Annotated in this window: 50 protein-coding genes (2 of these 50 running past the window's edge); 22 read left to right on the top strand and 28 right to left on the bottom strand. The window is 45.7% G+C overall.

The window, feature by feature from the left end; all coding sequences use genetic code 11:
* Both RIG68_RS02415 and RIG68_RS02410 read left to right on the top strand, forming a co-directional pair.
* On the top strand, positions 1–1,994 hold the 3' portion of the coding sequence (locus tag RIG68_RS02415; RefSeq protein WP_350118248.1) for an ABC transporter permease. It extends 568 nt beyond the left edge of the window; the window shows 1,994 of its 2,562 coding nt (coding positions 569–2,562); its start codon lies beyond the left edge, outside the window; the stop codon is at positions 1,992–1,994.
* A gap of 12 nt (positions 1,995–2,006) precedes the next feature.
* Positions 2,007–2,525 (top strand): Cif family virulence factor, encoded by a 519-nt coding sequence (locus RIG68_RS02410; protein ID WP_350118246.1) that lies wholly within the window; start codon positions 2,007–2,009, stop codon positions 2,523–2,525.
* A gap of 90 nt (positions 2,526–2,615) precedes the next feature.
* Here RIG68_RS02410 and RIG68_RS02405 read toward each other — a convergent pair whose 3' ends face one another.
* Positions 2,616–4,310, bottom strand: a complete 1,695-nt coding sequence (locus RIG68_RS02405) for an AMP-binding protein (RefSeq protein ID WP_350118244.1) — start codon at positions 4,308–4,310, stop codon at positions 2,616–2,618.
* A gap of 649 nt (positions 4,311–4,959) precedes the next feature.
* Between RIG68_RS02405 and RIG68_RS02400 the strand changes: the two genes are divergently transcribed.
* A complete protein-coding gene (locus RIG68_RS02400; RefSeq protein ID WP_350118242.1) occupies positions 4,960–5,907 on the top strand; it encodes a 3-oxoacyl-ACP synthase III family protein in 948 nt (315 codons plus the stop codon).
* A gap of 398 nt (positions 5,908–6,305) precedes the next feature.
* Here the strand turns inward: RIG68_RS02400 and RIG68_RS02395 are convergent, their stop codons facing one another.
* On the bottom strand, positions 6,306–6,854 hold the full coding sequence (locus RIG68_RS02395; RefSeq protein WP_151996384.1) for an NUMOD4 domain-containing protein: 549 nt from the start codon (positions 6,852–6,854) through the stop codon (positions 6,306–6,308).
* A 586-nt stretch (positions 6,855–7,440) separates the two neighbouring features.
* On the opposite strand from RIG68_RS02395, the gene RIG68_RS02390 reads away from it, so the two are divergent.
* Entirely contained in the window at positions 7,441–9,303 is a 1,863-nt protein-coding gene (locus RIG68_RS02390) for a glycosyltransferase (protein ID WP_350118240.1), read from the top strand.
* 60 nt (positions 9,304–9,363) lie between these two features.
* On the opposite strand, the gene tsf is transcribed toward RIG68_RS02390, so the two are convergent.
* The 5 genes from tsf to RIG68_RS02365 form a co-directional block, all read right to left on the bottom strand.
* Entirely contained in the window at positions 9,364–10,194 is an 831-nt protein-coding gene (gene tsf, locus RIG68_RS02385) for a translation elongation factor Ts (RefSeq protein WP_317489556.1), read from the bottom strand.
* A 113-nt stretch (positions 10,195–10,307) separates the two neighbouring features.
* Positions 10,308–11,084 (bottom strand): 30S ribosomal protein S2, encoded by a 777-nt coding sequence (gene rpsB / locus RIG68_RS02380; RefSeq protein WP_151996381.1) that lies wholly within the window; start codon positions 11,082–11,084, stop codon positions 10,308–10,310.
* A 30-nt stretch (positions 11,085–11,114) separates the two neighbouring features.
* Positions 11,115–11,501, bottom strand: coding sequence for a 30S ribosomal protein S9 (gene rpsI / locus RIG68_RS02375; RefSeq protein ID WP_151996380.1), 387 nt, complete (start codon positions 11,499–11,501; stop codon positions 11,115–11,117).
* 10 nt (positions 11,502–11,511) lie between these two features.
* On the bottom strand, positions 11,512–11,961 hold the full coding sequence (rplM, locus tag RIG68_RS02370; protein ID WP_350073619.1) for a 50S ribosomal protein L13: 450 nt from the start codon (positions 11,959–11,961) through the stop codon (positions 11,512–11,514).
* Between the two features lie 154 nt (positions 11,962–12,115).
* Positions 12,116–12,826, bottom strand: coding sequence for an RluA family pseudouridine synthase (locus RIG68_RS02365; protein WP_350118238.1), 711 nt, complete (start codon positions 12,824–12,826; stop codon positions 12,116–12,118).
* A gap of 116 nt (positions 12,827–12,942) precedes the next feature.
* Here RIG68_RS02365 and RIG68_RS02360 point away from each other — a divergent pair, with 116 nt between their 5' ends.
* The 3 genes from RIG68_RS02360 (at position 12,943) to RIG68_RS02350 (ending at position 18,524) form a co-directional block, all read left to right on the top strand.
* Positions 12,943–14,403, top strand: coding sequence for a M14 family metallopeptidase (locus tag RIG68_RS02360; RefSeq protein ID WP_350118236.1), 1,461 nt, complete (start codon positions 12,943–12,945; stop codon positions 14,401–14,403).
* A gap of 243 nt (positions 14,404–14,646) precedes the next feature.
* Positions 14,647–17,412 (top strand): phosphoenolpyruvate carboxylase, encoded by a 2,766-nt coding sequence (locus tag RIG68_RS02355; protein WP_350118234.1) that lies wholly within the window; start codon positions 14,647–14,649, stop codon positions 17,410–17,412.
* A 59-nt stretch (positions 17,413–17,471) separates the two neighbouring features.
* Entirely contained in the window at positions 17,472–18,524 is a 1,053-nt protein-coding gene (locus tag RIG68_RS02350) for a glycoside hydrolase family 113 (protein ID WP_350118232.1), read from the top strand.
* Here the strand turns inward: RIG68_RS02350 and RIG68_RS02345 are convergent.
* From RIG68_RS02345 to RIG68_RS02320, 6 genes are all read right to left on the bottom strand, one after another.
* On the bottom strand, positions 18,521–19,588 hold the full coding sequence (locus RIG68_RS02345) for a VOC family protein (RefSeq protein WP_350118230.1): 1,068 nt from the start codon (positions 19,586–19,588) through the stop codon (positions 18,521–18,523). The two genes, RIG68_RS02350 and RIG68_RS02345, sit on opposite strands and share 4 nt — an antisense overlap.
* 5 nt (positions 19,589–19,593) lie before the next feature.
* Complete coding sequence (locus tag RIG68_RS02340; protein WP_350118228.1) at positions 19,594–20,289, bottom strand: TIGR04283 family arsenosugar biosynthesis glycosyltransferase; 696 nt, start codon at positions 20,287–20,289, stop codon at positions 19,594–19,596.
* Between the two features lie 175 nt (positions 20,290–20,464).
* Complete coding sequence (locus RIG68_RS02335) at positions 20,465–21,547, bottom strand: sensor histidine kinase (protein ID WP_350118226.1); 1,083 nt, start codon at positions 21,545–21,547, stop codon at positions 20,465–20,467.
* Positions 21,548–21,553: 6 nt separating this feature from the next.
* Entirely contained in the window at positions 21,554–22,243 is a 690-nt protein-coding gene (locus RIG68_RS02330) for a response regulator transcription factor (protein ID WP_151996371.1), read from the bottom strand.
* 148 nt (positions 22,244–22,391) lie between these two features.
* Positions 22,392–23,228 carry a DUF3108 domain-containing protein gene (locus RIG68_RS02325; RefSeq protein ID WP_350118224.1) on the bottom strand — a complete coding sequence of 279 codons (837 nt, stop codon included), beginning with the start codon at positions 23,226–23,228 and terminating at the stop codon, positions 22,392–22,394.
* The gene (locus tag RIG68_RS02320) at positions 23,225–24,253 is read right to left on the bottom strand and encodes an aminopeptidase (protein ID WP_350118223.1); all 1,029 of its coding nucleotides are present in this window, start codon (positions 24,251–24,253) and stop codon (positions 23,225–23,227) included. Before RIG68_RS02320 ends, RIG68_RS02325 begins: the two co-directional genes overlap by 4 nt.
* A 127-nt stretch (positions 24,254–24,380) precedes the next feature.
* On the opposite strand from RIG68_RS02320, the gene RIG68_RS02315 reads away from it, so the two are divergent.
* Positions 24,381–24,797 carry a hypothetical protein gene (locus tag RIG68_RS02315; protein WP_350118222.1) on the top strand — a complete coding sequence of 139 codons (417 nt, stop codon included), beginning with the start codon at positions 24,381–24,383 and terminating at the stop codon, positions 24,795–24,797.
* A 106-nt stretch (positions 24,798–24,903) separates the two neighbouring features.
* A complete protein-coding gene (recA, locus tag RIG68_RS02310) occupies positions 24,904–25,935 on the top strand; it encodes a recombinase RecA (protein ID WP_350118220.1) in 1,032 nt (343 codons plus the stop codon).
* A 77-nt stretch (positions 25,936–26,012) separates the two neighbouring features.
* Here recA and rny read toward each other — a convergent pair whose 3' ends face one another.
* From rny to rpsT, 6 genes are all read right to left on the bottom strand, one after another.
* Entirely contained in the window at positions 26,013–27,578 is a 1,566-nt protein-coding gene (gene rny, locus RIG68_RS02305) for a ribonuclease Y (RefSeq protein ID WP_151996367.1), read from the bottom strand.
* Positions 27,579–27,664: 86 nt separating this feature from the next.
* Complete coding sequence (locus tag RIG68_RS02300; RefSeq protein ID WP_151996366.1) at positions 27,665–27,952, bottom strand: cell division protein ZapA; 288 nt, start codon at positions 27,950–27,952, stop codon at positions 27,665–27,667.
* A gap of 318 nt (positions 27,953–28,270) precedes the next feature.
* Entirely contained in the window at positions 28,271–30,688 is a 2,418-nt protein-coding gene (gene pheT / locus RIG68_RS02295; protein WP_350118218.1) for a phenylalanine--tRNA ligase subunit beta, read from the bottom strand.
* Positions 30,689–30,774: 86 nt separating this feature from the next.
* Complete coding sequence (locus tag RIG68_RS02290) at positions 30,775–31,377, bottom strand: DUF1684 domain-containing protein (protein ID WP_350118216.1); 603 nt, start codon at positions 31,375–31,377, stop codon at positions 30,775–30,777.
* Between the two features lie 5 nt (positions 31,378–31,382).
* A complete protein-coding gene (gene radC / locus RIG68_RS02285) occupies positions 31,383–32,090 on the bottom strand; it encodes a RadC family protein (protein WP_350118215.1) in 708 nt (235 codons plus the stop codon).
* A gap of 112 nt (positions 32,091–32,202) precedes the next feature.
* A complete protein-coding gene (gene rpsT, locus RIG68_RS02280; RefSeq protein ID WP_350073591.1) occupies positions 32,203–32,457 on the bottom strand; it encodes a 30S ribosomal protein S20 in 255 nt (84 codons plus the stop codon).
* Positions 32,458–32,573: 116 nt separating this feature from the next.
* Between rpsT and RIG68_RS02275 the strand changes: the two genes are divergently transcribed.
* The 5 genes from RIG68_RS02275 (at position 32,574) to RIG68_RS02255 (ending at position 36,693) form a co-directional block, all read left to right on the top strand.
* Positions 32,574–33,608, top strand: a complete 1,035-nt coding sequence (locus RIG68_RS02275; RefSeq protein WP_350118213.1) for a zinc dependent phospholipase C family protein — start codon at positions 32,574–32,576, stop codon at positions 33,606–33,608.
* A gap of 120 nt (positions 33,609–33,728) precedes the next feature.
* Positions 33,729–34,445: a hypothetical protein gene (locus RIG68_RS02270; protein WP_151996360.1), complete on the top strand. Its 717-nt coding sequence runs from the start codon at positions 33,729–33,731 to the stop codon at positions 34,443–34,445.
* A 5-nt stretch (positions 34,446–34,450) separates the two neighbouring features.
* Complete coding sequence (locus RIG68_RS02265) at positions 34,451–34,876, top strand: DM13 domain-containing protein (RefSeq protein ID WP_151996359.1); 426 nt, start codon at positions 34,451–34,453, stop codon at positions 34,874–34,876.
* Between the two features lie 2 nt (positions 34,877–34,878).
* The gene (locus RIG68_RS02260) at positions 34,879–35,442 is read left to right on the top strand and encodes a YceI family protein (protein WP_350118210.1); all 564 of its coding nucleotides are present in this window, start codon (positions 34,879–34,881) and stop codon (positions 35,440–35,442) included.
* Positions 35,443–35,448: 6 nt separating this feature from the next.
* On the top strand, positions 35,449–36,693 hold the full coding sequence (locus RIG68_RS02255) for a POTRA domain-containing protein (protein WP_151996357.1): 1,245 nt from the start codon (positions 35,449–35,451) through the stop codon (positions 36,691–36,693).
* Here the strand turns inward: RIG68_RS02255 and RIG68_RS02250 are convergent, their stop codons facing one another.
* The 4 genes from RIG68_RS02250 to ettA form a co-directional block, all read right to left on the bottom strand.
* Positions 36,694–37,434 carry a TerC family protein gene (locus RIG68_RS02250; protein ID WP_350118208.1) on the bottom strand — a complete coding sequence of 247 codons (741 nt, stop codon included), beginning with the start codon at positions 37,432–37,434 and terminating at the stop codon, positions 36,694–36,696.
* A 101-nt stretch (positions 37,435–37,535) separates the two neighbouring features.
* Positions 37,536–38,864 carry a Gfo/Idh/MocA family protein gene (locus RIG68_RS02245; protein ID WP_350073577.1) on the bottom strand — a complete coding sequence of 443 codons (1,329 nt, stop codon included), beginning with the start codon at positions 38,862–38,864 and terminating at the stop codon, positions 37,536–37,538.
* 12 nt (positions 38,865–38,876) lie between these two features.
* A complete protein-coding gene (locus RIG68_RS02240) occupies positions 38,877–39,635 on the bottom strand; it encodes a 3-keto-disaccharide hydrolase (protein ID WP_350118206.1) in 759 nt (252 codons plus the stop codon).
* A 150-nt stretch (positions 39,636–39,785) separates the two neighbouring features.
* Positions 39,786–41,471, bottom strand: a complete 1,686-nt coding sequence (gene ettA / locus RIG68_RS02235) for an energy-dependent translational throttle protein EttA (protein WP_350118204.1) — start codon at positions 41,469–41,471, stop codon at positions 39,786–39,788.
* Between the two features lie 121 nt (positions 41,472–41,592).
* On the opposite strand from ettA, the gene RIG68_RS02230 reads away from it, so the two are divergent.
* Together RIG68_RS02230 and RIG68_RS02225 are read left to right on the top strand one after the other, a co-directional pair.
* Positions 41,593–42,978 (top strand): DUF349 domain-containing protein, encoded by a 1,386-nt coding sequence (locus tag RIG68_RS02230; protein WP_151996352.1) that lies wholly within the window; start codon positions 41,593–41,595, stop codon positions 42,976–42,978.
* Between the two features lie 216 nt (positions 42,979–43,194).
* Positions 43,195–43,416, top strand: a complete 222-nt coding sequence (locus RIG68_RS02225) for a DUF2795 domain-containing protein (RefSeq protein ID WP_039751840.1) — start codon at positions 43,195–43,197, stop codon at positions 43,414–43,416.
* Positions 43,417–43,462: 46 nt separating this feature from the next.
* Here the strand turns inward: RIG68_RS02225 and RIG68_RS02220 are convergent, their stop codons facing one another.
* Both RIG68_RS02220 and queA read right to left on the bottom strand, forming a co-directional pair.
* Positions 43,463–44,152, bottom strand: coding sequence for a 2-C-methyl-D-erythritol 4-phosphate cytidylyltransferase (locus RIG68_RS02220; RefSeq protein WP_350118202.1), 690 nt, complete (start codon positions 44,150–44,152; stop codon positions 43,463–43,465).
* A gap of 82 nt (positions 44,153–44,234) precedes the next feature.
* The gene (gene queA, locus RIG68_RS02215; RefSeq protein WP_350118200.1) at positions 44,235–45,281 is read right to left on the bottom strand and encodes a tRNA preQ1(34) S-adenosylmethionine ribosyltransferase-isomerase QueA; all 1,047 of its coding nucleotides are present in this window, start codon (positions 45,279–45,281) and stop codon (positions 44,235–44,237) included.
* 123 nt (positions 45,282–45,404) lie between these two features.
* On the opposite strand from queA, the gene RIG68_RS02210 reads away from it, so the two are divergent.
* Entirely contained in the window at positions 45,405–46,655 is a 1,251-nt protein-coding gene (locus tag RIG68_RS02210; protein WP_350118198.1) for an ABC transporter permease, read from the top strand.
* A gap of 152 nt (positions 46,656–46,807) precedes the next feature.
* Positions 46,808–48,049: an MFS transporter gene (locus RIG68_RS02205; RefSeq protein ID WP_350118196.1), complete on the top strand. Its 1,242-nt coding sequence runs from the start codon at positions 46,808–46,810 to the stop codon at positions 48,047–48,049.
* An 85-nt stretch (positions 48,050–48,134) separates the two neighbouring features.
* Here the strand turns inward: RIG68_RS02205 and RIG68_RS02200 are convergent, their stop codons facing one another.
* On the bottom strand, positions 48,135–49,844 hold the full coding sequence (locus RIG68_RS02200) for an alanine/glycine:cation symporter family protein (protein ID WP_502880603.1): 1,710 nt from the start codon (positions 49,842–49,844) through the stop codon (positions 48,135–48,137).
* Between the two features lie 231 nt (positions 49,845–50,075).
* Here RIG68_RS02200 and RIG68_RS02195 point away from each other — a divergent pair, with 231 nt between their 5' ends.
* The 4 genes from RIG68_RS02195 to RIG68_RS02180 all read left to right on the top strand — a co-directional run bounded on the left by RIG68_RS02195 (position 50,076) and on the right by RIG68_RS02180 (position 54,613).
* Positions 50,076–52,295: a carbohydrate binding family 9 domain-containing protein gene (locus RIG68_RS02195; protein WP_350118192.1), complete on the top strand. Its 2,220-nt coding sequence runs from the start codon at positions 50,076–50,078 to the stop codon at positions 52,293–52,295.
* Between the two features lie 157 nt (positions 52,296–52,452).
* A complete protein-coding gene (locus tag RIG68_RS02190; RefSeq protein WP_350118190.1) occupies positions 52,453–53,508 on the top strand; it encodes a hypothetical protein in 1,056 nt (351 codons plus the stop codon).
* 89 nt (positions 53,509–53,597) lie between these two features.
* The gene (locus tag RIG68_RS02185; RefSeq protein WP_350118188.1) at positions 53,598–54,047 is read left to right on the top strand and encodes a DUF6428 family protein; all 450 of its coding nucleotides are present in this window, start codon (positions 53,598–53,600) and stop codon (positions 54,045–54,047) included.
* Positions 54,048–54,121: 74 nt separating this feature from the next.
* Positions 54,122–54,613 (top strand): GNAT family N-acetyltransferase, encoded by a 492-nt coding sequence (locus RIG68_RS02180; protein ID WP_350118186.1) that lies wholly within the window; start codon positions 54,122–54,124, stop codon positions 54,611–54,613.
* A gap of 49 nt (positions 54,614–54,662) precedes the next feature.
* On the opposite strand, the gene RIG68_RS02175 is transcribed toward RIG68_RS02180, so the two are convergent.
* The gene (locus tag RIG68_RS02175) at positions 54,663–55,931 is read right to left on the bottom strand and encodes a replication-associated recombination protein A (RefSeq protein WP_350118185.1); all 1,269 of its coding nucleotides are present in this window, start codon (positions 55,929–55,931) and stop codon (positions 54,663–54,665) included.
* 160 nt (positions 55,932–56,091) lie between these two features.
* Positions 56,092–57,671 carry the 3' portion of a vWA domain-containing protein gene (locus tag RIG68_RS02170; RefSeq protein ID WP_350118183.1) on the bottom strand. Its footprint extends 307 nt past the window's final position, so 1,580 of the gene's 1,887 nt are visible here — the last part of the coding sequence; the start codon falls outside the window, past its right edge; its stop codon occupies positions 56,092–56,094.

Raw genomic sequence — 57,671 nt, 5'->3', positions numbered from 1 at the left:
CCACCGTTGCTCCGGTGGTGTATATCCCTTACGAATACGTGGAGCAAACCGGCCTCCTGCAAAAGGGCAGCCGCATCAACTACATGGAGTACTTCAGGTTCGACGACGAAGCCTATGTAAAAACCGTTGAGGAAACCTATGAAAAAAGGTTTGACCAATTAGGTTGGAGGTACGACACCGTGGAAGAGCAAAAAGAAGACACGGGCCGGGCATTCAAAGACCTGACGGGCTTTCTGAACCTGGTAGCCTTTGTTGCACTTCTGCTAGGCTGCATTGGCGTGGCAAGTGCCGTCCACATCTATATCAAAGAAAAAATTACGTCTGTGGCAGTTATTCGATGCCTCGGCGGCACGTCTATCCAGGCCTTCTTTATTTTCCTTATCCAAATTGCATCAATCGGTTTGCTGGGCGGCATCATTGGAAGCGTGCTGGGATCAGTCCTGCAAATGTACCTGCCAGGTGTGCTCAAAGACTTCCTTCCAGTCACTGTCGATTTTGCCCTTTCGTGGTCAGCCATTCTGCAGGGCATTGCGCTGGGTTTGTCAATCTCCGTGCTATTTGCGCTTCCTCCGCTTCTTCGCATCCGTAAGGTAGCTCCTTTGCAGGCAATAAGAGCGGGAATTGATGGGGCCGTTCCTGATTCTACTCGTGGCATCTACCCCGTTTATGCAGCCATCCTGGCTTTCATTCTTGGCTTTGCCTGGTGGCAGATAGGTTCTATTCTAGATGCTTTGTCTTTCACCGGAGGTCTGATTGCAGCTTTTCTTTTGCTTGCTGGTGTAGCCAGGCTAATCACATGCTCAGTAAAAAAGTTTTTTCCTATCACCTGGAGTTATGTGTGGCGGCAAGGCCTGGCCAACCTTTTCCGGCCTCAGAACCAAACAATGATATTGATTATCACAGTTGGCCTTGGCACAGCCCTCATTTCTACGCTTTACCTTGTTCAGCAGTCTCTCATCAGTCAGGTAAGCATCACCGGTGCGGGCGACCGGCCCAATATGGTACTTTTTGATATCCAGTCCGATCAAAAAGATGCCATCAAAGCGATGACCCTTGACTACGATCTCCCGGTAATACAGGACGTGCCAGTGGTGACCATGCGGCTCGAAGAATTAAAAGGCCACACCAAAAAAGAAGCGGAGGCTGACACCACCCTTGGCCTCCCCGACTGGGCTTACAATCGAGAGTATAGAATTACTTATAGAGATTCGCTCATCGACTCAGAAGAGATCATTGCCGGTAAATGGCTTGGCAAAATGGAGAGCCCTAACGACACCATTTTCATTTCCATGAGCGACGGCTATGCCGAAAACCTTGGCGTGAAGGTTGGTGATGAAATGCTGTTCAATGTGCAGGGCGCTCTCATCAAGACCTACGTGGGCAGCCTCAGGCGCATCGATTGGAACAGGGTGCAAACCAATTTTCTGGTTATTTTTCCTGAAGGAGTACTCGAAAAAGCGCCTCAATTTCATGTACTGATAACCAGGGTTGAAAACAACGAGCTTTCGGCCAGGTTTCAGCAGGCAGTGGTAAGGAATTACCCGAACGTTTCCATCATCGATCTTCAGCTGATCCTGTCAACACTCGACGATATTTTGGGAAAGGTGTCCTTCGTTATTCAGTTCATGGCACTCTTGAGCATTTCAACCGGCATTTTGGTCCTCATTGCCTCTGTTGTCATTAGCAAGTTTCAGCGAATACAGGAAGGCGTTCTTCTCCGAACGCTGGGTGCTAGCCGCAGGCAGGTGCTGACAATAGCAGGCCTCGAATACTTGTTTCTGGGAGTTTTCGCCTCGTGCTCTGGCATCTTACTGTCACTAGCCGGATCCTGGGCCCTCTCCTACTTCCTCTTCGAGTCCACTTTCAGCCCTGTGTGGTTGCCTCTTCTTGCAATAATTGGAGGCATTACAGCACTGACAGTAGCCATAGGCGTGACTAACAGCAGGGAAGTAGTGAATAATCCTCCTCTTGAAGTTTTAAGACGTGAAATCTAATTTAACCCAACTATGAATCGTTTTTTGGCCATCGCAGCAATAATCGTGTGTGCAGCCAGTTCGGCAACAGCACAAAAGAAAACCAAGTTTTCGGCCGATCAGAAGGAGGTGCTTTCAGTGGTTTTCAACATGTTTGAAGGCATGAGGAAGGCTGACACCACCGGCTACCACAAAATGTTTACACCCAATGCACAGCTTCATACCGTAATGGACAGAGAGGCTGGAAAAGAAAGTCTCAGGTCAGATGATATGACCAAATTTTTTGAGGCCATGGCTAAACCCAGGGAAGTCATGTACGATGAACCACTTTGGGATATCAGGGTAGAAATAGATGGCAGGCTGGCCCAGGTTTGGACTAAGTACGCCTTCTTCGCTGGCGACAAATTTTCACATTGTGGTGTCGATGCTTTTCTTCTATTCAAAGACAAAGATGGCAACTGGAAGATTTTCGAGTTAGTGGACACAAGGCACTTTGGCGAGGAGAATTGCAACCTTCCGAAGAAGCTTCTGAGAGCACTTTCAGACCTGTAACATTTATCAAAATCGTTTTTTTTTGCAAAAAAGAACCCTGCTGAAAGATTCAACAGGGTCCCTGAAATTGATAAGCACAAAACAGAAAAGTTATGTCCAGATGACAGTATTCTCTGTTGCGTACCAAGTTTGCAAATTTTCTTCGTATTTCCCCTCTAAAACATTTCTTTTTATGCTCATTTTGGGCGTCAATATGCCATTTTCCATTGTCCAGGGCTCCTTCATCACAATCACCTTCCTCACCCTTTCGTAATCTACCAAATCCTTGTTCACCATGTTCATGGTATCCGCAAGCGATTTTTCTATTTCAGCTCTATTCTTTTTAAGCGCCTTGTCTGAAATCACCACCAATGCCACTGGCTGCGGGAGCCCCCTGCCCAAAACACATATTTGTTCTATGAATCCATTGAGCGAGTAACCCCATTCAATAGGCCCCGGCACTATGTATTCGCCTTTGGCTGTTTTAAAAGTGTCTTTCACCCGACCCGTAATTTTCAGGAAACCATCACTGTCAATCTCTCCCATGTCACCTGTATGCAGCCAACCATTTTTAAGCACCGAAGCTGTCATTGCAGGTTCTTTATAGTATCCCTGCATCAACCATGGAGCCTTCATAAGAATCTCACCAGTTTCAGCCTCTATTTTGAGTTCAGAACCACGATAAGGCAGGCCAACAGTACCCATTTTAACATCGTCAGGGTGCATCAGCGTGCAGGCACCAACGTTTTCCGTCATACCGTACAGCTCAAGCAACTGAATGTCCAGCGCATTGTACCACTTGTGGAGTGACGGTGGACAGGGAGCGGCGGCAGTAAGGCAATACTCTGCCTCATTGAGACCAAGGCCCGTCCGAATTTTCTTTTTCACAATTCCTGAAATAATTGGCAGCTTCAATAGAAAATCCAGCCTCGACTGTGGCATTTTTTCCCAAACGCCCATTTGAAATTTGGTCCAGATACGAGGCACGGCAAAAAACATGGTGGGCTGTGCATTTGAAAGGTTCTGCATGAACGTATCCAACGATTCAGCAAATGAAATAACTCCGCCACAATGGAGGGCACCCAACTCAATAATCATTCGCTCTGCCACATGGCACAATGGAAGGTAGGAGAAATAACGATGACGCTTATCTCCAAAATTTATCACATACTTTGCGGCAGCGGCAGTGAACTTCAGTTGCTTGTGGTTATACATGACACCTTTCGGCGAACCGGTCGTTCCCGATGTGTAAATAATGGTGCACAAATCCAGCTCATCCGGAATATTGCTTTCTGTCAAAGGATCATTCTTTGCGATAATGTCCTGCCACTTGTCGTAGTCGTCTACATGGCTTTCAGGTAAAGTCAGGCAAGGCAGTGTTTCAGGAATACCCTTCTTCATACTGTCCCACTCATCTACTTTTCCAACAAAAAGCAGCTTCACTTCGCTGTGTTCCAGCACCTGGTTCAGCTGCTCGCCTACCAGATTTGGGTATAGGGGAACTGAGATATAACCGCCCATCATGATCGCCAGGTCGGCAATAATCCAGTGGGAGCAGTTTTTGGAAATCAACCCAACATGGTCTCCCTTTACAAGGCCCTGGCTCTTTAAATAAGAAGTCATTCTGCGGGCCTCATCCCCCACTTGTTTCCAGGTGTATTCGATCCATTGATCCCCATTGGGTTGTCGTAAAAAAACACGATCAGGTGTCTCTTTTTCCCAATGAAAAAACCATTCTACGAGTGATCTTGGATCATACTTAGACCTGATATTTTCAGGAATTTCAATTGCTTCAGTCGAGATCATACGGATGTTGTTTCCTGAATTTATGAAAATTGATCCAAAACCTGGAGAATTTTCCATGAAAGTAAGTCCCAAGTAATTTCCCGGCTGCGGATTCACAGGCTATAGCCGGTTTGCTGGTCAGCTAAAACTACAAGTTTAACAACAAAGCTGTACACTCCTGAAAGAAAAGTGTTACAAAAACGGACACAGACAGTTCGCTATAAATATTCAAATAACTGATTACCAAGTATTTGCTATTTTTGGCATAGCAATTGGCTAACATGTTACAGGTCAACAACTCAAAATAATCAGGACATCAAATTTTAAATGAAATGTTACGGCAAATGTTACTCAGTAAAAATGTGTGGGCTAGTCTGGCAATCGTGCTGGGCCTGACAATACTGTGGGAGGCTAGCCAGGATCAACCATCAGCTAATGCCAAGCACAACTTAACCCATCAGGTTGCCAAAAGATAATGACGAAATGGCGGTCGTTAAAGCGACCTAAAAAAGAAAAACTCAAAAATAAATTCTGACTAAGGACTAATCAATCTCTAAACAACCGGGCAGACTACTGTCCGGTTTGTTTTTTGTAGCCAAACATAAAAAATAACAAGGTTAATAGACCCGAAAGTGTTTATTTTGAGGCAAAATCCTAGCACACAGGATACATGTACATTAGAGATATCTCACATTATATTCCCAGCCAGCGAGTTACGAATCAATACTTCGCCGATCTAAACGGCCTTACAAACGAGTGGATCGTTGAAAGGACTGGCATTTCTGAAAGGCGAAAGGCCGGTGTGGAAGAAAACACGGCAACAATGGCTCTTGAGGCCGTCAAAGCGCTCGAAAAACAAATAGATTTTCCTCTTCAGCAAGTCGATCTGATCGTAGGCGCTTCTTACACTCCTTACGACACCATCGTTACACTTGCCCACAAGACACAGCATTACCTCAATGCAACGAATGCAGCAGTGGTCTACATTTCATCTGCCTGCTCTTCGTTCCTCAACGCCATGGAGATTGTGGAGGGTTATATGGCAATGGGAAAGTCAAAAAATGCGCTTGTTGTCCTTTCCGAGCATAACACGGCCTACCACAACGAACATGACCACAAAGCCGGCCATCTTTGGGGTGATGGTGCCAGTGCCTTGCTGGTGACCAAAGACAAGCCAACTACTCCAAGTTTGGCTGTGAAAGAAATTTTCACCAGAGGTGCCGCCCATGTGGGAAGGGGCCTGGAGGGAGTTACTTTGAGACCCCTCCACGGTGGTATTGAAATGCCCTATGGAAAAGATGTGTTTCTAAACGCCTGTTCTTATATGGCATCGGCCACCAGAGACATCATTGAAAGGAATAACTACACACTTGATGATCTTTCTTATCTGATTCCCCACCAGGCCAACCACAGGATAACAAAGAATGTGGCGGAAAACCTAAAGCTATCACCTGAGAAAGCTATTTCAAACGTACAGTACCTTGGCAACACCGGGTGCGCAGGTGCTGCAATTGGCATATCCGAGCACTGGCATGAGTTCAAAAACGAAGACAAAATAGTCGTGACTGTTTTTGGTGGTGGCTATAGCTACGGCGCCATGCTCCTCGTGAAAGAATAGTGGTACGTAAAACCATTTTTAATAGTTGTACTGTACATCACCGGCCTATACTTGTATCATTTTCGGACAGTCCGCCAGGATAATATTTCCCACCTATGACATAAACAATTGTTTCTCAAATACTTACAAAAGTTGGCACGTCGTTTGGCTATTTACAGGTGTCTGCAATCAGGCAGACACAAAGGTCAAGAACTCAAAATAGAAAATAACAATACGCAAAGTGGATGCTGAACGACAACAACGGAAAAATCTACTCTGCCACGAATCTCAAGGTTAAAATATACTCCTGTGTCTCGGGGTTTTAAGCAGTTACTTAACACCCGCATACTGGCAAAAGGATATAGTTTTTAGTTTACGGTTGGTTGATGGAAAAGGGAGGGCACAAGCCCTTCTTTTTTTTATTCTACTGCCTCAAGCATTTCCTCCTCCACTTCCACCTCGCTGTCAACATAAACCTCGTCTTTTCTCGGACGTCCTTTAAATGTGGTATCCGGCTTAAATCCATTCTTGTAGCGTCGCTTCCTGATCTTCCAAACCTTGTAGTTGTCTTTGTTTCCGTTTTCAAACTGGAAAGCCATATGTTCGGAAGAACTTACCCACTCCAGGTTGGTCGAGTCGTTATTACGGGGATTATTGTCAAGATGAATAATCATATTGTATTCATCCGGAAGAACATTGATACAATAGGCCTTTGCAACTTCCTTGTGCGGGTAAACAGTTCTCCTCTTCCCGTCATCATTGAGAAGATCCAGAAAAAAACACTTGCACGATTTGTTCCACCTTTGCTTCATCACCTTGCCTTTCACCTTCATCATAGTTTGGCTTCCCCGGTGAAAAGTCTCACGGTCTTTGCTTCTGATACGACCCCTATTGGATACTTCGTAGTTCGAAAATTCATCAATGGGCTTCCACACCTCTTCTATACGTTCAATTCTTTGAATGCTCATAGCGTGTGTTAGTAAAATCTTAAACTAATGTTGTCTATTTTATAAATACTTCAATAACGACGGTCAATTACCCCCGTTTGAAGAGAATATTTCAAATATAGCATTTTGTTGGTAGGAGAAAATCAAAATGGGGAGAGGGCAAAAAAATATTTTTGCTGTCAACAAAAATTAATACGTACATGGATGTTATATAAAATAACAGGCCATGATAAAAAATACTATATGGAGGACAAAGAAAATATATTCATAAAAGATTACATAAAAATTTCCACATATCGGCTCTATATAAAAATATAAAATTTATAGCGCAAACGATTGCAAAATTTGTTGATCGGGCAGACATGGTGGCAACACCGGTCAAAACAATCAGCCAGTCGGCGCTGAACGCAAAACTCACTCCCAAGTGAAAAACCCTTTCATATGAGCACTATTTAAAATAGTGCCTAATGAAGAAATATGGAAACAATTTTTCCTATTGATGATTTTACCACTCAATACTGGCTCAGTAATTTCTTCCTTAAAAAAATAGTTATAATTTACCTAGCGCATTGGAGACCCTACATATATACCTACTAAGCACCCTACTATGAGCACGACCAAAGGCCAGGAAGCAAAAGCTGTAAAAGCATTAAAGAGAATTGGCAAAAAGGAAATGAAAGACACCCTTCTTGTGGAGATAGCCTGGGAGGTCCTTAATCAGGTGGGTGGAATCTATACAGTAATACGCTCCAAGGTACCGGCCACCATGCCCAAATGGGGAGACAACTACTGCCTGCTGGGGCCGTACTTTAAGCACCAGGTATCAGCTGAATTTGACCCAATTGACGATTTCTCTGACCCTTTTGGTAAGGCCGTTCTTAAAATGCGGGAAAAGGGATTTGAAGTACACTATGGCCATTGGCTTGTGACAGGGCGCCCAAAAGCTGTTCTATTTAACCTTGGCAGCATTTGGAACAAGCTTGGTGAAATCAAATACTTACTGTGGGAACACCATGGCATCACCACGCCTGCCGAGGATCACCTGATTGACCAGGTAGTTGCCTTTGGAGAGTGCGTTAAAATCTTCCTTGATGAGCTATCGCTTGGTGTTGCCAAAAAGAAAAAAATCATAGCGCACTTCCACGAGTGGATGGCTGCGTCGTGCATTCCGGATATCAGAAGGCAGAAAATGCCGATATCCACGGTGTTTACAACTCATGCCACCTTACTGGGCCGCTACCTTGCCATGAACAGTGCCGACTTCTACCAGCACCTCCCATTCATGGACTGGTCCAAAGAGGCAACCAATTTCAACGTAGAGGCCATCGCCAACCTGGAAAGAGCAGCGGCTCACGGAGCTCAGGTGTTCACCACAGTTTCTGACGTTACAGCGCAGGAGTGCAAGTACCTGCTTGGCAGAACGCCCGATGTAATCCTGCCCAACGGCATTAACAATCAACGGTTTGAGGCACTGCATGAATTCCAGAACCTTCACCGGGAGTACAAAGAAAAAATACACCAGTTTGCTATGGCTCACTTCTTCAAGAGCTACACTTTTGACCTAGACAATACACTGTATTTCTTTACCTCGGGCAGGTATGAATACAAAAACAAGGGGTTCGACCTGGCACTTGAGGCGCTGGCTCGCCTCAACTGGAGGCTGAAAAATGAAGGCAGCGAAATGACGGTTGTCATGTTTTTCATTACAAAGCAGCCATTCCACAGCATCAACTCCGACATTCTGCATAGCCGGGCTGTGCTCGAAGAGTTGCGCCAAACAACAGATGCTATCAAGAAACAGGTGGGCGAAAGATTGTTCTACTCGGCCGCCTCCAGCAGCGACCACCGTTTACCCATGCTCAACGACTTTGTTGATGACTATTGGAGATTGCGCTACAGAAGACTTTTGCAAAGCTGGAAGACGGATCAATTACCACCGGTGGTCACTCACAACCTGGTAGACGATGGCGGCGACGATATCCTTAACTTCCTTAGAACGTCCAGCCTTCTCAACCATGAGGATGACAGAGTGAAAATTGTGTATCACCCCGACTTTGTAAACTCCACCAACCCGCTGTTTGGCATGGAGTATGGCCAGTTTGTAAGAGGTTGCCACATGGGCGTTTTTCCAAGCTACTACGAGCCCTGGGGCTACACTCCGCTTGAATGTATTGCCAGCGGGGTACCTGCCATCACAAGCGACCTGGCTGGGTTTGGCGACTATGTATTGCACAATATGAAAGACCATGCCAGCAACGGGATTTATGTGGTAAACCGGCAGAAAAGAAACTTCAATCAGTCGGCCGACCAGCTTGCTTACCAAATGTACAAGTTCATCAATATGAACCGGAGGGAAAGAATCACCTTGCGAAACAAGGTAGAGAGCACGTCGGTGTATTTCGACTGGACTACCCTAACGAAGTATTATGATCAAGCCTATCAGCTGGCGCTTGATAGGTTGAAGGCTTGACAATAAAAAAGCGTCCTCAAATGAGGGCGCTTTTCCTATCTATTAATGATAATATAAAATTTAACCGATTGAAATTCTCTTAAACGAAGTGACAGTCAATCCCTTTTGAACGCTATCAAGGTATTGAGCGATCGTTTTGGAGTTGTCTTTTACAAAAGCCTGGCTAAGCAATGTGCTTTCTTTGAAGAACTTGTTGAGCTTGCCAAGAGCAATTTTCTCTACCATTTCCTCTGGCTTACCCTCCTGACGAGCGATGTCTTTTCCAATCTCGATTTCCTTCTCAATAACGGCTTTGTCAACGCTGTTTTGATCCACTGCAATTGGGTTCATGGCTGCAATCTGCATACCCACGTCACGACCAGCGTCAATCACGTCGGCGCTGTTTCCGCCTTTTAGGGCTACCAAAACGCCAAGTTTGCTGCCTGCGTGGATATAAGAAACTACAGTTTCGGCCTCCATCACTTCGTAAGCAGAAATTTCAAGCTTCTCACCAATCTTACCAACAAGCTCGATGATCTTCTCGTCGACTGTAAGATCGCCAGCCTTAAGTGCCTTCAAATCTTCTACCGAAGCTGGAGACTTAGCAAATGCAAGGTCGATTATCGTATTGCCAAGCTTAACGAACTCTTCGTTTTTAGCAACAAAATCTGTTTCGCAAGTGAGGGAGATGAGAACTGCTTTTGTATTGCTGTCGTTAGTGCGCACAAAAACGGATCCTTCTGTAGTTTCACGATCAGAGCGGGAAGCAGAAACCTTCTGTCCCTTTTTCCGCAAAATCTCTATTGCTTTTTCGAAGTCACCGTCCGATTCTGTAAGTGCTTTCTTACAATCCATCATGCCGGCGCCAGTCATTTGCCGTAACTTGTTTACGTCTTGTGCAGTGATTGCCATTGTTATTTGTCCTTTAATGTTTTTTGAAATGCTTTAAACAAAAATTGAACACCGAAGGATCTCCGATGTTCAATTTTTAAAATCTATCCGTTGCCGGATACACTATTTATAAATTAATCTTTTGATTCTTCTACTGCCTCTACTTCATCTACCCGACGCTTCTCATCTTCGTCTTCTTTAGACTTCGCATCGTCCTTTTCTCTCTTGCGCTCGTTGAGACCTTCCTCAATTACTTCGGAGATATAAGATAAAATTAGTTTCACAGACTTGTAAGCATCATCGTTGCCTGGGATAGGGAAATCAACCTCGTTAGGGTTTGAGTTTGTATCCACAATAGCAAACACAGGGATGTTCAGCTTTTGAGCTTCTTTCACTGCTATGTGCTCACGCTTGATATCCACGATGAAAAGAGCTGCAGGAAGACGAGTAAGGTCAGCGATACCGCCAAGTACTCTTTCCAGTTTCTCCTTTTCACGAGTCACCATCAAACGCTCTCTTTTGGCAAGTCCGGTGAAGCTTTCTTCCTTCATCAACTTGTCAATACCCTGCATTTTCTTCAATGACTTGCGGATAGTAGCAAAGTTTGTAAGCATACCGCCCAACCAGCGCTCAGTAGCATAAGGCATCTTCAGCCTTCTTGCTTCATCAGCCACCAGGTCTTTGGCCTGCTTCTTCGTAGCCACGAACATCACCTTACGGCCTGAACGTACTACTTGCTTGAGTGCTTTAGACGCTTCTTCGAGGCACACAAGCGTTTTGTTAAGATCGATAATATGGATTCCATTCTTCTCCATGAAAATATATGGAGCCATTTGGGGATCCCACTTTCTCGTTAAGTGTCCGAAATGAACACCAGCGTCTAGTAAGTCCTTGTATTCTAGATTAGCCATTAATTATATATAAAGTATATGAAATACTGATTAACGCTTACTGAACTGGAATCTTCTACGAGCCTTAGCACGGCCGTATTTCTTACGTTCAACCATACGAGGGTCTCTGGTAAGGAAGCCTTCCTTCTTCAATGCCGGACGGAACTCCTCGCTGATTTCGCAAAGCGCCCTGGAAATTGCCAAACGAATCGCTTCAGCCTGACCTTTGATCCCACCGCCGTCAACATTGATTTTGATATCATACTTGCCCGACTCGCTGGTAAGTTCAAGAGGCTGCTGAACAATCAGACGAAGAATTTCTGAAGGGAAGTATTCTTCAAGGCTTCTTTCGTTTACATTGAAAGTACCTTTTCCGCTCTGAAGATATAGTCTCGCTACGGAGGTCTTTCTTCTGCCTATGGTATTGATTACGTCCATTAACTAAATACTAATATGTTACCTTGATTTCTTTTGGTTGTTGTGCAGCATGAGGGTGCTCAGTGCCTGCATAAACATAAAGGTTACGGAATTGCTCTCTGCCCAAGCTATTCTTTGGAAGCATTCCTCTTACTGCCATCTCCACAAGTCTTCTTGGGTCTTTTTCCAACACCATTCTAGGTGAAGCAAAACGCTGACCACCAGGATAACCTGTGTGACGGATGTATGTTTTGTTGTTCATTTTCTTACCAGTAAGGCGAACCTTCTCGGCATTCAAAATGATCACGTTATCTCCACAGTCCGCATTCGGAGTGTAGCTAGCTTTTGTCTTCCCACGAAGAATATTAGCCACCCGGCTTGAAAAACGACCAAGAATCTGATCAGTAGCATCAATCACTACCCAGTTCTTCTCAATTTTCGCCTTGCTTAGAGACTGTGTTTTGTAGCTTATCGTATCCATTTATCGAAACAGCTTTAATTTCTTTATTGTGTACAGAATATACCTTGCCCTCAAAAAGGGACACAAAGATAGAAGTATAAAAATTGAATTACAATAATGCCCTGAAAATATTTAAGTTAGCTCCGGCCGCTTGCCAAAATCAACTTCTGCCGGATTAGCTGTTCTTCTCCAACTGCTTGATCAACACCTCAAAATCCTTTGGGTAAGGAGCCACAGCCCCTACTTTCCTACCATCAAGGTCTTTGAAGGCCAACTCATGGGCATGCAACGCATAGCGCTTGATCAACGGTTGCTCTTCTTCAAACTTGCCAATGTTAAACTTCCTCTTGAGACTGGACAAGTAAAGCCACTTACCACCGTATAGCTCGTCGCCGGCAATAGGCGCCCCCGCATAAGCGCAATGCACTCTCACCTGATGCATACGGCCCGTCAGCGGCTTGCAGCTCAACAAGGTGTGGTTGGAAAACGCTTTTACAGAATTCAGTATCGTCTCCGATGCCTTTCCTTTCCGGCTAGGCTTTACCTCACCCTTTCCAGTTGTAAGCAAGGGAACAGCCACTTTGTGATCTTCAAACTTGTGGATGCCATCCGTCAGCGCATGGTATATTTTATACACCTTCCTTTTTTCAAACTGAATAGCCAGGCTTCTGTAGGCCTCGGGGTTTTTGGCGATGGCAATCACTCCCGATGTGTTTTTGTCGAGCCGATGCGCTACCTGAGCATCGGCTACATAGCCCCTGGCCAAATCGAGTATGTTTCGCTCGCTCTGTCTGTCCATGAGGGTAGAAAGAAAAGGAGGCTTGTTTATCAGCAGGTAGTTCTCATTTTCAAACAAAATCCAGTCCTCAAATTTTTCTTTCTTCATGAAGCAAAACTAATTCCGACCACAAAGCTATCACACAAAAAGCAAAAAGCCTCCAATGGTTGAATTAAGGTTGCCAATAGATGATATTTATCCTTCCTTGTTGAAAAGAACCCAATATGAAAAGATCAACCTTCCTGTTTCTTACCGCATTGCTCTGCCAGCAGGCTTTCGGCCAACAGAATGAATTTCTGGCAAAAGTGGAAACAGCCTATGACGACTTCGCTGAGAAAAGCATCTCAGTAAGGCGGTTCAAACACGGCGACGTGGAGCCACTTCTTTTGAACCTCAAGACAAAACAAGGCTTCGCTGTTACCAAAGCAGGCGAGAGCATAGAGGGGCGGAGCATTTATTTGGTGAAAGCCGGTACAGGCCCGGTAAAGGTGCTGCTTTGGTCGCAAATGCACGGCGACGAAACAACTGCCACCAGAGTGCTGCTCGATATGTTCAACTTCCTTTCTGACAAAAGCACATTTGCCAAAGAAAAGGAAGCCCTTTTAAAAGGCGTCACTTTGTACTTCATTCCCATGCTGAATCCCGACGGAGCGGAGCAATTTCAAAGAAGAAATGCCCTGGGTATTGACATCAACAGAGATGCTGTAAGGCTACAGTCGCCGGAAGCACAGTTATTGAAGCATGTCAGAGACAGCCTGAATCCTGATTTCGGTTTCAACCTGCATGACCAAAATTCGGCTACCAGTGCTGGCAGCACCGGAAAGCCAGCGTCTCTGTCTTTTTTGGCACCCGCCTATAACGAAGCAAAAGACATTAATGAATCAAGAAAGGCCGCCCTGCAAGTCGTGGTCAAACTTAACAACCTGGTGCAAAACTACATGCCCGGCCACACCGCCAGGTACGACGACACCTTTGAGCCGAGGGCGTTTGGTGACAACATTCAGAAGTGGGGAACCAGCACAATACTAATCGAATGCGGTGCCTACGCTGACGACCCTGAAAAGCAAGTAATCAGAAAGGTGCATTTTCTTGCTCTGTTGGGCACTCTGCAAAGCATAGCCGACGGCAGTTACAAAAAGCTTGACAGTAACGACTATTTCAAAATACCTGAAAATGGAAGATATTATGTTGATCTACTCGTTAAAAATGGACAAGTAGAGTTGAAAGACAGCTGGTACACAATGGATCTGGCGATTCGACTGAGGGAGAACACCAGGGAAGACCTCAGAACCTATGAGGTAGCGGGCTATGTCGAAGATGTTGGAGATATGTCGGTCTATTTTGGCTACGACGAAATTGATGCGACCGGAATGACGATCGTGCCAGGGAAAGTTTACCCGGACATTTTCGAAACAATAGAGGCCATTCCAGCAGACAACATCGACAACTGGCTACAGGAAGGGTACACTTATGTGAAGGTGAGAAAGTCTGCCGGGAGATATGTTGACTTGCCGATCAATATTATCGGCGCTTACCAAACACCTGATGAAAGCATCTCATTCGGTGATCCCGCCACATTTATCATCACCAAAGATGGAAGGGTTATGTTCACTGTAGTGAATGGGATGGTTTATAACCCTGCTGCCAACGACAAAGGAATAAAAAACGGAATAGTAGTAAGGTAGCACATGCAGTGTCGAGCTTCTACGTAATTAATGGATGGCGGCGCAGTCTCAACTACTACATTAAACTATTTCAATTTTTTCACAAAAAATTTGAGAATTTCATAAAATTACACAACCCGTACTAATCTCCTCTCTACTCACATAGCCTTTCCATTAAGAATCACTATTTTTGGAAGCCCTAATTTACACTCAGTCGGCTTGAGCCCCGGTAAAGGCCATGCCGATCTAAAAAATTATAGTTGTATGAGAGACGTGCTGGAACAGGTAAGGATTGAACTTGGCAAGCCTTACGAAGATTTGACCTTTTTACTGGAAGCCCTTAAGGATTCGCTGTCCGAAAACGGAGAAGAAGCCATTGCTTCCAAGATTCCCTGGATAAACAAAATAAATTTTAGCAATACTGATCAACTTACCGAAAAGGAGATTCAGCTCTACTCACTGGTGTTTCAAATAGTAAACATGGTTGAGGTGAATGCCGCTGTGCAGAGTCGCAGGCATTTAGAAGACCAGTCGCTACCAAGCATCAGTGGTTTGTGGGCCAAAAATTTACAATCGCTCAAGGAGGCTGGAGTCAGCCCAAAAGACATTGCCAGCAAACTCGCCGAGATTTCAATTGAGCCGGTGCTCACGGCACACCCAACGGAAGCCAAACGTGCATCCGTTCTCGAGCACCACAGGGAGCTTTACCTCCTCATTGTGCAGCGAGAAAACCAGATGTACACAAAAAAGGAGAAGGACAATATCAGACATAATATCAAGCTGGTATTGTATCGACTTTGGAAAACAGGAGAGATTTATGTTGAGAAACCAGACGTAGCCTCGGAATTAAGGAATATACTTCACTATCTCGTAAATGTGTTTCCTGACGTGATACCGGTGCTTGACCGTCGAATGATACAAGCGTGGGACGACGCAGGTTTTGAGAGGTCTCTTCTCCTCAACAACGCCGCCTTTCCGAAGATCAGCTTTGGTGACTGGGTGGGCGGAGACAGAGATGGTCACCCCCTGGTGACTGCCCAGGTGACCGCCGAAACGCTGCAGACCTTAAGACTCAATGCCATCGTGGTAGTTCGCCGCCGGTTGCTTATGCTCGTAAAGCACCTTAGTCTGGCCTGCGATATTGATAAAGTGTACCCCCCACTAAGAGAGAGGGCTTACCACCTGATGCATGAGTTGGGTGAGAAAGGAATTGAAGCTTTGCAACGCAATAAAGGTGAAGCATTTCGCCAGTTCGTCAATATTCTGATGGCCCGACTGCCCATTGACACCAAAAGGGGGCATGCCACTGAGCTACAAGACTTCAAAGGCGCCTATGCGGGTTCAAAAGAGCTCATAGACGATCTCACCATTTTAAAAGACGCCTTGATAGACTATGGTGCCAAATCTATTGCCTTTGATGAGGTGATAGGAGCCATTAGGATCGTAGAAACGTTTGGCCTACACCTGGCCCGCCTCGACATTCGGCAAAACAGCGCATTTCACGACAAGGCTATTTCTCAGCTGATGGACGCCGCCGGGCTGAAAGGAGCAGAGTACCTCCAGTGGAACGAAGAAGAGAGACTGGCGTTTCTCAACAAAGAGCTAGCCTCCAACCGGCCGTTTGCCAACAAGAATATTCCTTTGGGTGAAAACGCCCAGGCGGTGGTGGACTGCCTCAAGGTGGTGGAGCAACATATTTCAAAGTACGGTTCAGAAGGCATTGGTTCACTCATTGTCAGCATGACCAGGAGTGTTTCCGATTTGCTAGCCGTTTATCTGCTGGCGAGAGAAGCAGGACTAACAACCCAATCGGAAGAAGGGCTCGTTTGTATTTTGCCTGTGGTTCCATTGCTTGAAACGATCGAAGACCTTGAAAACGGTGGCCAAATTTTACAAGGCTTTTTGGAACATCCTTTCACCAAAAGAAGCATTAAATACATAAAAACTAAGAATCAGGCCAGCTCGCTCTTCCAGCAAGTAATGGTAGGATATAGCGACAGCAACAAAGATGGTGGCATCATGGCCAGCCAGTGGAACCTGTACAAAGCACAGTCTCGACTGAGCCAAATTGGACGTGATCTGGGCGTGAAAATTGTGTTCTTCCACGGCAAAGGCGGATCAATCAGCCGGGGCGCTGGCCCGACACACTACTTCGTTAACGCCCTTCCGCATTCTTCGCTTCAAGGAGCGATCCGGTTGACCGAACAGGGTGAAACCATAGCGCAAAAGTATGCCAACAAGGTAAACGCCGAATACAACCTGGAGCTGCTGGTTGCAAGCACTGCGGCCAGAACTATTTTGGACGGAGTGACCGAAAGAAAGTATCACCCAATGGCTGAAATTCTTGAAAAGCTTGCCAACGAAAGCAAAGGCTACTACGAGAACTTAATGCACGAAGAAGGATTTATACAGTTTTTCAGAGAAGCTACACCTATCGATGCTATTGAATCCAGTAAAATTGGCTCACGACCTGCGAGAAGGTCCGGTGCCAAATCGCTTGAGGATCTGAGAGCCATTCCGTGGGTATTTAGCTGGAGCCAGTCGAGGTACAATATGACTAGCTGGTTTGGTGTTGGTTCTACCCTGCAGAATTTGAGAGATAATCAGCCCGAAATCTATGCGGAGTTCAAGAAGGCTATCAAGTTTGATCCTCTCATCCGTTATGTTTTCACCAACATCGACACCAGCCTTGCTTCCACCGATGAATCGATCATGAGGGAGTATGCTTCGCTGGTAACTGATGACAAAGTGAGAGACAAATTCCTCAACATCTTTATTTCAGAGTTAAAGAAAACAAGTGAAGCACTTGAAGGCCTTTTGGGAAGACCAATGAAGGAAAGGCGTAGAAACCACTACTACTCCAGTCTTTTGAGAGCTTCGCTAATGGACAACCTTCACAAAACACAGGTGAGCTTGCTTAAAAAGTGGCGCAAAGAGAAAGAGGAAGGATCAGACAAGACGGAGGTAACCCTCACTCACTTGCTCATTACCATCAATGCCATAGCAAGCGCCATGCGAAATACCGGTTGATGAATGATTTGAATTGCGCCTGAAAAGTGTCATATTTCTCAATATTTCGCCTTCAGGCTATGAATCATCTTAAACTCTCTGTACTTGTCTCAGCATTTATCGCCACGACGCTGTCTGGTTGCTATATGCAAAACGCCCCAGTCCATTTGGGGCAAAAGATAAGCGGTGTGTCTTTGGTGGCCGGCAGAGAGGTAAGTCCGGGGGAAGAGCTTGAGCACTTGGACAGCGTGGGTGCCAAATGGGTAGCCATTATTCCCTTTGCCTTTGCTCCCGGTCATTCTTCAGAGCTGCACTTCAATCATTCCCGTCAGTGGGGAGGGGAAACGACTAATGGCGTTGCTCAACAGATTGTGGCTGCACATAACAAAGGCCTGAAGGTAATGGTAAAGCCGCATGTGTGGGTGAGAGGCGACGGCTGGGCAGGTGATTTTGTACTGGAAACAGAGGAAGAATGGGCGGCATGGGAAGAAAACTACCTGAGCTACATCATGACCTACCTGAAAGTGGCCGATTCTCTTAATGCCGAAATTTTCTGCATCGGCACGGAATTCAATCAGGCAGTCATTCACAGACCTGACTTTTGGATAAAGCTTGCCTCTGCGTGCCGAGCCAACTTCAAAGGTAAACTAACGTATGCTGCCAACTGGGACAATTATATGGAGGTGAGCTGCTGGGAACAGGTGGACTACATCGGCATTGATGCATACTTCCCCATTAGCGACGAAAAAACGCCTTCAGTAAAACAGCTAAAGAAAAATTGGGCGGAGCCGAAAAAGTCACTGGAAAAGCTTTCACAAAAATTTAACCGCCCCATTCTGTTCACTGAATACGGCTACCGCAGCGCTGACTATGCAGCAGCTAAGCATTGGGAATTGAACGAGAAAGAACAGCCACTAAACCTGCAGGCCCAAAGCAATACGTATGAAGCGCTCTTCCAGTCTTTCTGGGACGAGCCATGGTTTTCTGGCGGGTTTCTTTGGAAATGGTATCCTGATCATCCTAAGGCTGGCGGAATGGAGAACAACGACTACACGCCACAAAACAAGCCGACAGAAGTTGTGATCAAAAAGTGGTACACCAGAGAAGCTAATATCCCTCAGGCAGGAAATTAGTCCATTGCTTTCGCTTTGGGACTCGCCATGGCCAACACCTTGAACATCCACCTGGCTAACGGCTTGTTTCCCTTTCGCTTCGTGAGATCCAAAAACCAACCATATTTCTTCATGATAGGGATTTTGTGAGTTTCCACCAACTCTATCAGGGCTCCGTCAGGGTCTTCCACATAGGCGAACCGGCCTCCGGCTTCTCCCATGGCAAAAGTTCCTTTGCTGTCAATGGTAAATTTGTGGCCAGCTTTGTTCAGCACGTTCTGAAGAGGCTCCATATCCAGCACGTCGAAGCAAAGGTGAATGAATCCACAGTCGCCCCAATATCTGGTATCGTCAAAAATTCTTTTTCCTGCTTTGTCTTTCCGTTCAACAAGCTCAAGCTCTATCCCTCCAAGTAGCTGACTAAATGCCCCCACTTGTCCGGGAGTTTTACTTAACACCAGCCGCCTAATGGCTGGCGATCCAGCATCGACGAACTTATCTCCATTGGCCTCTTCATCGAACACTACGCCTGACGTGCCAAGCAAAGTCTGGTAAAATGGTAGCGATTTGTCCACTGACGAAACCCCAATAACGGCTCCGAAAATACCCCCGGTTAGGTTACCATTCTCCCCGAACCAGCCTTCTGAAATCTCAACAACCTGGAATATATTGCCCATCGGATCCTTTACCCAGGCATACCCTCTCCCCTTAGCGTCCGTCAGAATCTCTGACACCTCCGCTTTGGCACTTTGAGCAAGTGCTACAAACGATTTAATGTTTCGGGTTTTGATCTTTAGGGCAAAAAGGCCCAGGTCGCCATACACCGGGTTAAAAGAGCAGTTACCGGGTGTTCGGCTTGTAAACTGCCAAATTTCCGCACCGCCACCGCCTGCCATGTTCAAGGCCAGCACGGCCCTTCTGGAATGCACCTCTCCGCCGGTGTAGGGCGTCATAAGTGCCGCTTCAGCCCTATCGTCGAAGATGGCAACAGACAGCCCAAACATTTTACTATACCAGGGCCAGTATTTATCGATATCCGGCACACCAATGCCTGCTTGCTGAACTCCAGTGATGTAACTTTCCATAGAACCTATTGATCAGTCTTGAGTAGTTTTTTATAAAGGCTTGTCAGCCTATGCTGAGAAGAGCCCCAAAAATACATGCTAAAAACTAAAAAGTTAGCAAATTGAACCCGAAGGTAGCTATTGGCGTCATATTTTCTTGCTGACACTACTATCTCCCTGGGTATGATCCGGAAGCTGCTTCTTTTCTTTATCCGTTCTATGATGTCATAGTCCTCCATGATCAGATAGTCCTCCTGAAAGCCGCCCAAATTCCAAAAAAGCTCTTTTGTGATAAAAAGCGTTTGATCACCGCCCCGACACCAAAGAAATGGGAACCTCGTGAAAAAAGCATTGATTCTAAGCGATGCCTTGTTCGAGTTAAAGCGATAGCGGTAACAGCCGCTTTCGTAATCCAGAGAGAGTGATTCAGAAATATCGGTAACGTAATCCGGCTCAACAACAACATCGGCGTGCACAAAGTAGAGCACATCGCCGCTGGCTTTTTCAGCGCCCAGATTCATTTGCACCGATCTCCGCCTAATGGCAGTTTTAACCACAACCGCCCCGGCAGCCGCCGCTAATCGGGCAGTGGCGTCACTGCTCCCTCCATCCACAACAATTATTTCCCTACTTCTGTCATCACCGTGCCGTTTCAGGCTTTCAATCAGACGAACGATATTCTGCTCTTCATTATAGGTTGGAATGATTACACTGATTGTCATTGATGGGTTGGGTTGTTCGGGTCTGCTTGTCCATTTGAAACTTGCCTAGTCGGTATTTGTTCACGCCACTTGAGTGCTATTTCCGTCCAGCAGGTGTCATCAGACTTACGGCAGTATAGCTGCTTCAAAAGCATCACCCAAAATTTAACCTATTATTTTTTCGTAGCGGCAGTTACTACTCGTCCTCGTCTGGTGAGTCGTCACGGAGTACTTCAATTTCCTCCACGTCGCTCTTACGGAGTTTAAAAAAGAAAGTGGAGCCTTTGCCTACTGTGCTGGTAACGCTGACTTTGCTGCCATGGGCTTCGATAATATGCTTGACGATGGCAAGCCCCAGACCAGTCCCCCCCTTCTCTTTCGACCGGCTCTTCTCCACCCTATAGAAGCGTTCAAAAACCCTCTTCAAGTCTTCAGGGGGTATTCCACGCCCGGTATCTTTGACGAATACCGTTACATCATGCTTTCCCTCTTCAAAATCGATCTCCACCATACCTTCATCCTTGGTATACTTGATACCATTCGAAATGAGGTTGGTCAGCACCTGATAGATTCTCTGAAAATCAGCGTGAACATAAATTGGGGCTTTCCCCAACTTCGTATAACTAAGCTTGATGTTTTTCTTCTCTGCTTTGTCTTCAAACTGTTCGAATATTTCCTCGGTAAGCTCCCGAACGTCAAAGTCCTCAAAGTGCATTTTTATTTCACCGGTCTCCATTTGGGAGATGGTTAACAGGTCGTGCACCAGAATATCCAGGCCATCCAGGCTCTTGGCGGCCTTCTTCAGGAACTTGATTCGAACAGACTTGTCTTCTACCGCCCCATCCAAAAGTGTGTGCACAAATCCCTGAGCGGCAAAAATGGGTGTCTTCAGCTCGTGGGAAACATCAGCAAGAAACTCCCTTCTGAAAGCCTCCATCTTTTTCAACTCGTCAATTTCCCTCTGCTTGATTTTTGCGTAGGAATAAATCTCTTCGTTGATTCTATTAAGCGGACTAAGGGGATTCGAAGAGGGATCATCTACTTCCGTGAAATCTTTTTTCCTTATGTTTTCAAATGCTTCGTTAATGCCATTGATTTCCTTAAAAAAAAGAAATTCGAGCACGAGGCTAATCAAGAGATAGGAGGATGAAAACGAAAGCCCAAATGCCACAAAAAGGGCTGTGACGGTTACCTGAGGCACCAGGTACAAAAAAGCGGTAGTAATAACGGATATAGAAACAGATAGCAGCAGCGCAAGAGCCCGGGAGTTAAGCAACATAAAAGCCTAGTTAGCCTCAAACTTATATCCAACGCCTTTCACGGTAGATATATATCCTTCTCCTATTTTCTCTCTGACTTTTCTGATATGCACATCTACTGTGCGTGCCAACACATAAACGTCGGTGCCCCAAATGTTCTGCAACAGATCATCCCGGCTAAATACTTTTCCGGGGTTTTGGGCGAGAAAGTACAGCAGCTCAAATTCCTTTTTTGGGAGGTTGATCTTATCCTCTCCAATTGTAGCAGTGTAGCTTGTCCGATCAATACTCAAATCACCCGCCGATACCTGATTGTTGTCCTTCTTCTTTTTAGAATCTCTTCTGAACAAGGCGTTTATCCTGCTCATTAAAGCCCTCGGCTTTATCGGCTTTGTAATATAATCGTCGGCTCCGATATCAAAAGCTGCTACCTCCGAGTACTCTTCAGACCGTGCCGTTAGGAAAATAACGAATGAGTTATTGAGCTCTGGTATTTCTCTTAGCTGCCTGCATGTCTCCACACCATCCTGATGAGGCATCATTATGTCCAGCAGAATGAGGTCAGGATGGTAGGTTTTGGCAATTTCAACAGCCTTTCTACCATCGAGTGACGTCTTTACGTCATAACCTTCTTTGGCCAGGTTGTACTTTAGCAGCTCTAATATGTCAGCTTCATCGTCTACTACCAGTACCTTTTGCGATTGCTTATTTCCCATTGTTCAAAGGGGATTACGATAATTTAAAACCAGGTCTTAGTGCTGTTTTTCTATCACTCAACTGAAAAATACCAGCTACGAATACTAAAGACGGGTTAAAAGTAGACAATAAAGAACTGAATGTAAAAGCGGTAACAATTTGTTAATACTACTCTTCAACGACCGCCAGCTTAGACTTAATATTCTTTGCGTCGGTGATATCAATATCAACCGAACCCACTAAAAACATCTTAGCTCTCACTTTTAATGGAATCTTGTTGGCGTCGTCAGACATCCATAGCAAGATTGCATCTTCCCCCTCGAAAATGCTGTTTTCGGGCATGACCGGGGCAAATACCAAGGTTTTGATCTTGCCAAGTTTAGTCTTCAGCACTTCACGCCTTACAAACCTGATTTTCATATCGAAAAGCTCTTTGTCGAAAAAAGCTTGTACCTGGAGGGTGTCATTAGGTTGAGTTTTTGAAAAATCAAGCGTGCGGATGTAGTAGTAACCGCTTACCAGATCCTGAATATTGGACGGTATGTCATACATTTTTGTGTCCTTGGGCTTAAAGGTATGCTTGTCCAGCGTGGTCACCTTGGCCTTTTCATTCTGGTGATCAAAATCAACCACTTCGTATTTTCTGTACCTTCCTTCCTGAATATTCCTGTAAAACTGATGGGGCACAAGAGAGGCGGTGTCATAGTAAGTGCCCCAGTTGTCCTTTACACTGTACAAGAAATCGGCCAGGCCTGTAGTCTTTCCGTAGACGTCGATGCGGTAGCAAGGCCTCCCGTTTCGCCTTTCAATATCCGGCAGAATGCTCATGGTAGCTTCACCGGCGGTCAGCATGCCAATGTGCAGCCTGTACTCCAAAAGCTCACCCTTTTTGAAACTTCGGTTACTAAGGGTTCTAAATGCACGATCACCAGCGTACTGACCGAACGCTGAAAAAATTCCTGCGAGTGCTATTAACCCACCTATTTTTGTCAGTATATTTTTCATAACGAAGGATATACTCCTTTTAAATAAGTCACATATGCCCTAAGGTCACCCCCAAACCTCTCTTGCAATTCGTTTTCGAAACTGGTCATCTTCCCACGGTACCTCAGGTATGACATAAAGAAGGTATTGTTGGGCAACCTGTTCTCAGCTTTCCACTGAAACGGCTTTCTTTCTTCGAAGCGCAGGGTGTCCAGGTTTTTCATAATGTCATAAATCATGTCTTTTTTTTGTTCACTTTTCATGGCAACAGACATTGATTCGTCCATAGTTTTATATAAGCTATCCAATTTTCGTGCCCCATTCAAATAGTGGCGGTAGATCTTTTCGTAATCGACCTCTGAATTTACATACGATGTAAGTTCAGCTGAGTTTTGCCCAAACCGGTTCTTTAAAAACTGAATGGCACCCACTCTTCCCACAAAGCTGGCCAGATTCTCATTAAACTCCACACTGTCTTTAACGTAAAGCGTGCCATGTGTAAGCTCATGAATGATCAATTCAGCCAAATCACCCTCAGACCTCTCCAGCATTTTACTCAAAATTGGATCCTTAAACCAGCCGAGTGTGGACCAACCGCTTACCATGCCGATATGCGTGTCGTAGCCATCTGAGTCCAGCCTCTCCCTTTCAAGCTTCGCCTTTTCCAGGTCAAAATACCCCTTGTAGGGAAACGACCCCAGAAACGGAAACTTCCAGCGATAAGGCACCAGGGCGAATGGCTCTGCAGCAGTTACGTTCCAGAGTAAATTTTCGCCCTTCTGATTATACATCGTCGTGTAGTTGTCAGAAGGGGAAATACCCAGAGAGTCGACGGCAAAAGACCTTATCTGCTGAATGAGCCTTAGCTTGGCCTTTAAAGAATCCGGGAAGTCGGGCGACTCGAGAAATTCCCCAATCGGTTGAGCTTCCCACAAGATCTCAAACTGCCCTTTGCCCTGCATCCACCCATAGCTGATCAAATCTCTATAATAGATCAATGCCGCTACCAAAAGCAGAACGATCGTTAAAACAATCTTTTTCTTCACGATTCCAATTTAGCTCTTCAACACCTAACGACGAAAAATATTGTATAGGAAGCAAATCGCCCAACCATTTAGAGTGTCAAGCGTATAATACCTTGTAAAACATAGTACTAATCATTACCTTGTCTATATGAAGTCTCCTGAACAATTTCAAAGGCACAATAAGATCATCGGAAAAATTCTGATTGTCGTATCACTTCTGCACCTTGTGTTCTCAGCTTTTATGTACAACGCTGTCTATTTTTTCGATAGCTGGGAAATATTTAGTGATATCCATATAGGTGGGCTTACGCTCAGACATCCTGCTGCCCTTATGTATGCCTTCCCGTTTTTCTATGTTGGGCTGGCCCTTATTGAGTTTGTGTTGGCTGCCGGCATTCTGGCTAACCAGAAATGGGCACAAAAAGCGTCGATGGCTCCTGCCGTTTTCTACTTCTTCAATTTTCCGCTGGGCACAGCATTTGGTATTTATATCTTCCTCACTTTCTGGGAAACACCCACAGACGCTGAGATGGAAGTCGGGCAAAAGGCGGAAGAGAATAGCTGAAGGCTATTGTTGTGTGACAGGGTAAATCTGCCCCTGATAGCGTTGGTATTTGAGGCGAATCATAGTAAATTCACAGCCCCAATACTCAATATTTTAATCACATATCATGAGCGATAAAACTGAAAAACTGAAGGCGCTGGCGCTGACCATCGACAAACTTGAAAAAACTTACGGCAAAGGCACCATCATGAAGCTGAGCGATGAGCGAGTGGTTGATGTCCCCGCCATTTCTACGGGCTCTTTGGGGCTTGACATCGCTCTTGGTGTTGGTGGCATTCCAAGAGGTAGAGTAATCGAAATCTACGGGCCGGAATCATCAGGTAAAACCACTCTTTCGATGCACTGCATAGCAGAGGCTCAAAAAAAGGGAGGTCTTGCTGCTTTCATTGATGCGGAACATGCCTTTGACAAATCCTATGCAGAAAAGCTTGGTATAGACACCGAGAACCTGCTCATCTCTCAGCCAGATAATGGAGAGCAGGCACTGGAAATTACAGAGCACCTGATCCGTTCAGGCGCTATTGACATCATTGTGATTGACTCCGTAGCTGCCCTTGTACCCAAAGGAGAACTTGAGGGAGAAATGGGTGACAGCAAAATGGGCTTGCAAGCCAGGTTGATGTCTCAGGCATTGAGAAAGCTGACAGGTACTATTAATAAGACTGGCTGTTCCTGTATATTCATCAACCAGTTGAGAGAGAAGATTGGTGTGATGTTCGGAAACCCTGAAACAACCACCGGTGGTAATGCACTGAAATTTTACGCTTCTGTAAGGCTTGACATTCGTCGTGTGGGCCAAATCAAAGAGGGGCCCGACAATGTAACGGGTAACCGCACCAGGGTGAAGGTAGTAAAGAACAAAGTGGCACCTCCATTCAAAATTGTTGAGTTTGACATCATGTACGGCAAAGGCATCTCCAAAGTGGGTGAGATCATCGACATTGGCGTTGATCTGGACATTGTGAAAAAATCAGGCTCGTGGTTCTCGTACCAGGAAACCAAGCTGGGCCAGGGAAGGGACTCAGTGAAGGAATTGTTGCTTGACAACCCTGAACTGATGGAAGAAATAGAAAAGAAAATCAAAGAAAAAATTGCTGGTGTTGCTGCTCCGGCTCCTGCAGTGGCAGAAAAAGAATAAACAAACAAAAAGCCTTTAGTTTTCCGACCCTCGACGGCTTAAAACTAAAGGCTTAATTTTTTTAACAGAATACCGGTCTACTTGGCGTAGGCAATCGATCTCATCTCACGAATAACTGTCACCTTTATCTGTCCCGGGTACTGCATATCTCTCTCTATCTTCTGGCTAATCTCAAACGACATGTCCCCAGCTCTTTGGTCAGACACCGAATCAGCGTCCACAATCACCCTGAGCTCACGGCCGGCCTGAATGGCATAGCACTTGTTCACACCGTCAAACTCCAGCGCCAAAGCTTCCAGCTCCTTCAGTCGACGGATATACGACTCCATCACCTCTCGACGGGCACCCGGCCTTGATCCTGAAATAGCATCACATGCCTGAATGATAGGTGAAATCATCGCTGTCATTTCCACTTCATCGTGGTGAGCGCCAATGGCGTTGCAAACATCAGGATGCTCTTTGTATTTTTTGGCCAGCTCCATACCCAGGATCGCATGCGGCTGCTCTGGCTCTTCCGGCCACACCTTGCCAATATCATGTAGCAGACCTGCTCTCTTAGCCATCTTGGCATTGAGCCCAAGCTCAGCAGCCAGTGTGGCGCAAAGCTTCGCTACCTCTCTGGAATGCTGAAGAAGGTTTTGTCCGTAAGAAGAACGGAACCTCATCCGGCCAACCATTTTAATCAATTCAGGGTGCACCCCGTGAATACCCAACTCAATCACAGTTTTCTCACCAATTTCTACAATTTCGTCGTCGATGTTCTTGGCAGTTTTGGCTACAATCTCTTCAATACGGGCCGGGTGAATCCTGCCGTCCTGCACCAGGCGGTGCAAAGACAATCTGGCTACTTCACGGCGCACCGGATCAAAGCCCGAGATGATGATGGCTTCTGGTGTATCGTCAACAATGATCTCCACTCCTGTGGCTGCTTCCAATGCCCGGATGTTTCTACCCTCACGGCCAATGATCTTGCCTTTGATGTCGTCACTTTCAATATTGAAAATAGAAACACAGTTTTCTATGGCATGCTCCGTAGCAGTCCGCTGAATTGTCTGGAGAACGATCTTCTTTGCTTCCTTGGTAGCAGTCAGCTTCGACTCTTCAATAATCTCTTTAATATGAGAAGACGCCTTGGAACGAGCTTCGTCTTTCAGGGTCTCCACCAATTGTTCTCTGGCTTCGTCGGCAGTGAGGCTTGAAATTTTTTCGAGGATCTCCACTTGCTGCTGTCTGATTTTATCCAGCTCTTCCTTCCTCTTTTTCATTATCTCCATTTGTGCGTTCAGATTCTCCTTGGCAGAGTCCAGCTCAGCCTCGGTTCTCTTGTTCTGCTCAAACTGCTTTGACAGCGCCTGCTCTCTTTGCTTGATCTTGTTTTCGTTGGAGATGATGATGGCCTTTTTCTTATTAGACTCCTCCTCAAATTCCTCCCTTAGCTTCAGGAATCTTTCTTTGGCTTCAAGAATTTTATTCTTCTTGATGTTCTCAGCTTCAATCTCAGCTTCCTTTACAAGTAGCTTACTCTTTTCTGCAATGTCCGATTCCTTAGACGCATAGGATTTCTTAAGAGCCATTCTCCCCACGAGAAAGCCAGCCACAATCCCCACAAAGGCAAATAGGATGATATATACGGTTGTGTCCATAACATTTAATATAAGGTGTATACTATTACTAGTTAGCACCAGCAGAAATTGCTACAGAAGCACAGTGTAAAAAATGATATGCAGGTTTATAAGGCCTGGGTGATCAGATGATTTAGGTGAGTAATCTTTTCTAGTGTTACCTGATCATTGTCTACAACAGTCTCGTCGACTTTCAGTTTTTCAATAAGCAAGTCGAAGGACACCATTGCCAGCAAGTCTTGTGGATCGTCGATGCCAAATTGTTCCTTGTACGACTTCATCCTTTCATTCAATTGCTTGCCTGCCTGACGTACCATGCCCTCTTCATGAGCCGATACCTTCATTGGGTATTCTCTGTTGCCTATTTTTATCCGTATCGAAAGCTGTTCCCCCATCACTTATCCTTACAGGTTATTGACTCAAATGAGCAATGCACCTATCTATCTCCTTAATATATTCATTTAATACTTGTTTGAGTTCTGTCGAGTCGTCTCCGCTCAATGCCAAACTATCAGCAATCTTACTAATTTTAAATTTATTTTGGAAGTCGCTTATCTGATGTTCCTTCGAACTCAAAACACTACGGAGCTCGTCATTCTCTGTTTTCGTATGATCTAACTCCTTTTTCAGGTTTTTATATTCATTTAAAAGAAGAGAAATCTTTCTTTCCAATGAGTTTAATTCCGAGTTGAGTTGGTTTGAGTTCATAGTAATCACTTCCTTATTATTGCGCCAAGCTGACTTTCAAAAGCAGCTATCAATGCATTCATTGTTTTGTCAATTTGCTTGTCCTTCAGCGTTTCCTTCTCATCCTGAAGAGTGAAACTGATGGCGTAAGACTTTTTGCCGGCCTCCAGTTTATCTCCCTCATACACGCTAAAAACATTCAACCCTTTAATAAGCCGACGCTCCGCTTGCCTCGCTACTCTCTCCACCTGCGAAAAACTCACTGACTTATCCAGCACTATTGACAAGTCACGACGCACTTCCGGAAACTTGGGCACCTCAGTATAATCAATTGTGCCTTTGTACCACTTCAGCAATTGCTTCCAGTCGATGTCAGCATAAAAAACCGGCTGTCTCACCTCTGCCAGCTTTAGCGCCTTCTTGTTTACCTGCCCAATGCTTGCAAACACTTTCCCGTTCAGCGAAAAATCAAGGCCCGACTCAAATGTCTTGTCTGAGGTGGGTTGAGTCTCGTATCCTGAGATGTTCAATTTATTTAAAATTTGCTGCAAAGCAGCGGACAAATCGTAGAATTCTATCGCCTTGGTTGGCTGTCTCCAGGTTTCCTCATGAGAGGCACCTGTTGCAAACAATGCAAGCCTATTTTGCTCCCGGTATTTTCTACTGTCCTTCTTATGATAGGTCTTTCCAAACTCAAAAAACTTCAAATTTGCTTGGCGGTGGTTGTTGTTGTAAGCCACAACCTCCAGCCCGCTGAAAAGCATCGACTGGCGCATTACCCCCAACTCCTCACTCAGCCTGTTGAGAATAACGACATTCTGCTCTTCCTCGTACAGTCCTGACTTGATGCCGTACTCAGCATTGGTCAGAGAGTTTGTAATAATCTCATAGTAAGATCTTGCGGCCAGGAACTCCGAAATTTTAAGCTGAAGTTTGTTGTCATCCACCGCCGGAAACTCAGACAAAGTTGCGGCACCAATAGTCGCCGATAATTCAATATTATCGATGCCATATACTCTTAACACCTCTTCGACGACGTCAATTTCTCGCTGCACGTCGACACGGTAAGGCGGCACAACAGCTGTGAAGTCATCGCTGGTTAAGTCTTCTACACCAATCTGCAGATTTTTTAGAATGGCCAGAATGGCCTCCCTTCCAATATCCTTGCCTATAAGCATATTGACTCTGGCAAAGCGAACTTTGAACCTGAAGTCAGCAATTGGCTGAGGGTAAATATCTACTATATCGGAGCTAATGCTTCCTCCCGCCACTTCTTTTATAAGTAATGCAGCGTGTTTCAAAGCATTTACGGCCCCATTTGGGTCGATACCCCGTTCAAACCTGAAAGAAGCATCAGTTTTCAGACCATGCAAGATGGCAGTTCTTCTCACATAGTCAGGAGAGAAGTAGGCAGACTCAAGAAAAATACTAGTCGTGGTATCGGAAACTCCAGAATGCGTGCCGCCGAAAACGCCTGCTATACACATTCCTTCCTCTGCATCGCAAATCATCAGGTCATTGGCCGAAAGCTTCCTCTCTTTCTCATCCAATGTGGTAAACTTAGTCCCCTCAGGAAGAGTCTTGACAACTACTTTCCCTCCTTTAATTTTCGCCGCATCGAAAGCATGCAAAGGCTGTCCTACACCGTGACAGATATAATTGGTGACGTCAACGATGTTATTGATTGGAGTAAGCCCTATAGCCTCCAGGCGAGCTTTGAGCCATGACGGCGAAGGCCCAACTTTCGGGCCCGTCAATGTAACGCCTGCATATCTTGGACACGCTTCTGTGTTTTCAACAGAAACGTCTATTTTAAGAGACTTATCATCTGCCTTGAAAGCATCAATAGGAGGGAACTTCAAAGGCCTTCCGTAAAAAGCTGCCAGATCTCTGGCTGTGCCGTAGTGCGAGGTGGCATCAGCCCGGTTGGGTGTCAGGCCAATTTCAAATACATAGTCTGTGGTTGGCTTAAAGTAATCTGCCGCTGGCGTGCCATTAGGTAACTGCGTATCGAGTACAATCACTCCTCCGTGATCGTTGCTCAGGCCTATTTCGTCCTCTGCGCAGATCATCCCGTTCGATTCTTCGCCTCTAATCTTTGCTCTCTTGATTTGAAAAGGTTCACCTGTCTTGGGGTGTATGGTTGTGCCGTTGGTGGCCACCACTACCCGCTGCCCTTTTGCTACATTGGGAGCACCGCAGACAATGCCTAACAGTTCGGGCCCACCCACATCAACTTTGGTTAGCTTCAGCTTGTCAGCATTGGGGTGGGGTTCGCATGCCACCACTTCACCCAGCACCAGGCCCTCCATGCTTCCGGGAATCTCCTCATGAAATTCCAACCCTTCCACTTCCAGCCCCAGCCCGGTAAGCACCTTTGAGACCTCCTCGGGCTTCTCTGTCAGATCAATATATTCCTTCAGCCAATTATATGAAATCTTCATTCCTTGCTTCTGTTCTTCCTTATTTAACTCGTTTCAAAAAAAACGAAGGGGTAAAATTAACCAAATAGCGTCAAGTAGTAGGCGAGCTAGTAGTTTTTTTCGCCTGCCTCTATAGCGATGTCCAAAACATTCTCTTTCAAAGGAAGGGGGCATGAATAACTGCTGTTGTACTCACAGTATGGATTGTAGGCCAAATTGAAATCCAGCAGAATTTGTCTGGCATTTTTTACCGACACGTCGAGATAGCGACCCCCGCCATAAGTTGACTCTCCACTGGTAGCGTCTGCAAAAGCCAGGAAGGTCACATTTTGCATGCCTGGCCCCGCTTGCCTCAGCAAGGTCAACTTTTTCCGCTGACCTTTGATCTCAAACTCAACGAAAGCAAATTTTTGGTATTGCTGCGTTTTCCCGTCGCTAGTTCCCAGTGTTACAAGCTCCCTGGCTTCCAACTGATTAACATTCGCCATAACTTTGTAGGCAGGGTCAGCAGGGAAGTATTTTAGCTCGGTAAATTCTTTTCCTTTGAATGGAGAGTCGGACGAACTCCGCATAAATTCGTTCTTCTCCTGACGCTCCTTTTCTATAGAAGCTATGTATTCTTCGGGTGATTCGTCGCCGGAGTTGGCTAAAAAAATAGCGACACCAACAACCACTGCAAGAACACTGATAATCAACTTAGAACCTTTCATCTTATCTATAATGTTGCTTCGTCTGCAAAACTATAATATCCCTCGTCACAAAAAATCAAATGGTCAAGTACATGTATCTGAAGCAGCTCACCGGCGGCCTTCATAGACTTGGTGAGCCTGATATCTTCCTGACTTGGCCTGGAGTTTCCTGACGGGTGATTATGTGCCAGAATTATGCCCGTGCAGCCAGGCAGCTCCAGTGCCTTTTTATAGATAACCCTGGGATCGGCTACGGTGCCATTGATTCCGCCCAAACTCACTTGTTGCACAGAAATTAATTTGCCTCCACGGCCCAGAAAAATAACCCAAAACTCCTCATGGGCGAGGTCAAGCAAATAAGGCCTCATGAGAATATAGGCCTCCTTACTGGTGATAACTACAGGCTTTACTTCTATGGCTTGCTCCTTTCTTCGCCGACCCAATTCAAGTGCGCTCATGATAGTAATGGCTTTGGCTTCACCAATACCTTCAAAAATGGTGAAATCGGCCATGCTAAACTTGCCCAGCGCATTCAGGTCGTTGTTTGCCTTTTGGAGGATCATTTTAGCGAGGTCGACGGCAGAGTGTTTTTTTGTGCCGGAGTTGATGAGAATGGCAAGCAGTTCGGCATCTGACAAAACCGATTTGCCTTTCAATATGAGTTTTTCTCTCGGCCGGTCATCTTCCGACCAGCTTTTTATTGACAGCCGTTGCACGTAGTTACCTTCTGACATACTTGATTGATTTGCTTCTTAAGGTAACCAAAAACAATAAATCAACCACCAATAAAAACGAAAAGCCCCTTCAAATTGAAGAGGCTCCTTAAATATTCTGCTAAATCGGCGTTTAGTCTAGGGCATTAACTAGCTTAGCCAATTTTGATTTTTTGTTAGAAGCATTATTTTTATGGATAATGTTTCTTTTAGCAAGCTTGTCGATCATGCCTGCTACTTTTTTGTAAAGCTCAGTGGCTTCTGCTTTATCAGTCGCTCCAACAAGCTTTTTGATAAAGGTACGAGTCGTTTTGTGCTGATAACGATTTCTCAACCTTTTAGCTTCTGTAGAACGAATTCTTTTTAACGAGGATTTATGATTAGCCATACTATTTTAGTACTTGCGGTAAACAGTTCATTTTTAGAGAGCGCAAAGATAAAAGTATTGTTTGAATTTACAAAACCCTCTCGGAATATAATCTCCAGTTAAGCAACTGAAAGCCTATGCGTCCCGACAGCAAAGTGACAACATTCTCAGCTTCATTTAAAACTACTTCGCTATTAGTCGTTTTTGGGACGTTAATCGCAAATATATCATTTTCGAACCCGGGCAGCGGCCGATGGGGATTTTTTGCTCACCAAAAAATAAACCACCTGGCTGTTTACACATTACCTCCAGAATTAGGGGTTTTCTTTAAATACCATATCCAATATGTGGAGGAAAATGCTGTTAACCCTGACAGACGGAGGTATGCAATTCCTGAAGAAGCGGCCAGGCACTATATAGACATCGACATTTATGGAGACAGCGCCATTTACAACATGCCAAGGTATTGGAACGAGGCCGTTGAAAAGTACACTGAAGACACACTTCAAGCTTATGGCATCGTCCCATGGCACATTGCTACAATGAAAAACTTCCTTACAAAAGCTTTTCGGGAAAAAGATATTGATCGAATTCTTCGCTATGCTACAGACATAGGCCATTATATAGGCGACGCCAACGTGCCTCTGCACACTACGGAGAACTACAATGGCCAGCTCACCAATCAATACGGCATACATGGCTTCTGGGAATCGAGGTTGCCGGAGCTGTTCTTCGAGAATTACAATTTTTTTGTGGGAAAGGCAGAATATGTAAAAAACCCACAGATGGAGGCATGGAAAGCGGTCACAAATGCGCACTTAGCCCTCGATTCGGTGCTGCGGTTTGAGAAGCAGCTAAATGATCAGTTTGCAGAAGACAAAAAGTATACGTTTGAAGAAAGGGGAGGCAGCATGACTCAGACCTATTCACGTGAATATGCGGCAGCTTTTCACCAAATGCTGGGGGCACAAGTCGAAAACAGAATGAGGGCCTCGATAAAGATGGTAGGTGACTTTTGGTTTACCTGCTGGGTAGATGCCGGTCAACCTGATATGTATGAACTTGTCAAAATACAGCTCACCGAAAGGCAAAAGAAGGAGCTTGACGCTGAATTGGAGGCCTGGAAAGTGAGGAAAGTGAGTGTTAGAGAACATGAAGAGGGCGGCAATTGAAGAAGGTTACTGCCCCAAAATAATTCATCTCCCGCATTGACGACATGAACAGTTAACCACTTGTCGGCCAAACGACAAGTAATTCATTGCTGATCCTATTCCTTTATAAAAATTTGCACTATGAAGAGATTATATATTGTTTTAATTATCTCGTCTGCTTTGGTAAATCAGCTCTCAGCTCAGGTAGCAGACAATAATATCGATATTGGGCTAGGCATCGGGGGCTCAGAAGGAAGCTTGAGTACTTCGTATGTACACAATTGGCAGCTAGGTAAGAAAAAAAAGTGGTCTCTGGGAGTGGGAGGCAGGCTAACGAACTACCTTGGCAAAAACCAATACTATTTGACAGCACCGGCTTCAATCACATCAGGAGAGACAGGGCCACAGGTATTCTTTATCGAAAACATTATCGAAAATATCGACTCTGTTCAGTTTGCATCCGCTCAAGTGAATTCCCTAAACGCATCCTTTAACGTCGGCTATCAGGTTCATCCAAAGGTCTTTGTTGGATTTAACATCGACCTTTTTGGTGTTTCCTTTGGTGCGAAACAGGATGGTAGGTATTTCGAAGGAAACTCCGGCAATACCACTTCGGGAAAGCCCACATCGCTAAATGTGCTGCTTATTTCTGACAATGATATAGGAAGCCTGAACTCGGAACTGTTTGCCAGATACAGCCTGAATGCTACCTGGGGGATAAAGGCTGGTTTCCAGTTCCTTTTTACTGAATACTCCACGGACACGGAAGTGCAACAATCGCCTGAGCCAAATGATCGATTCAGAAACAAATCGGCTATGTTCACGGCTGGAGTTACATACTTTATTAACAAAAAGTAATTTAAATGAAAGCATTCAAATACTTAAGACCTTTAGCACTGCTTGTATTGTTCGCTTGTGGCGGGGAAGAAGAGACTCCCACTGAGCCGATTGAAGACGATTTCAATCCATCTGAAGCTGCGATTGTTTTAAAAGAGGGATCATTTGTTGATGTGGTTCACAAAGTGTCGGGTAGTGCAAAAATTTACTCAAGCAACGGCACAAGAACTTTAGTACTTGATCCCTTTAGCACTGAGAATGGGCCCGATTTGTACGTCTATTTAACCAATGATGCGAAAGCTACAAAATTTGTTAGTCTGGGAAAACTCAAGTCTACCACTGGCAAACAATCATATGAAATTGAAGAAGCTGTTGTGCTCGACGACTTTTCTTACGTCATCATTTGGTGTCAGGACTTCTCCGTAAATTTTGGTCATGCTGAATTAAAATAAAAATGTCGGTACTAAAAACTGTGTTAGCATTTCTCGCTGTAGCGCTGTCACTTTCGGTTTTTGGACAAGGTTACGTTCCGGCATCAAACGGAACTGCCATCACCTTTTCCATAAAGAACTTTGGCATCAATGTGGAGGGCGCCATGAACGAAATAGCTGGTCAAATTACATTTGACCCAACCAATTTAACGAAATCAATATTCGACGTGACACTTCAAACGAGCTCTCTCAATACGGGTATTGACCTGAGAGACTCGCACCTGAAGAAAGAAGAGTACTTCGATGTTGAAAATTACCCTTCTATTCGATTCATTTCATCAACTATCGTCAAACTAAGCGATAGTGGCTACCGTGTGACCGGTCTACTCAAGATTAAAGAGACAGAGAAGGAAGTCATTTTCCCATTTACTGTGCAAAAGTCGACAAAGAACGACGATACTGTTATCGTCTTCTCAGGTAGTTTCGCCATAAACCGCAGAGACTTTGGGGTTGGGGGGAGAAGCTTTAGCATGGCCGACGAGGTTCAAATCGACTTGAAAGTGAATACCATGCCATCGGGTAGTTAAAACTGTATGATCAGGTGTTTCGCCGCCATTATTCTTAATATTTCGATCTGCTTTATGTCAGATGCCCAGGAGGTTATCGAAAGCATTGAAATCAAAGGAATTAAAAGAACGGAGGAGCAATATCTAAGGCAGTTCATCTACTCCCGGCCAGGCGAAACCTATGACTCCTTAAAGGTTGAAAACGACAGGCAACGGCTTGCTAATCTTCCTACAATCGGTGAGGTAAGTGTTACATACATACTGGAAACCGGGGCGTATCGGCTAACCTTTACTTGCAGCGAACTTCTTAGTGTGGAACCAATTTTTGGTTTAGGTAAGTCCTATAAAAACTTTTGGTGCAGAGTAGGTGTGCAAGACTCAAACATTAGCGGCAAGGGGCATGAGCTCATTGCCTACTACCAGTACTACGATAGACACTCCGCAGTGCTGAAGTATCGTTTGAATAGAATCCATGGTACTCCCTGGAGTTTTACAAGCAGCCTGACAAAGTGGTCCACCGTTGAGCCAATTACAATCGATGGATCTGATGGCACATATGACTATGACAATTTGAATTTGGGTATCTCTTCGATTAGGCACTTTTCGTTTCAACAGAGCCTTGAAGTGGGGGTTTCAGGGCTGGATGAAAAGTATATGGAAAGGGATGATAATGGAAACAAAAAAGCCCTGATGTTTCGCAGAGCTGGTCTACAGGCAAAAGCAGCCTTCACAAGCAATTACCTCAACTACAACCTCTTCTATATAAAAGGATGGTTTAATCAACTAAATGTCCAGACTATCGACCGATTTGCGAGCACAGAAAGGTTCGACCTATTTTTTAACGACCTAAAGTTCTTTTCAAAGCCTTACAAAAGTGCCAACATAGCCGTGAGGCTAAGGATAGGGCTGTCCACCAACGTGAACCGCCCTTTCGCTCCGTTCGTGCTTGACAATTTCGTAAATATCAGGGGCGTGGGTAACAGGGTAGACCGAGGGACAGGCTCGGTGGTACTAAACGCAGAATTCCGACAGACCATCTTCGATGGCAACAAGATAGCAGGCCAGGGGGTAGTGTTTACAGATCTGGGGACATGGCGCCTGCCCGGTGGCAATTTCAAGGATTTTACTATGAGTAAAAACATGAAGAGTTTCAGCGGAGCTGGCCTTCGACTAATTTACAAGCATGGATTTGATACAGTGTTGAGAATTGATTACGGTCATGACTTTAGAGAAAGTGGTGACTTTGTGTTTGGGATAGGTCAATACTTTTGATCACTCTTCCATCCTCCTCTTGAGTTTGACAGGATTTCTGGCTTTTCGCATCCTCATATTAATGACTTCTACAACCAGGGCGAAGAACACCGCAAAGTAGATGTACCCTTTCGGCACGTGGTAATGCCAGCCTTCGATGAATAACATAAATCCGATTAAGATGAGGAAGGAAAGTGCCAGTACTTCCAGTGTGGGGTGATTATGAATAAAGTTGCTGATAGACCCAGCGAACACCATCATTACTCCCATGGAAATAACAACGGCTATGATCATCAGCAACAAGTGCTCAGTAAGTCCAACGGCTGTGAGGATCGAATCGAAAGAGAAAATCATATCCAGCAACACAATTTGAACAATAACGTTGAGCAAACTAGATGACTTGGATGTCTTCTCTGAGTCCTCTCCCTCCATTTTTTGGTGCACTTCCATCACGGACTTAAACACGAGAAACATCCCGCCAGCCATCAGCACTAAGTCTCGGCCGCTCAGGTCGGCACCGAAAAGCGAAAAAAGTGGGTTCGTAAGCCTTGTGATGTAGTTGATACCAAATAGCAGACCGATTCGCATCACCAGCGCCAGACCAAGCCCAACGGTTCTGGCTCTCTTTTGCTGAAGTTCAGGCAGCCCTTTTGAGACAATGGAAATAAAGAGGATATTATCTATCCCTAGAACAATCTCAAGAAAAGTGAGGGTAAGAAGGGCAATCCACGAAGATGGTTGAAGGAAAATATCAAAGCTCATAATAAACAACTGGTTTCAATCTGCTACAAAAGTAATAAGCAGATCAGTGAAGCTCTGATATTTTCCAACTAATTAAGTCAATGTTTCAATAATCCAAAACCTTAAACAACCGGTGCCCAGCCCTTCTGGTATTCTCTGCTCCAGTTTTTAAGTGCTTCTTTGTCATTCAAAATCTGCCCTTTAGCAGGATCAATGTTCAGGGTTCTTCCTGTTTCCTGAGAAATATTTCCAAAATGACAAAGCTGAGTGCTAATGGAAGCATCAGCAATTGGGGCGTTCAATGTTTTACCTTCACGAATGGCATCGGCAAAATTGTTAAAGTGATACACGTCCAAAATACCTTCTCCCATTGTGTTGGTCGTAGCGCTTTCAGCACCCTCTTTCACTTCTTTCACCAGCTTACCCGACATGTCAAACAGCTGGTAGGAGTTTCTATCGAGCAAAATCGTTCCTTCTGTGCCATGGATCGTTACTCCTCGGCCTCTGTTGTAAACGTCAAACCCATTACAGCTTCTTCCTTCCCATGTGATCATTTTACCACCTTCGAACTCGTAGTTGACCATCTGAGTATCATAGTATTCCCAATCATCCTGAAACGCATAGCGCCCGCCTGAAGAGGAAACTTTTGTTGGATAATCGACACCCAGTGCCCAGCGGCTTATGTCTATTTCGTGCGTGCCGTTATTGTGCAGCTCGCCGGTGCCCCAGTGCTTGAACCAATGCCAGTTATAGTGTACTACGTTGTCCTTGTATTCCTTCCGGGGTGCTGGTCCTTGCCAAAGCTCCCAGTCCAGCCACTCCGGCACCGGAGCAGGCTTGCCTACGCCTATGGATTTTCTTGCGTTGGCGTACCATGCCTTACAAGCATAGGCTTTGCCAATAATTCCATTCCTGATATCACTTATGGCTTCCTTTGAAGCAGACCCTGAGCGCTGCTGGTTGCCCATTTGCATCACAATTTTATTTTTCTTTTGGGACGCAACGAGCATGCCTGTTTCGTTCGGATTGTGACTGCAAGGCTTTTCTATGTAGACATGCTTGCCTGCATTAGCACCCATAATTCCCATCGGTGCATGCCAGTGCTCAGGCGTGGCAATCGTGATGGCATCGATGTCTTTGTTTTCCAGTAGCTTACGAAAATCCTTTTCCGTTTTGGCTTTTTTGCCCATCGCCTTTTCAATATGAGCGCCGGCTGAGTCAAACACTCTGGAGTCAACATCACATAAGTAACCAAGGCTGGCATTGTTCACTTTCGAAATGGCTGAAATATGTGCCCTGCCTCTGCTGTTGGCTCCCACCACTGCAAAGTTCACACGATCGTTGGCTCCAAGAATGGAACCATAGCTTCTGGCTGACATGGCAAATGAAAGGCCGACGGTCCCCAAAGCTGTTTTCTTGATGAATTCTCTTCTTTCGTTATTAGTAGGCATCGCTTTGAAATTTTATAATTCTCTGATTCTAATATTCTTATAACTCACTTCGTTTCCGTGATCTTGAAGCAGGATGTGACCTACTGGCCACCTGCCAAACTCCGGCCACTTGCTGTACTTGCTATAAGCGACCAGGGCTCTAAACATTTGCGAGAAGCGCTCGTATTCCACCACCTTGGTGCCGTTCAGCCAGTGTTCCACATGGCCATCCTTTGAAACTACTTTTGCGGTATTCCAGGTGCCCACACCATTGAACGGCACTGGCTGCCCTGGATCAGACAAATTCTCTGCTGTAATCAAATCGTACAATGACGATAATGTACGGTTTCCGTTCACACCCATTTTAGCATCGGGATGCAGCTCGTCGTCAAGCACCTGAAACTCGCAGCCAATAGCCGAACCCGAGCCTTTGTTCATTTCAGGGTCCACAAAATACTTGATGCCGCTGTTGGCTCCGGGAGTAATTTTGAATTCAAGTTGCAACTCGAAATTTCCATACGTTTTGTCAGTAACAATGTCGCCGGGGCCAGCTGCTTCGGCACCGTCGGTTGCCAATATCGTCAGCACGCCGTCTTTCATTTGCCAGCCCTTGGCAGGAAACTTATCAAGCTTGGCTCCTCTCCATCCTTCAGTGGTTTTCCCATCCCAGAGAAGTTTCCACCCATCGCTAACTTCCTGATCGGTCAGTTTGACGGTTTGATTTTGGGCACATGACTGCGTAAAGCCAAAAATTATTAATACAAAGAGTGTTGTTAGTGTCGTGTTTTTCATTTTATAACCGATTGAATCTATGAAGGTAGTAAAATATAAGGCTACGGAGAATACCGCTCATCCTTTCCCGTTGTTCGCAATAAAAAAAGCTGCGAAAAAACTCGCAGCTTCAAAATAACTCTTGAAAAAGCATTATCCAATTCTCACCCGCTACTTAGTCATTTTTCTGTATTTGATTCTGGTAGGGATAATATCACCCCCAAGGCGAGCTTTTCTGTTTTCCTCGTAGTCAGTGTAGTTGCCTTCAAACCAATAAACCTGACTATCTCCTTCAAATGCCAGTATGTGCGTGCAAATTCTATCCAGGAACCACCTGTCGTGAGAAATAATGACAGCGCAGCCAGCAAAATCTTCAAGCGCATCTTCAAGCGCTCGCAGCGTGTTCACGTCCAGGTCGTTGGTAGGCTCATCGAGCAACAGCAAGTTGGCTCCCATTTTTAGCGTTAATGCCAGGTGCACCCGGTTTCTTTCACCACCGGAAAGTATGCCAACCTTTTTCTCCTGATCGTTGCCTGCAAAATTGAACTTGCTTACGTAGGCCCTTGAATTAAGCTGCTTACCACCCAACTCCATCAATTCATTTCCTTCGGAAATTGTCTGCCATACCGTTTTGTTAGGATCAAGGTTATCGTGTTCCTGATCGACGTAGCCAGTCACCACTGTGGAGCCCACTTCAAATGACCCGGCGTCGGGCTGAACCTTCCCGGTTATTAATTTGAAGAGTGTCGTTTTACCGGCACCGTTAGGCCCAATAATGCCGACGATGCCAGCCGGCGGCAATGCGAACGACAGGTTCTCGAAAAGCAGCTTGTCGCCAAAGGCCTTGGAAAGCCCGTTTGCCTCGATGACTTTATTCCCAAGCCTTGGCCCATTGGGAATAAAAAGATCCAGCTTGGCTTCTTTTTCTTTGACTTCCTCTCCGGCCATTTTATCGTAGGCATTCAAACGAGCCTTTCCTTTCGCCTGCCGAGCCTTAGGCGACATCCTGATCCATTCCAACTCACGCTGTAAAGTCTTCTGACGCTTCGATTCTGTCTTTTCCTCCTTGGCCATTCTCTGCTGCTTTTGCTCCAGCCAGGAGGAATAATTGCCTTTCCACGGTATGCCTTCGCCACGATCAAGCTCCAGTATCCATCCTGCTACATTGTCGAGGAAATAACGATCGTGGGTTACAGCAATGACAGTCCCTTTGTAGTTCTGCAAATGTTGCTCCAGCCAATGCACCGATTCAGCGTCAAGGTGGTTGGTTGGTTCATCAAGCAAGAGCACATCTGGTTCCTTTAAAAGCAGTCGACACAACGCTACTCTTCTTTTTTCTCCACCAGAAAGGTTCTTGACTAATGCGTCACCCGGAGGTGTTCGCAAGGCATCCATGGCAATCTCCAGCTTGCTATCCAGCTCCCAGGCATTTACGTGATCGAGTTTCTCCTGCACCTCTCCCTGGCGCTGAATAAGCTTATCCATTGCATCGGGGTTGTCAAGCACTTCTGAATCTGCAAATTTTTCATTGATTAGCTCAAACTCCTTTAGCAAATCAACAATCTCCTGAGCCCCTTCTTCCACAATATCTTTCACCGTTTTATCCGGATCAAACTGCGGCTCTTGCTCCAGCATTCCCACAGTGTATCCCGGCGAGAAAACTACCTCCCCCTGAAACTCCTTGTCTACCCCTGCTATAATTTTAAGCAACGAAGACTTTCCTGAGCCGTTCAAACCAAGGACACCTATCTTGGCGCCGTAGAAAAATGAAAGGTAAATGTTCTTTAAAACTTGTTTTTTCGGAGGGTGAATTTTGTTCACACCCGCCATTGAAAAGATTATTTTTTCTGCACTCATCGTATAGGATATTATTGATTCAAAGATGGTAAAAATTATTACCAATGATTCATCTTTGATTTATATTAGTTATTTTGCACCAAATGCTCATTTATCCGCAACATTATAATTATTTAGGAACTTGGAAAGACGAGACATACCCTTTGGGTATATAGCAGACGAAAAAGTTTACCTGTCGGCCTACATGGAATTTTCTGACAGGCAAATTGGCGAAGTAAAAGAAAGTGAAGAGAAAACCATCCAATACTTTTTGGATCGCTTTCAACACCTCGTACAGAAGATTGATGAGCTCGAAAAAGCCATCAACGAAAGCGAAAATAAGGGCTCGTACCTTATGAAGCTCCTTCACATGAAGGAATCCCTTGGCAACTACGACGGACTGGGAGACTACCACCCGCTCTTTGAAAGGCTTACAGTGCTGGAAGAAGATTTGAATGTAGCCATTGCCAAAAACAGGGAAAGAAATAGCGAAATAAAAACAGCTTTATTGGAAGAATTGGATCAGGCACTGGCTGAGAGCGACTGGCGTGAAGCCACTGATAAAGTGCTTGACGTGAAGGATCGCTGGATCAAAACAGGAAATGCTAAAAAGGAAATAAACGCTGAACTGGATTTAAGTTTTCAAACGAAACTTACTGACTTTTTTGACAGAAAGCAGGTCTATTTTGAGGACAGAAGAAAGGCATTTGATGTTCGCATTCAAAAATGCGAAGACTATATCAACGAATTGAAATCGTTGAAACCGAAGAAAGCCGAGCCAGGCACTATTGACCGGGTTCGTGAGATTCAAAGGGAGTGGAGAAACGTGGGTGAGCTGCCAGCCAGAGAAAAGCGCCGACTTGACAAGGATTTGCGGTATCACACCAACTATTTCTTCCGCAGACCAGACGCACCCACCGGAAGCTTCCAAAGCAGAGGTGGCTTTCAGGGGCGCAGTGGGCCTCCGGCAAGGACAATGTACGGCGGTGGTGGCAGACCACAAGACGGGGCCAGACCAGCTTATAGCGCCAGGCCTAATGTAATGCCTTCTCCTGAAGAGCTTGAGAGTAATCTGGTAAGAAAGGTTGCCCTTATTCAAGAGGCAGAAACTTTAGCTGACTTGGGCACCCGTGAAAGCGTGGACGAGCTTAGAAAACTGCAGCAGATATGGAAGGGCATTGGCATGGTGCCAAAAGAAAGAGCCAAAGAAGTAACAGAGCACTTCCTGATTCTCTGTGATCGGGGCCAGGAGAGAATATTCCTCGAAAACCTGGCGGCCAACAAAGACCCTGAATATACCAAGAAGAACAACAGGGAGAAGACACGATTCAAGATGAAGCTTATTCGTGACCTTCTGGTAAGAGACGAGCAGGATTTGCAGACCTATCAGGAAAATCTTGACAGGCTCAATGCCACCAAACAGGCATTCGACAAAATGCTTCACAATAAATACCTCAACCAGAAGCGCAAAGTGATTGTGAAAAGGCAGCTGTTGCAAGAGCTGAAAGTGTCGCTGGATCAAATTTGAAGCTTTTTGAAACTTTTATTGGATAATTTTGTATTTATCCATAAAATGAAGCCATCAGTGCTGCGATTGAGCGTGCCTATTTTGCCTCTTTCCTGCAATTCAGAGCCGATTTAACTTATTGTGTATGAGAAATTTAATAAAGGCCTTTGATTACAAAAACTGATGACTAATTTTGCGCACTATTTGAAAAACAGAACAAAATTGGAGGTATAGATCATGTATTGGACACTTGAACTGGCTTCGTATCTTGAAGACGCCCCATGGCCCGCCACCAAGGACGAATTAATTGACTACTCCATTAGATCAGGAGCACCACTAGAAGTAGTAGAAAACCTGCAAGAGCTAGAAGATGATGGTCAACCGTACGAAAGCATTGAAGAAATATGGCCGGACTACCCGACCAAAGAAGATTTCTTTTTCAACGAAGACGAGTATTAATACCCGTCGTCAATAGGGATAATGGCTAAAATAATGGCCCGGTAGCTTATATCGGGCTTTTTTTGTTTTTCAGGAATGCGTCCGCAATCAGCAAATCGGCAGGATGGGTAATTTTTATGTTTTCCTCGTTGCCTTCAATAAGCACTATTGATTCCCCAGCCGACTCCACCACACTGGCATCGTCGGTAAACAGGGCACTTTCGGGCTGCATGTAAGCCTTCTTGATCAAGCCAATGTCGAATGTCTGAGGAGTTTGGACCAATCTGTATTTGGATCGATCACGTGCTGCCGACTTATTACCAGAGCCAGACACCTCACGAATCGACTCCTTCAGCGGTAAGGAGACTATCGCATTGCCTTGTTTCGATGCTACTTCAAACCCCTGAGCAATAACCTCAGCCGATACAAACGGGCGTACTCCATCGTGAATGGCCACCAGTCCTTTGTCTGGCAAGTGCTTTAACCCATTTCTCACTGACTGAAACCGGGAGGCACCACCCGCCACTATTTGATGGGCAGGCAAAAATCGGTGCTCTTCGCAGAGCTCTTTCCAAAGAGCCATGTTGCTTTGAGGCAACACCAGGATGACGGCTATAGAAGGGTCGAAGGAGAAAAACACCTCTATTGTACGCATAAGTATGGGGCGGCCGTTCACCTCAAGAAACTGTTTGGGCAGTGCACCGCCCATTCTGCTTCCGGAGCCTCCCGCTACAATGATCACGTACTTTTCAGGCATAAAAAAGCTCCTGTTTGTTAAACCTTCGAAAGATAACGCCGAAGTTTTGTAAACAGGAGCTTCTTAAAAGAAATCTGCTTCGTTACAGAATCAGCATGGCATCGCCATAGCTGAAGAAACGATATTTTTCTTTGATTGCCACACGGTAGGCCTCCATCACGAGGTCATAGCCTCCGAAAGCGCTTGCCATCATCAACAGGGTTGATTCAGGCATGTGGAAGTTAGAAATCAAAGCGTTGCAAATCTTGAATTCGTAGGGAGGAAAAATGAATTTATCCGTCCAGCCCTCATTAGGCTTTAAGCGGTTGCTGGCAGACACCGAAGACTCCAGTGATCTCATCACCGTAGTGCCTACTGCCACCACTCTTTTCTTCTCATCGATAGCTTTGTTGACCATGTCCACTGTTGGCTGGCGGACGAAGAAGTTCTCTGAATCCATTTTATGCTTGGTCAGGTCTTCAACATCTACAGGACGGAAAGTGCCCAAGCCGATGTGCAGCGTAATAGGGTTGATTTCAACACCTTTGATCTCCAGGCGTTTCATCAGTTGCCTGGTGAAGTGCAAACCTGCGGTAGGCGCCGCTACAGCTCCAACATTCTCTGCGTAGATAGTTTGGAAACGCTCTCTATCGTCTGGCTCAGCTTTTCTTTTGATGTACTTTGGAAGTGGTGTTTCTCCAAGGGTATCGATCATCTTGTAGAAGTCAACTCCTTCGCCGTCGTAAAGGAACCTGATGGTTCTTCCTCTTGAAGTAGTGTTATCAATAACTTCTGCGACAAGGTCTCCATCACCAAAGTAGAGCTTGTTGCCCACTCTGATCTTACGTGCAGGATCCACAAGCACATCCCACAAGTGCAACTCTTTGTTGAGCTCTCTTAGAAGAAATACTTCAATTTTAGCACCTGTTTTTTCCTTGTTACCGTATAACCTGGCAGGGAAAACCTTTGTGTCGTTAATGATAAAGTTGTCTCCTTCATCGAAGTAGTCAACTATGTCCTTAAAAGTTTTGTGTTCAATTTTTCCTGAATCTCTGTGCAAAACCATTAAACGAGATTCATCTCTGTTTTCAGAGGGATAAAGGGCAACCAGTCCCGCAGGGAGGTCAAATTTAAATTCTGATAATTTCATTTAATATTACGGTATTAAATTGTGAAGGAGGTGGTAGTCCGTCAAATAAAGGATGCAAAGATATAGAAAGTTTCAGTACGATGTAATTATTTGTATTGAATGTCAACTAATAAATAAAAAGCCTTGCTGATCATCCGCTTAACACTCGAAAGCTTCAGGTTTGCCTGGAACGCTCTTAGGTCCAATCTGCTAAGAACGGTTCTTTCCTTACTGGGGGTGACCATTGGCATCTTCGCCATCATTGCCGTGTTCACGATTGTGGACAGCCTTGAACGCAGCGTTAAAGACAGCCTTAACTTTCTTGGATCAGACAATATCAATGTCGAAAAATGGCCCTATGGGTTTGGCGGCGGGCCATATCCCTGGTGGAAGTACATGAATCGGCCGCAGCCTACCTATACTGATTATCAGTTTCTGCTGGAAAATGGTGACAGCTTTGAAGCCATAACTATCTCTGCACGAAGAGGTGGTGTTACGGCCAAGCAAAAAAACAATTCGACCTCCTCCGACCTTATGGGCGTCGCTTTTGACCATAAGGATGTATATGAAATACCTCTTGAAAAAGGCAGGTATTTTACCCGACTGGAAGCCGATGCGGCCCGGAACGTGGCCATTATTGGCGCCCGAATTGCGAAAGACCTTTTTCCATATGAGGATCCTGTGGGCAAAACGATAGCCATGCGGGGCTTGAAGTATTACGTGATTGGCACTATTAAAGAAGAGGGCGAGGGATTCCTGGGGACTCCCAGCAACGACGACAATATTTATGTTCCTTATAAGACATTTTTAAAGCTCTACTACAGCGGTGCCAGAGATGGAATAGGTTCATCAATTACCGCCAAGGGTAAACCTTCAGACATCGGATTGGTCGAGCTGGAATATGAGCTGCGTGGACTTATGCGCCAAAGGCGTGGTCTTAAGCCTAAGCAGGAAGATGACTTCGCACTCAACCGCCCCGAGGCGCTGGTGAACTTTATCAGCTCGACGTTTGACGTGCTGGGTGTAGCTGGCTGGGTGATAGGCAGTTTCTCCATTCTTGTAGGTGGTTTTGGTATTGCCAATATCATGTTTGTGTCGGTAAAAGAGCGAACCAATATTATTGGTATTCAAAAATCGCTCGGTGCCAAAAACTACTTTATCCTGTTTCAATTCTTGTTTGAAGCGATCTTCCTCAGCGTGATTGGAGGCGGAACCGGTATCTTCCTGGTGTATCTGATATCCTTTGTGAGCTTGGGAACACTCGACCTGCAGCTAACGGTTGGCAACATCATTCTTGGCCTGGGCGTATCGGCTGTTATTGGTATGGCATCGGGCATCATACCTGCTGCTACCGCCTCAAGGCTGGATCCTGTTATTGCCATTCGAACGCAGTAAAAGCACATACCTCACCTAACAATTTGTACATAAGCTCCTTGCTGATGTGATCAGTAGGTTATTTTATTACTTTTTTCCAAATACCTGGCAACTCTTTGGTATCAAAGCGTGTTGAATATGCTTTGCTCACCAAAGCCTAATCTAACTTTATCATGTCGAAGGAGAAAATCATCCTTTTCACACTTGCCGGAATAAATTTCACTCATATTATGGACTTCATGATCATTATGCCCCTTGGGGATTTGCTCATGAAAGTGTTTGAGATTACCCCTCAGCAGTTTAGCCTCATTGTCTCCAGCTATACATTTACAGCGGGCATATTCGGATTTATGGCGGCCTTTGTCATCGACAGATTCGACCGAAGAAAGGCGCTACTATTTCTTAATGTGGGATTTGTGGTTGGCACCATTGCATGTGCCCTCGCCCCCACTTACGTCGTTCTTCTTTTTGCAAGAAGCCTAACCGGCGCCTTTGGGGGTGTATTAGGCGCATTGATCTTGTCGGTGGTGGCCGATGTGGTGCCGGATGAGCGTAGAGGACAAGGCATGGGGATTGTGATGGCCGCTTTTTCAGTAGCATCGGTGGCAGGAGTGCCTTTTGGTTATTTCCTAGCAGAAAAGTTTAGTTGGCATGCTCCATTCTTGCTTTTGGCCGGCATGGGCACTTTAATCACCGTGGCGATATTCAAATTTATCCCTTCACTCACTGGCCATATGGTAAAAAAATCGGATCGACCCAGCCCCGCCAAAGTGCTAACGAATGCCATCTCGTTACCCAACCAAAAGCTGGCGCTGCTTTTCATGCTGACACTAATTCTGGGGCAATTTTCGATCATCCCGTTTATTGCTCCCTACATGATCAGAAATGTGGGCTTTGAGGGCGACCAAATAACTTACATCTACCTGGTTGGCGGCGGACTGACCATTTTCACCTCCCCTTTCATAGGCAGACTTGCCGATAAATTCGGAAAAAAGACTGTCTTCATTGTGTGTGCCAGTGCCGCCATTATCCCCGTCTTCCTGATTACGCATATGCCTCCGGTGCCAGTAGCAGCTGCATTGGTGGTAACCGGGCTTTTCTTTGTTCTCGGTGGAGGCCGAATGATCCCCGCTATGGCAATGATTACCTCTTCGGTAAAACCGCAGAACAGGGGGAGCTTCATGAGCATTAGCTCATCGGTACAGCAGCTGGCGGCCGGGCTGGCCTCACTGATTGCCGGTGTGATTGTTATTGACAACGGCGGAAGCCTGGCCAGGTACAACTGGGTGGGTTATTTTGCCATTGCCGTTACCGTGGTTTGTATTTTCCTTGGCTCAAGAATTAAGTCTGTCGAGCAATCGGCGGCTGACGACGCTTCTGTAGCAAAAGAAAAGAAGGCCCTTGCTGAAGCATGATAAGGAAATACCTTGGCACCAAAATCAAAAGCCTTCCGTTCCAAAGTGAAACGGAAGGCTTTTTTGTTAGTCAGGCCCCGAAGCGTTACTTGAATTTCGGATGCTTCATGCCAGGGAAGTTCTTGTCGAAGAACTCGCCGTAGTCTTTAATGATTTGGGGCATTTCTTTACGCAGCCACAAAATGCCTATCAGGTTGGGTATTGTCATCAGCGCAATGGTGATGCCTGATAACGTCCAGATGATAGTGGTATCGGTAAAAGAAGCAAAGAAAAAGGCGATGGTATAAATGACGTGATAAGGCATTACGGACTTTGGCCCCAGCAGAAAGGTCATCGCTCTGTCGCCATAATACGACCAGGAAATAGCCGTGCTAAAAGCAAAAAGCAGAAGCCCGATAGCGACAATATACTGTCCTGCATCTCCAAAGAAACTCCTGGTAAAGGCAATGGTTGTGAGTGGAGCACTATGCACCAGCGACTTTCCTTCGACAAGGATGTCACCAGCGGGGTCTACCACATTGCCGTTCTGCACTTTCACAGATCCAGTGAAAGGGCTACCTGCTTTTGAAATCTTTACATCTTCGGCGATGGAGCGTGCGTGAATGATTGACAGGTTGTTGGTCACCGAGCCATCCTGCACATTCAAGTCGCCATTGTATAGCGCAACCGAGCTTTTGTTAGTAAGGTGCCCGAAGAGCTTTTCCTGATCCTGCGGATTATTTTCGTCGTAAGTCCTGTCCAGCACAAACATATCAGTGCTTTGAAAAACATTCTGATGTTTTTCATTCCAAACGCCACTTGAGAGCAGCACAAGGCCAGTGACCGTACAGATGATTATTGTATCAATAAAAGGTTCCAGAATAGCCACCATACCTTCCGAAAGAGGCTCGTTGGCTTTAGCTGAAGCGTGAGCAATAGGTGCTGAACCCTGACCAGCTTCGTTGGAAAACAAGCCCCTGTTTACACCTCTATTGAAAGCATAAGCTAACGTGGCACCTAAAAAGCCTCCCGTGGCGGCAGAGCCAGTAAACACATCAGCGAAAATGGAAACGAAAGAAGGGATGATATTGCCAGCATTGTAGAAAATGACCGCAAAGGCACCAATGAAATAAATGATTGCCATGGCTGGTACCAGCTTAGAAGTAACGGCAGCAATTCTTTTAATCCCCCCGATAATTACCATTCCCAGGAAAATAGAGAGAACAAGGCCAGTGATCCAATGCTCGATGCCGAACGTGGCAAACACAGAGTTGGAAATACTATTGATTTGAGGCAAGCTGCCAGTACCAAATGAAGACAATACAGTCGCTATGGCAAAAAGAGTAGCCACCCAACCCAGGCTCACTTTTTTCCCAAACAGCATAAAATTGGCATTCTTCATATAATACATGGGGCCACCTGCTTGTGAACCATCTGCAACAGTTTCCCGGTATTTGTGAGAAAGTGTTACCTCCACAAATTTGGTGGTCATGCCCAGGGCAGCAGTCATCAACATCCAGAACAGGGCAGCCGGGCCTCCAAGGTGGATAGCCAGGGCCACACCAGCAATGTTTCCTGTGCCTACAGTGCCCGAAAGTGCCGTTGAAAGCGCCTGAAAATGGGAAGTATCGCCGGGCAGGTCAGATTTGTCGTATTTACCTGACACCACCCGCAGTGCGTGGCGGAAGAAGCGTATCTGAGGAAACTTAAGGTAAATGGTAAAGAAGAGGCCGGTTCCAAGCAGGAAGTAAACAAACCAATCGGCACTGCCGATAAAGCTGTCGATAAGAACCAGAAAATCGTTGATTTGCTGCATCATACGGGATAGGTTAATAGTAGAATTGTTGGGAATGAGTTTTGTACAATCGACAAAAATAAGAATAATAGCTTCTGGTGAAAGGAGCATTATATAAAAACAGTAGTCACCGGCTCATTTGGGGGAATCACACCTGTGTAACACTTCCGGCCCGAAGGCACTTTATAGCAAGAATCAGGTTTTCAAGCTCTAGGCAAGCGCTCAATTTTGATGAAAAATTGAATCTTATTTATGAAAACCTATTCGACGTTTTTTTTCATGGCCTGCATTTTACTACTGCTTCAGCCTCAAAATGCTAAAGGTCAAGACATTTTTTCGCCACCCGACGAGAAGCTCTCCGTTAAGGCAATGCTTGCCACCGACAAAATTGTCATCGATGGCATACTGAATGAAAGTGCCTGGACAACGGCAGATTCTCTCAGTGACTTCACCCAGATTGAGCCTTTTCAAGGCAAAGCAGCCGAGAACAAAACATCTGTTCGAGTCCTCTTCGATAGCGAGTTTCTCTATGTTGGCGTAAAATGCTTTGACCAGCTGGGCAAGGAGGCCATTCGGGTTCCCGACCTCAAGAGGGATTTCGATTGGAGAGCTCACGATACTTTTGCCATTTGCATTGACGGCTTCAACGACAACCGAAACAGTATGTCCTTCGTGACAAACCCCTATGGAGCTCAAAAAGACTACCTTTCCTTTGACGCTGTGCTTTTCGACAGTGATTGGAATGGTCTCTGGAAGGTACGGACGTCTATCACGGACAAAGGTTGGTTTGCAGAATTTCAGATCCCCTGGAAGAGCATCCGATATACCAAAGGATCTGGAGATGTACAATCCTGGGGGCTCAATTTTCTAAGACTGAGAAGAGCCAGCAACGAGATTTCGGCATGGTCCCCTTATCCACGTTCTTTCAGCTTCAACAGGATGGAATATTCAGGGCAACTAACCCAAATTCAGCCTCCACCACCCTCCACGAATATTCAGGTTAATCCATATGCGCTGGTTTCAACTAATAAGCTTATCGATGCGGGCAAACCCAATCATGTTGATGCAAACTTTAAAATTGGCGCTGACGTGAAGTGGGCCATGAACTCTAACACAATTGGAGATTTGACCATCAATACAGATTTTGCACAGGCAGACGCTGACGTGCAGGTAAATAATTTGAGCAGGTTTTCAGTACTGTTTCCGGAAAAAAGACCGTTTTTCCTGGAAAACGCCTCCCTCTTTGGGCCAGGACTCATAGCTGATGGGAACACTGGAGGTAAAATGCAGATTCTACCGTTTTTTAGCCGAAGAATTGGCTTGGGCCAACAGGGGCGGCCACTGCCCATCGACGGTGGTTTGAGGTTGGTGAACAGGTCGCTAAAACAAAACTTTGGCTTGATGGCCGTTCGTCAGCGATCCTACGACACGCTACCATCGGCCAATTTTGCTGTTGGCCGATATTCACGAAACTTTGGGAAGCAAAACCGCCTGGGAACAATCGCCACTATGAAATCTACTACCGGAAGCCACACCAATCTAACCGGTGGCCTTGACGGATTCCTCAGGTTTGGGAACTCAAACTCATTAAACTTCATGGCGTTGGAGTCAGTTAATGACAATGGAACAGGCCAAGGGTTTAGTGGATACTCTCAATACTTCTTTACCAGCAACAAAATCACTGCGTGGTGGACTGAATCAATCGTAACCAGGAATTTCACTTCAGAAATGGGCTTTCTGTCGAGAACCGATGTAATTAGTACAAACCCAGGCGCCGTAGCCAACCTAAGAGGGAAATACCTACCCTTTCAAAAATTCATTCGTTCATTCCAACCTGCCATCAATGCGGCGTGGTATCATCAGGCATCGTCAAAAAAGCTTATTGAAAGAGAAATAAGGCTCACTCCTTTCTGGCTTGAAATGCAGGATGGGGGCTTCTATGGTTTTACATGGAGCAGTCAGCACCAAAACCTGGTTTCTAGTTTTTTTCCATTAGGGATAGCCATAGACCCTGGCCAATATGATTACCTCAGATATTCATTCACAGCCGGTAGTGACCCCTCGAGAAAAATTTCTTTTAGTCTACAGTATGAGTTTGGCGACTACTATAACGGAAAACTTAAAACTTCTGATCTGGCTGTCTCAATCATACCTATTCCTCACATATCACTTAAGGCAAGTATCAACCGAAATCAGTTTGAATCGGTCGGCACAAATTCAGAGACAAAAGAAGTATTTCTTTATACTTTGCAAGGGAGGTTCGCCGTAAACCCGAGGATTCAGCTTGTAGGGCTTTACCAAAAGAACTCACAAAACACGCTTGATTCGTTCAATATCAGATTTGCCTGGGAATATAGCCCACTGTCTTATGTTTATCTTGTTTTAAACAGTAGGGAAACGCTTGGAGACGACTTTGTGAAGCAGACTGAGCAGCAAGGTATTTTCAAGATAAGCTACCTTAAGCAGTTCTAATCGTCCGAGGCTTGCGTTAAAGGGCCGGGCGCTCGGTCCTTTTTTCTAGAATTTTTTAAATGCTTGCTAGTCAGGGTTGACGAAATTGGTTAATGATCAAAATAATGACAACAAAATTAACCCAGCCATTCTATCGAAAGATGTATTTTGGTCACGAATGGAGGCGGAAAAACATATTGACAATTGGCTCAATGTTTTAGCAAAGGAGCAGCAGCAAGCAAGGTATCTCGGCTTGCCCATTGGAAGTATTCCATCCCTGCGCATCTATCCGCTGCTTAAGATTGAACGGCATGACCCCAACGTTTTTTTCCCAGCCCTGATAGGAAGCAAACTTAAAGAGTGGAAGCACATGATGACTCCTCGTCAGGCTGAACAAACGGATCAAATTCTTGAGGGAATTGTCGGCACCTTTCCGATCTACAAAAGCCGCCGAGGCCGCATGCACTACAATTTCTGGCCAACCGATCCCGATATTCCTTTCCCCAATGGCAGGCTTCTGCATCGATTCGACTTCTTCCGCCTGCCCGATGATATTGATGACACGGCCCTGGTTTATTCGGCACTGTCATCAGACAAGCCAACCGTACTCAGCCTACAGCAGGACATTGACGAGCATTTTCTCCGACATTATCCTAAGCAGCCCCGGATGTACGCTGCCTGGCTGGGCGACAAAATGCCATGGGTGTTGGATGCGTGTGCCATGATTAACCTGTTGAGCCTATTTCAGCATCATAAGCTCTTACCGACAGCGTTCACGGGAACTTCAGAAGCCTATTTAAAAGACATCATTCTGACCAAAAGTTATATAAAAACACCCTATGAGGTGGCACCCTACTACCCAGATAGCGCCGTCATTGCCTACCACCTCGCCAAATGGCTTAGTGGGGATCGAGAGAAATTGGAGCCCCTGATCGCAGGTTTCGTGTGTGACATTGAAGCGCTTTTAGCGACGGAAAGGAACGACTTCAAAGCTATGATCTATGCCATTAGCTTGTTAAAACTTGGCGTGAAACCCTTGCGAGAAATCGAGTTATACAGGTTGGAGCGAGTCAGCTGTCCATGGTTCTATGGCTCGATGCTTTCGGCGGTAAAGCCGAGTTGGCTCCAAAAAATGGGCCGTTTCAGGCTTTTCCACATTGCCCATTCCTGCCCGGCATGGAATCACACACTTTGGGTAGAATACACGTTGCTAAAAAAAATGATGGAAAAGTGAAACATTGTATCGTAATATTACGATTAATAGACATGCCGGTCAGTCCGGCTAATTTTTTACCACTAACCATCGTAATAATACGATTAATAATGAAAACACAAGAACTACTGTCATTGCTTAGGTCAGCAAAAGGAAACAACCTTGAGTTTGAGTATGCCCTTGGCCAATTTGTTCCGGCCACTTTTCACATCACCGAGGTGAAAAACCAAAAAATTACATCCGTCGATTGTGGAGGAAGAAAACTGGCGTTCAACCAAACGGTTGTGCAGCTTTACGTAAATGATCTGGAGGCTATAAGAAACCCCTGGACCACCGACAAAGCACTTTCCATATTAGATTTGGTCGACAAGAAAGATCCGATGGACAAAGAGGCCGAAGTGTTTTTCGAATGGGGACACGGTGATCTCAGAACGTCGGTTTACGGCGTGGAACAAATTGAAAATGATGAGAACACGCTAAGCATCAAGTTATTTGCTCAGCCTACGGTTTGCAAACCAAGCCTGGAACTTGCCTTATCAGCAGCGTCGTGCTGTAATTGATTTTTGCTTAGCTTGGCTAACATGTACTGCCAGCGCCAACTGAGAGGTGTACCTGGTACTAAATATTGCTTGAAATGAAAACTGAGATAGCTGAAATGGTGCCCGCCGACTGGCCAGAAGTGGAGCGCATCTACCTGGAGGGCATTGAGACAGGCCTGGCTACTTTCGAAACTCAAAGCCCCGGCTGGGAAAATTGGGATGCCGGACATCTGCAAAACTGTCGGCTGGTTGCCAAAGTAAATGGGCAGATCGTCGGCTGGGCGGCACTAAGTCCAGTCTCGAGGCGACAGGTTTACAAAGGCGTTGCTGAGGTGAGTATCTACATTAAAAATGACTTCAAGGGAAAAGGTCTGGGGAAAGTGCTCTTTCAGGAACTGATCGTTGCAGCGGAGGCGGAGGGCTTCTGGACTTTGCAGTCTTCGGTCTTCAGGGAGAACGTGGCTACCATCGCCGTGCACAAAAGCATGGGCTTCAGGGAAATTGGCTATAGAGAAAAGGTTGCGCAGCTACATGGGATATGGAGAGACACTGTGCTGTTAGAAAGAAGGAGTAAGACGGTGGTATAATGCAGTTGTTTAAAGGTGGTGCCACCAGCTGACGCTGTGGGCACCACCGCTAATACCCGTACTTCTCTTTCCACAGAGTCCGCAGCTGCTTTCTCATTTCTTCCTCACGGGCGTTCTTCCCGGGGTCGTATAGTTTCGTGCCTTTGATTTCTTCGGGTAAAAACTCCATCTCGGCAAAGTTGCCCTTGTGGCTATGAGCATATTGGTAGTCCTTGCCATAATTGAGGTCTTTCATCAGCTTGGTAGGCGCATTGCGAATGGCCAGAGGAACAGAAAGGTCTCCCGTTTGATTCACAAGGGAAATGGCGCTGTTGATGGCCTCGTAGCTGGCGTTGCTTTTTGGCGAACAGGCCAGGTAAGTAGCACATTGAGAAAGGATAATACGTGATTCTGGATAGCCAATCATAGTCACTGCCTGAAAAGCGGATGTGGCGAGCAGAAGTGCATTCGGGTTCGCATTGCCAATGTCTTCCGAAGCGAGAATCAGCAGGCGGCGGGCAATGAACTTGACGTCCTCACCCCCTTCAATCATGCGAGCAAGGTAATATACAGCTGCATTGGGGTCGCTGCCCCTGATGGATTTGATGAAGGCGGAAATAATATCATAGTGCTGCTCGCCGGACTTGTCGTAGATACTGATCCGCTGCTGTGCAGTGCTGGTCACCATCTCGTCGGTGATTTCCAGCGGGTCGTCCGGATACTGGTCGGTGACCAGCTCAAACAAATTCAGAAGTTTCCTGGCATCACCGCCTGATAGCCGAAACAAAGCCGCCTTCTCCTTCAGCTTGATCTTCCTGTCCTTGAGTTTTTCGTCCACTTTCATTGCATTGGCCAGCAGGTTCTCAAGGTCCTTTATCTCCAGCGCCTTCAGCGTATACACCTGACAGCGGCTTAGCAAAGCCGAGTTAATTTCAAAGCTAGGGTTTTCCGTTGTGGCACCTATGAGGGTAATTTTACCTTTCTCCACTGCTCCCAGCAAGGCATCCTGCTGCGATTTATTAAAACGGTGAATCTCGTCAATAAACAATACTGTGCGGATGCCAGGCCGGGCCTTCTGAATCACCTCCCGCACATCTTTCACGCCGGCGCTGACGGCACTAAGTGTTTCAAAAGGCACCTTCAGGGTATTGGCAATGATATTGGCCATGGTGGTTTTACCAACACCAGGAGGCCCCCAAAAGATCATCGAGGGAATTTGCCCGGAAAGGATCACTTTTCTCAAAATACCTCTCTCCCCCACCAGGTGCTCCTGCCCGATCAGCTGATCGAGGGTGGTGGGGCGCATGCGTTCGGCGAGGGGAAAAGTGTTTTGGAACATGTTGGTGTTTTGGCGTTTTACCGGAGAAACAAAGTAAGCAAATTTGATCTAAACAGTCGTGTAGCACAGGCATGATTCAGGTAAAAAACAAAGCCTCTGCGTCCAAGCGGAATAGTTTCTCGCCATGGCGCAGAGGCGCAAAGAAAATCTGAAACTTAGTTTAGTTCAACAACATCGCCGACTTCACCAGATTGATGAATTCTATGCGGTAGCCATTTTTGTCCAGGCCTTTGGCTTCGGTAGCCAACGATACCACCCGATCGTAAGTAATATCACCTTTGAACTCAGAATTTCTCAGCATCATGCCGAAACCGGCCACCGCAGCCGACCATCTGTAATTCTCCGACGTTTTGGCTGCTGGCTTGTCCATGATGGTGTTGACCAAAAGCTTGCTGGTATCGCCATCAGGTTGCTTGTAGCGAAGCTTCACTGTCATCAGCTCGTTAGTTTTGGCTGCATCAGGTACGACAGTGTTTTGCTGATACTTCAAAGGATCGACGGGCAGGAAGCTGCTATTGACTCCTACTGGAATGATTTCGTAGAGAGCGGTTACCGTATGGCCCGAGCCAAGCTCGCCAGCGTCTTTCTTGTCATCATTAAAATCCTCTTTGTTCAGCAACCTGTTTTCATAGCCAATTAACCTATAAGCTTGCACTTTCGCTGGATTGAACTCCACCTGTATTTTCACATCTTTAGCAATGGTGAACAGCGTACCGCCAAATTCGTTTACCAATACTTTCTTCGCTTCTAGAATATTATCGATATAGGCATAGTTGCCATTTCCCTTGTCGGCAAGGATTTCCATTTTGGAATCTTTGTAGTTGCCCATGCCGAAGCCAAGAACGGTTAGGAAAACGCCGTCGTTTCTTTTTTGCTCAATCAGTCTTTCCATGCTGGCATCGCTCGACTCGCCTACATTGAAGTCGCCATCGGTAGCCAGAATCACCCGGTTGTTGCCGCCATCCACAAAGTTTTCAAGAGCTGTTTTGTATGCAAGATGGATGCCCGCTCCCCCAGCCGTCGAGCCACCGGCTTGTAGTTTATCAAAAGCTTCCATAATGGTTTGCTTATCGCTTCCACTTGTGGGAGGCAACACTAGTCCAGCCGCACCGGCATACACCACAATAGCAACCTTATCGACCGGACGTAATTGTTCCGTCAAAAGTTTGAAGGACGACTTCAACAAGGGCAACTTGTTGGGGTCGCTCATAGAACCTGACACATCGATCAGAAACACCAGGTTGCTCGGAGGAAGGTTATCAGTTGGAATTACTTTGCCTTGCAGGCCGATGTGCACGAGGTAATGTTTGGAGTTCCAGGGAGCATAAGACAATTCGGTGTTGATGGAAAAAGGGTCGTTTCCTTCTGGTTGTGGATAGTCGTAGTCGAAGTAGTTAACCATTTCCTCAATGCGGACGGCGTCTACCGGAGGCTTTTGGCCCTGGCTCAGAAACCGGCGCATGTTGGAGTAAGAAGCTGCATCTACATCGATAGAAAAAGTAGAAAGCGGTTCGTTCAGCGGTTGATGAAAAACATTCTCGTGGATGGTAGCATAGCCTTCCGTGTTGTGAATGACAGGTGCAGGCTCCATATGATAAGCAGTACTGTAAGCCGCTCCCATGGCCATCGACTTCTTCATGCTTCTTTCCATGGGTTGGCTCACAACCATATCAAAGACAATCTCTTCTTCGTCGGCCAGCTCTTTTCGTTCCGGTTTTGGTACAACGGCAGGCTTCCAGC

The sequence above is a fragment of the Imperialibacter sp. genome (genome assembly GCF_040222385.1).
Lineage (GTDB): Bacteria > Bacteroidota > Bacteroidia > Cytophagales > Cyclobacteriaceae > Imperialibacter.
The sequence above is the reverse complement of the archived record's forward strand: the minus strand, read 5'-3'. Positions and strand labels throughout refer to the sequence as shown.

What these genes read in the sequence shown, in the direction of transcription:
- queA (WP_350118200.1), bottom strand. Translation starts at nt 45,281, where the DNA reads ATGAAATTATCAGAATTTAAATTTGACCTCCCTGCGGGACTGGTTGCC.
- rpsB (WP_151996381.1), bottom strand. Translation starts at nt 11,084, where the DNA reads ATGGCTAATCTAGAATACAAGGACTTACTAGACGCTGGTGTTCATTTC.
- RIG68_RS02360 (WP_350118236.1), top strand. Translation starts at nt 12,943, where the DNA reads ATGAAAAGATCAACCTTCCTGTTTCTTACCGCATTGCTCTGCCAGCAG.
- rpsI (WP_151996380.1), bottom strand. Translation starts at nt 11,501, where the DNA reads ATGGACGTAATCAATACCATAGGCAGAAGAAAGACCTCCGTAGCGAGA.
- RIG68_RS02275 (WP_350118213.1), top strand. Translation starts at nt 32,574, where the DNA reads ATGCGTCCCGACAGCAAAGTGACAACATTCTCAGCTTCATTTAAAACT.
- RIG68_RS02410 (WP_350118246.1), top strand. Translation starts at nt 2,007, where the DNA reads ATGAATCGTTTTTTGGCCATCGCAGCAATAATCGTGTGTGCAGCCAGT.
- RIG68_RS02405 (WP_350118244.1), bottom strand. Translation starts at nt 4,310, where the DNA reads ATGATCTCGACTGAAGCAATTGAAATTCCTGAAAATATCAGGTCTAAG.
- RIG68_RS02350 (WP_350118232.1), top strand. Translation starts at nt 17,472, where the DNA reads ATGAATCATCTTAAACTCTCTGTACTTGTCTCAGCATTTATCGCCACG.
- RIG68_RS02315 (WP_350118222.1), top strand. Translation starts at nt 24,381, where the DNA reads ATGAAGTCTCCTGAACAATTTCAAAGGCACAATAAGATCATCGGAAAA.
- RIG68_RS02355 (WP_350118234.1), top strand. Translation starts at nt 14,647, where the DNA reads ATGAGAGACGTGCTGGAACAGGTAAGGATTGAACTTGGCAAGCCTTAC.
- rplM (WP_350073619.1), bottom strand. Translation starts at nt 11,961, where the DNA reads ATGGATACGATAAGCTACAAAACACAGTCTCTAAGCAAGGCGAAAATT.
- RIG68_RS02390 (WP_350118240.1), top strand. Translation starts at nt 7,441, where the DNA reads ATGAGCACGACCAAAGGCCAGGAAGCAAAAGCTGTAAAAGCATTAAAG.
- RIG68_RS02200 (WP_502880603.1), bottom strand. Translation starts at nt 49,844, where the DNA reads ATGCAGCAAATCAACGATTTTCTGGTTCTTATCGACAGCTTTATCGGC.
- RIG68_RS02185 (WP_350118188.1), top strand. Translation starts at nt 53,598, where the DNA reads ATGAAAACACAAGAACTACTGTCATTGCTTAGGTCAGCAAAAGGAAAC.
- pheT (WP_350118218.1), bottom strand. Translation starts at nt 30,688, where the DNA reads ATGAAGATTTCATATAATTGGCTGAAGGAATATATTGATCTGACAGAG.
- RIG68_RS02260 (WP_350118210.1), top strand. Translation starts at nt 34,879, where the DNA reads ATGTCGGTACTAAAAACTGTGTTAGCATTTCTCGCTGTAGCGCTGTCA.
- RIG68_RS02395 (WP_151996384.1), bottom strand. Translation starts at nt 6,854, where the DNA reads ATGAGCATTCAAAGAATTGAACGTATAGAAGAGGTGTGGAAGCCCATT.
- RIG68_RS02175 (WP_350118185.1), bottom strand. Translation starts at nt 55,931, where the DNA reads ATGTTCCAAAACACTTTTCCCCTCGCCGAACGCATGCGCCCCACCACC.
- RIG68_RS02345 (WP_350118230.1), bottom strand. Translation starts at nt 19,588, where the DNA reads ATGGAAAGTTACATCACTGGAGTTCAGCAAGCAGGCATTGGTGTGCCG.
- RIG68_RS02400 (WP_350118242.1), top strand. Translation starts at nt 4,960, where the DNA reads ATGTACATTAGAGATATCTCACATTATATTCCCAGCCAGCGAGTTACG.
- RIG68_RS02205 (WP_350118196.1), top strand. Translation starts at nt 46,808, where the DNA reads ATGTCGAAGGAGAAAATCATCCTTTTCACACTTGCCGGAATAAATTTC.
- tsf (WP_317489556.1), bottom strand. Translation starts at nt 10,194, where the DNA reads ATGGCAATCACTGCACAAGACGTAAACAAGTTACGGCAAATGACTGGC.
- RIG68_RS02270 (WP_151996360.1), top strand. Translation starts at nt 33,729, where the DNA reads ATGAAGAGATTATATATTGTTTTAATTATCTCGTCTGCTTTGGTAAAT.
- RIG68_RS02325 (WP_350118224.1), bottom strand. Translation starts at nt 23,228, where the DNA reads ATGAAAAATATACTGACAAAAATAGGTGGGTTAATAGCACTCGCAGGA.
- ettA (WP_350118204.1), bottom strand. Translation starts at nt 41,471, where the DNA reads ATGAGTGCAGAAAAAATAATCTTTTCAATGGCGGGTGTGAACAAAATT.
- rny (WP_151996367.1), bottom strand. Translation starts at nt 27,578, where the DNA reads ATGGACACAACCGTATATATCATCCTATTTGCCTTTGTGGGGATTGTG.
- RIG68_RS02340 (WP_350118228.1), bottom strand. Translation starts at nt 20,289, where the DNA reads ATGACAATCAGTGTAATCATTCCAACCTATAATGAAGAGCAGAATATC.
- RIG68_RS02245 (WP_350073577.1), bottom strand. Translation starts at nt 38,864, where the DNA reads ATGCCTACTAATAACGAAAGAAGAGAATTCATCAAGAAAACAGCTTTG.
- RIG68_RS02195 (WP_350118192.1), top strand. Translation starts at nt 50,076, where the DNA reads ATGAAAACCTATTCGACGTTTTTTTTCATGGCCTGCATTTTACTACTG.
- radC (WP_350118215.1), bottom strand. Translation starts at nt 32,090, where the DNA reads ATGTCAGAAGGTAACTACGTGCAACGGCTGTCAATAAAAAGCTGGTCG.
- RIG68_RS02180 (WP_350118186.1), top strand. Translation starts at nt 54,122, where the DNA reads ATGAAAACTGAGATAGCTGAAATGGTGCCCGCCGACTGGCCAGAAGTG.
- RIG68_RS02255 (WP_151996357.1), top strand. Translation starts at nt 35,449, where the DNA reads ATGATCAGGTGTTTCGCCGCCATTATTCTTAATATTTCGATCTGCTTT.
- RIG68_RS02190 (WP_350118190.1), top strand. Translation starts at nt 52,453, where the DNA reads ATGGAGGCGGAAAAACATATTGACAATTGGCTCAATGTTTTAGCAAAG.
- recA (WP_350118220.1), top strand. Translation starts at nt 24,904, where the DNA reads ATGAGCGATAAAACTGAAAAACTGAAGGCGCTGGCGCTGACCATCGAC.
- RIG68_RS02265 (WP_151996359.1), top strand. Translation starts at nt 34,451, where the DNA reads ATGAAAGCATTCAAATACTTAAGACCTTTAGCACTGCTTGTATTGTTC.
- RIG68_RS02220 (WP_350118202.1), bottom strand. Translation starts at nt 44,152, where the DNA reads ATGCCTGAAAAGTACGTGATCATTGTAGCGGGAGGCTCCGGAAGCAGA.
- RIG68_RS02300 (WP_151996366.1), bottom strand. Translation starts at nt 27,952, where the DNA reads ATGGGGGAACAGCTTTCGATACGGATAAAAATAGGCAACAGAGAATAC.
- RIG68_RS02240 (WP_350118206.1), bottom strand. Translation starts at nt 39,635, where the DNA reads ATGAAAAACACGACACTAACAACACTCTTTGTATTAATAATTTTTGGC.
- RIG68_RS02330 (WP_151996371.1), bottom strand. Translation starts at nt 22,243, where the DNA reads ATGGGAAATAAGCAATCGCAAAAGGTACTGGTAGTAGACGATGAAGCT.
- RIG68_RS02225 (WP_039751840.1), top strand. Translation starts at nt 43,195, where the DNA reads ATGTATTGGACACTTGAACTGGCTTCGTATCTTGAAGACGCCCCATGG.
- RIG68_RS02365 (WP_350118238.1), bottom strand. Translation starts at nt 12,826, where the DNA reads ATGAAGAAAGAAAAATTTGAGGACTGGATTTTGTTTGAAAATGAGAAC.
- RIG68_RS02250 (WP_350118208.1), bottom strand. Translation starts at nt 37,434, where the DNA reads ATGAGCTTTGATATTTTCCTTCAACCATCTTCGTGGATTGCCCTTCTT.
- RIG68_RS02335 (WP_350118226.1), bottom strand. Translation starts at nt 21,547, where the DNA reads ATGTTGCTTAACTCCCGGGCTCTTGCGCTGCTGCTATCTGTTTCTATA.
- RIG68_RS02290 (WP_350118216.1), bottom strand. Translation starts at nt 31,377, where the DNA reads ATGAAAGGTTCTAAGTTGATTATCAGTGTTCTTGCAGTGGTTGTTGGT.
- rpsT (WP_350073591.1), bottom strand. Translation starts at nt 32,457, where the DNA reads ATGGCTAATCATAAATCCTCGTTAAAAAGAATTCGTTCTACAGAAGCT.